Consider the following 45,460-nt stretch of genomic DNA (forward strand, 5'->3'; position numbering starts at 1 on the left):
AAAAGCCAAAAGCCAAAAGCCAAAAGCCAAAAGCCAAAAGCCAAAAGCCAAAAGCCAAAAGCCAAAAGCCAAAAGCCAAAAGCCAAAAGCCAAAAGCCAAAAGCCAAAAGCCAAAAGCCAGAAGCCAAAAGCCAAAAGCCAAAAGCTAAATGCAAGAGCCAAAGCCAATGAACGTAGCCCGGGTAAGCGCAGCGCACCCGGGGCTCCATGCTCAGAACCCCCGGCACACCGCACCTACCTAAACAACCCCGCTCAGTTCTTTATCTGCACATCATCAATATAAACATTGAGGTCATACGCGGTATTGGCGTGGTACAGCCAGATCGCATCCAGCTTGACGCTGCTGCCAGTGATCGTGCCATTGCCATCCACCCACGCATTCCACTGCGCCGCATCGCTCAACGACCACGACACATAGGTCCAGGTATTGGCCGCAACCGCCTTGCTGGTTGAACGCTCGGTGCCGTCGCTGTCATCGATGCCGAGCCCGACGCTGGTTCCGCTGCCGCCACTCCATACCCAGAAACCAATCACACCATTGGCGCGGGTCAACGCGGTATTGCTGGCCGGAGTACCGCTGCCCGACAACAAACGCACGGCCCAGTCTGCAGTGCTGGCGGTGTTGTCCTTCAGCAAAACCCGCAGCGAACAGCTGCCGTTCTTCTGGGTGGTGCAATCGCGCGTGGCAGTGGACGCGGTGCTGATGCCGGTGGTGCTGCCCGAGTAGCTGGGGCTGGTATCGAAATGGCCAACGCTGCTTTCAAAGCGGTCCAGATACGTGATCGTGCCGGTGCCGCCGCCGCTGCCGGGGTTCAGCAGCCCGTAGTACTTGGACCAGTTCCAGTTGATGCCCGGGTCGGTGTGGGTCTGGCCACTGTAGTGCTGGTGGCCTTTGATCTTGACGCTGGTGGCCAACACATTGATGCCGCTGCTGGACGCACCGCTGTAAGCGCTGGCACAGCTGATCGCGCTGTAGCTGGCGCAGAAGTTGCGTACCAGCGCGGCCGAGGCGTCGTACATCGCATTTGTGTACCAGGAACTGTTGTCGACGTAGCCCTCATGCTCGATGCCCAAGGTGTAGCTGTTCTGGCTGCCTACGTGCCAAGCGGTGTCGGCGTTGCGCACCATCTGCGTCACCTGGCCGTCGGAAGAACGGATCACATAGTGCGCGCTGACCTGCGCCGATGCGTTCTTGAACCAGGAGATGGTGCCGGCATAACTGCCCTGTGTGGTGTGGATGGTCACTGCACTTACCGCTGCCGAACGTGAGCTGGAGTAGTTGGACGTCGACGCCGGGCTCCAGATCGCCGGGCCATAGTCGGTGCTCTGGATGCCGGCATCCAACGCGGGGCTGACAGCGTTGGCTGCGGCAGCCGCTTTGCGTGGCTGCAGGGTTTCGCTGATGGGATCAATCCGGAAGGCGTCGGTTTCAACCCGGTCCCTGCTGATGTCCAGGCGCACCATCGGTGCCCGCAACGTCACCAGTTGTGGCGCATCGAAGGCCTGTTCCCAGGCGATCGCGCGTTCCGGCACCACGATGCCGCGATCGTTGACGCCGCGGTCCTGCGCCAGCAGCACGTCGTAGGCAAAGCTGGTACGCGCATAGTCATCGACCGCGCTTCTCGCGCCCGCCGTCGCACTGGTAGGCGCATAGCCGGCATAACGCATCAGCGCCGGACGGATGGCTTCCGCTGCCGGTGCACCGTTGTTGCCGGCGTCGGGGTGATCCTGGCGGATCTGCGCATCCAGCAATGCGGCGGCGGCGAGGATGTTGGTGGCTGCATCGGTGCGTACCGCAGCAGCAGACACCCCCAACAGCTTGGCGGCTTCGCCTACCTGGTCTTCAAAACCCCCGCCGGCATACAGGCCCATCACTCCCCACGAAGGTGGCATGCGCAGGTGTGCATCGTTCTGGTCGTGTGCGTCCGGTTGCAACGGCGACCAGCGGCTTTGCACAAACGCCAACGCCTCCAGCGTGCCGCGCGGAATGCCGGGATAACGACGATAGGCTTGCTGGAAGTAGCGCACATACATCGCCCGCAAAGGCAGCATGCGGGCTTCTTCCATCTTCAGCTGCATGTCCAGCACCTGCTCGCTGTCGGCGACAGGTGCCTTGATGGTGGTTTGAGCGTAAGCGGGAACAACTACGGCACTGGTGATGACGGCAGACAGCAGCACGGCAGTATGACGGTGCATCATCGGTAGGACCCCCAAGCTTGGAACCCCCTGCGCCTGCGGTTCTACCCCAGTGTGGCTGCGCGTGGGTGAAGGCGACGGTGAATCAGTGATGGGGTTCAAGGAGTTGAGGGCTTGCTTGCGTGCAGTTTGGGCCGGAACCGAAATGCGGAAGGTGCCCCTTCGCAAAAGGGAGGGTCTGGTCGTGCGCCCGCATGCATGGCGAGAAGCCGATCTGCTTACCTCGATTGCGGGGCGAGATGGCGCAGTGTGGAAGGACGCCGTTGCTGCCGCTGTTGCAACAGCACCAAGCGCTGTCCACGCGACTTCAGCCTTGCGTTGCCACGCTGCTCGGCCGCCTGCGCTCCAACCACCAAAGCAGGGATGCAACCAATACGAAGCCCAGCAGCCAAGGCCAACGTGGGCCCGGAACCGGCAGTGGCGTTGAAGGTGCTGCACTACCGCGCATTGCAAACGTCGCGTCGTGCATCTGCTGTGCATGCAGTGCAATTGCCTTGGCGGGATCCAGCAGCAGGATGCTGTCGTGCTGGTCGCCTGCTTCAATACGATGCCAACCAGCCTTCTGCGGCCACGCGGCAACGCAGTTGTCAGCCGAAGGGTCGGGCAGCAGCGCGGTGCGGCTGCCGTCAGCGGCAAGCATGTGTACGGGCGCGGCCAAACCACACAGACCGATGCGCTCACCGCTCCATGCCCATGCCGGCAGCTGCAGCTTTGGCGCACCGGCTAGCGGCCGGGCCACGCTGGCCAGTGCGGCATTCCATAGTTCGGCGTGTGCATCGGCATGGCCTGCCAGCACCAGTGCATAGCTGTCGGTGACCGGCAGTACGCCAACCCGGCCCAAACCCAGCGCACGCCAGCCGCCTATCGGCGTGCCATCGGCAGCGCGTACCAAAGGCACAACATCCGTGCCGTTGAATTCCAGGTTGAAGCGTTCGACCGTGAGCGCGGTCTTGTTCTGCTCGGCATCGGTCGCGCTGCGCAAGGTCACCGGCTTGGTCTGGTCACCGCCGCGTGTGTCCAGTCCCCAGTCACGCAATGCACGCCGCGCATTGCCGTCCAGTGCGCCGCCGGTGCGCACCAGCACGCCGAGACCGGCGCGCAGCGCGTCGGTGATGGCAGCGCGTTGCGCGGAGGACAGCGATGCAAGCCGTCGCTCATCGAGCAGCAGCAGATCCAGCCGCGCCAGGCTGGCCGCATCGAGTGCGGCCGGTGCATCGCCCAGCTGCAGGCCACCGCCGATCAACATGCTGGTCTGCATCCGGGCGCCGATGTCGGTGCCCCAGCGCTGCAGATACTTCAGCTCGGGACCGGGCGCGCCGGCCAGCACGCGTATCGTCGGGGCGCTGCTTGCACGCGTACGCACCGGCACCGGTAGTTGATCCATGACCTTGCCGCCCGCATCCAGCACGCGCAGTACGAAGCTGACATCGCCAGGCTCACGGGCACTGGCATGCAAGGTGACGCGTCCGCTGCTATCGGGCTCGGCGATATCCGCGCGATGGCCGGCGGGATCCAGCAGCTCCACACGCGCTCCCGGCATTCCCTGCACACGGCTGTGGACGCTGAACGCTGCACCGGGCGCAAGCAACGGCGGCGGTCGCAGTTCCACCAGACCGCGCGGTGCGGCGTTGGGCAGGAAGCGCAGCGCTGGCAAGGCGATGTCGCGGTCGCGCGCAGGCAGGCCTTGTCCGATGACCACCAGCTCGCGTGTACCTGGATGCTGGCGCAGCGCGCTGGCCAGGTCCGGTACGGCTGTCGCAGCCGCCAAAGCGGGCGCTTCAGGCAGGCGCACATAGGCAGCGGCTGGCACCGCAGCCAGCTCGGCCGCGTTGGCGCCTGCGCTGGCAACCACCAAAGTGCCTGCGTGGCCTGGGCGCGAGGGTGGTTGCAGGGTGAAGTACAACAGGATGCCGGCGGCAAGCTGCAGCAACAGCAGGGTTGCCAACCGAACCGCAGGCGGGCGCGGTGGCAGCGCGAAGCGCAGGCTGGCCAGGGCCACGGCCAGCACGATCAGCGCCAGTGGGAGCCATTCCATCATCGTCCGGACTCCTGCGGTGCCGATAGCGCTTCAAGGTAACGGCGGCCGCTGGCATCGGCGGCGTTGCGCCGTGCCGGTGGGCCGTCAGCGCGCCGCAGCGCGGGCCAGAGCTGCGCGCGTAGGGTTTGCCGGCACGGCTGGCATTCGGGTTGCTGGCGCAGCGCGTCGATTGCGGCGACGACATCGAGTGGATCGGGCACGGCGTTGGGATGGGCGTCCAGCCAGCGCGACAGTGCATCCAGATCGACGGCGTCGTCGCGGGCGGCCAGGGCCTGCCATGCGTTGGCAGCCACCGCATCGGCGGCCGGGCGCGCATCGAGCTGCACCGCGCGATTGACCAGGCCATCGCGCTTGCCGGTCATGCGCCGGGCCATATCGATGGGCGGCAAGTCGCTGCCGACGCGCGCCAGATAGATGCGTTCGGCCTGCTGTACCTGTTTGATGAAGGCCAATGCCTTGTAGGCATACGGCAGTGCCTGATCGGGATGGCCCTGGCGCAGATGCCCTTCGGACTGCCACATCTGATCAAGCGCGGACTTGAGGATGGCGCGCGTCTGCGGGTCCAGCAGGGTGGCGGCTTCGGCGTGGTCGTGGGTGTGGCCGTACTCGGACAGCACATCGGTGGCGCTGCCGAATACCGGTGCGGGTGCGGTGCTGCCGCCATGATCGTGGCCGTCATCGTCGGCGTGATCGGCATGGCTGTCGGCAGCGGGCGCATCGCTGGTGGGCAGGTCGCCGGTGGGTGGGGCCTTTGCGCCGCCTTCGGCTTCCTCGCCGAGGAACTGGCCATAGCGCAGGCGCAGGATGCGCTGGTCCACGCCGATGGCGTCCGAGCGCTTGATGAAAGTATCCGCGTCCAGGCTGCCACGCTGCTTGAGCAGCGCTTCGGCGTCGATGATGATCTGCCGCTGGCTGCGGAAGTAAGCCGGCATCACCTTCTTGATCGCCCCTTCCAGGTCGCTGGCCTGCACCTGCTGCTCACTGGGCAGGCGCAGGATCAGGCTCGCGCTGCGCGCTTCCTGCGGCAGCGGGCTGCGATTGTCGCGAACGCTCAGCCGCGCGACGACTTCATCGCCCGGCTCCAAACCCAACGCGGCCAGATCAGCGCTATAGGCAAAGCGCCGCGCCGTGGCCGGGCCGCTGCCGCTCAGGCTGAGCTGGCGTTGCTGGAAGCTGATGTTTTCGCCGCTGCCTTTTGCCGTGGTGACATCCAGCGTCGCGGTGCTGTTCACGCCAAAATCGTCGGTCGCCTCGAAGCGAAGCTGCCACACGCGTTGGCGCGGTGCGGCCTGGTTGAGTGTCTGTGCCGGCTCGATCACCTTCACCTGCGGCGGACGGTCCACCACCACGTCAAGACGATAGGCGCGGCCGGCATCGGCCATGGCCGGCAGTGTATGGATGCGATACAGGCCTGCACGCTGCAGCACCTCGCTAGCGCGCCAGTAGTCGCCATCACGCTGCAAGGCTACGCGACGGCCATCGTGAAACTGCAACCAGGCCTGCTGCGGTTGCGGCGCAAACTGCAGACGCCATTGCAGGCGGCTGCCCTGCAGCGCACGCGCGTCCAGTTTGTCGCCCGAGCTGGCGGCTTGGCCGCTATACGCCGGCGGCGTTATCTGCAGCCAGCTGCCACGCAGCGCCGGTAAGCCGCTGCGTGCACTGCTGGCCACCGGGCTTGCATCCATCACACCCGCGGCACTGCCTGCGCTGCGCGGCCACAGCAGCGCAGCGGCCGCCAACAGCGCTGCTATCAGCCAGCACAGCAGCACGCGCTGCCAGGGCCAGCGCGGACGAAGATCGGGCGGTTCGCGCTGCAGGCGCTGTTCGATATGGCGGCGCTGCCGCTGCTGCAACGGATTGAGCGTGTCGGCTGGCGTAAACAGCAGATCGGCGCTGTCCTCGAAGCGGGTGTACTCGTTCAATCGTGCGATCAGCCAGCGGACATGCAGGCGTCGCGCGCGCCAGACAGCAGCGCCGACCGCCATCAACAGTGCGAGCGTGCAGACGATATAGCCAGCATCGAAGCCCAACACACGCGCGGCCAGCAGGCCGATGGCCAGGGCCAGCGGCAGGCCGGCGCATAGCCACACCAGCAGCGTGCGGCGGCGTGCAGCCTGCAGCAAAGCATGCGCGCTCATTGCTGGCTCCTGCGGCGTGGCGCGCTGGCCAGCCAGCGTTCAAGCAGGAACAGCAGGGCGATTGCCAGCAACAACCAATGACCCAGCTCGGTTGCGGGCTGTGGATAGGGGGCAGCACCTGTTTCTGGCTGCATGGTTGCGGCCAGGGCACGGCGCGGCGTCGGTGGGGCCTGCAGCACGGCACGCAGACCGCTGGGGAAGTCGGCATCAAGCAGGCTGGGAAGGCTGGCCGGTTGCAGCGGCGCTGCCCAGCGCAACCACTGGCCCTGCGCTGTGCCGATCTGTTCAATGACCAGGTTGCCGTTGCCATCACGCCACAGCGGCGTGCGCTGCGCATCGGTGGGAATTTGCGTGCGCGCGTCCACCAGCAGGCGGCCACCGCGTTGCAACCAGGCGGCTGTGTCGGCTGGCAATGGCTTGGCCGACAGCCACACATGCAGTTTGTCGTCATCGCTGAAAGCGGTGGCGTCGTCTGCGGCTTGCGGCCTGGGCCCATTCCATGCGCTGGCGACGGCATTGAGGTAACGCAGCCCCTGCTTGCCGGCCTCGTCGTGGCGAACCTGCATGGCAGGCGGCGCAATGGGCGCTGGTTTACCCGCCGCCGCTTGCTGCTCCACCACCTGCCAGCGCAAAGCACGCGAAAGCTGCGGGCGCTGGGCATCCAGGCCATCGAGTACCGATGGCACCACGACGGTCAGCGCGGTATCGGCCGGCAGGCTGGCGTCCAATGCGCGCAACAGGCTGGACACGGGCTGCGCGGCTGCCGGTGCTGCGGTTTTGTCGATGCGCGGGAAGCCCGGTGCCAGCCACACCCATTGCGCGTCGGCGTCCGCTACGGTGCGGCGGGCGGCGGCAAGATCAACGCCGGGCACTACCGCGACGCGCGGCTGCGTATCGACCACGCCAGTCAGTGCAGGCCGGGCCAGCAGCACGGCCAACAAGGCAAGCAGCAGCAGGCGCAGCACCAGCAGCGGCCATTCGTCGAAACGGATGCGCCGACGCGGGCGTGGCCGGGCCGACAACCAGCGCAGCGCGGCGAAATCGATGATGCGTTGTTCACTGCGGCGGGCAAGATGGATCAGCAACGGCAGCAGCAATGCGGCCAAAGCAAACAAACCGGCCGGGAACAGCCACAGCAGGCTCATGCGCCGCTCCCGGCGCGGCGCCCGAACAAGCGCTGCAGGGGCGCGTCGATGGCTTCGTCCAGATAGGCGGTGTCGTGGCGGATGCCTGCCGCCTGCAGACGCGCATCCAGCACGCGCTGCGCTTCGCCGAAACGGGACAGATAGGTGCTGCGCACGCTGGCGCCGTCGCTGAGCAGTTCGTCGCCGGTTTCAGGGTCACGGAAGCGATGGCCCTCGCGGAACGGGAAATCGCGTTCTTCCACCGTCAACAACTGCAGGTGCACAACATCGCGGCCGGCCTTGGCCAGACGCTCGGCAAGTTCGATGCCGGCCTCGTCGAAGCCATCGCCGATCATCACCACCAGGTCGTTGCTGGCAATGCGTTCCCACAGTGGAGACAGCCGTTGCTGCGCCGGCCATTGCCCGTGGGCACGCAGGGCGTGCAGCTGCAGATGCAGGCGGTCACGCTGGCGCAGGCCGTTGCCGGCGGGCAGCAACTTCACGCCATCGGCGCCGAGCGCGATCAGACCGAAATCGTCGCCCTGCTGCATGGCCAGTTCGGCAACGCAGGCGACCAGTGCCTTGGCCGCATCCAGCCGCTGCCAATCCGGGCGTACCTGATCGGGCTGGCCCATCGAGGCGCTGCAATCGAGCAGCACCCAGACGGTCATCGGGCTTTCGCGTTCGGATTCGCGCACGAAGAAGCGGTCCGAGCGTGCGTAGAGTTTCCAGTCGATCTGCCGCAGTTCGTCGCCGGGTTCATAAGCGCGGTACTGGGCGAACTCCAGCCCGGCACCGCGGCTGCGGCTGGCGTGCGCGCCGATGCCACGGCTGCCACTGGCCCGCTGCGGCCACAGCCGCAGGCTGCGCAGGCGGCTGCGCACATCGGCGGGGATCAGCGGTGGCGTGGGGGCGGCCATGCTTCAGTGGTCTTGTCAGGCCGGGAACGGCACCGCACGCAGCAGCGCGGCGATCACGTCATCGGCGCTCTTGTGCTCGGCCTCGGCGGCGAAGGACAGCAGCAGGCGATGGCGCATTACCGGTGCGGCCAGCGCCTGCACGTCTTCGCGGGTGGCGGCAAAGCGGCCCTGCAGCAGGGCGCGGGCCTTGGCGGCCAGCACCAGCGACTGACCGGCACGCGGGCCGGCGCCCCATTTGATCCAGTTGTTCACTTCAGCCGGTGCGCCGTCGCCAGGGCGGCTGGCACGGACCAGGCGGGTTATCCAGCTCAGCAGGTCGGGGCTGATGTGGACTTCGCGCACCGCTGCCTGCAGCGCCTTCACCGCTTCGGCGTCCATCACCTTCGGTACTACGCCGCTGTGGCTGCCGGTGGTCTGCGCCAGGATGTCGCGCTCCTCGGCTTCGCTGGGGTAATCCACGCGGACATGCAGCAGGAAGCGGTCCAGCTGTGCTTCCGGCAGCGGATAGGTGCCGGCCTGCTCGATCGGATTCTGCGTGGCCAGCACGAAGAATGGCGAGGGCAGGGCGTAGGTGGTGCCGGCGTAGCTGACGGTACGCTCCTGCATGGCTTCCAGCAGCGCGGCCTGGGTCTTGGGCGGAGTGCGGTTGAGTTCGTCGGCCAGCAGCAGGTTGGTGAAGATCGGGCCTTGCTGGAAGCGGAACGCGCGCTTGCCGGTGCCATGGTCTTCTTCCAGCAGCTCGGTGCCGAGAATATCGCTGGGCATCAGGTCGGGGGTGAACTGCACGCGGCGGAACTGCAGTTCCAGCGCCTGCCCGAGCGAGCGCACCAGCAGCGTCTTGCCGAGGCCGGGCGCGCCTTCGAGCAGGCAGTGGCCGCCAGCCAGCAGGCCGATCAGCAGTTGTTCGACGACGTCATGCTGGCCAACCACGGCTTGTGCGAGCGCGCTGCGCAGCTCGTTCAAGCGCGGCAGCAGGGAGTCGACATCGTGGCTGGGATCGGGGGCATTCATGCGGTCACCTGTGGGGTCAATGCGTCAGTGCGTACATCACGATGTTCACGCCGAACTTGGTGTTGTCTTCGGCCAGGAAGCGTTTGTTGCGCCAGTCGTAATCCCATTCGCAACCGTAGTCCTTGTTGCTGTAGAGAACGCCCAGCCGGCCATCGATGTCGATGCCCTTGAGGTAGTCGTGGACCAGATCATCGCCCCAGCCATTGAGCTCGAAACCGGTAGCTGGCGGGCCTTCGGGGAATTTGAAAAAGCTGTTGTAGATGGCGTGGTTGTTGGGCAGCTTCTTCAATGCGGTAGTGCCGAAGATGCTGCGCATCTGTGCTTCGAAGGAGGTGGCGAACAGGCCGTCGATATCGTGGTTGCAGTCATCGACGAAGACGAAGCCGCCGTTGCGCACGTAGCGTTCGAAGTTGCGGCGTTCTTCCGGGTTGAACTCGACCAGCTTGTGTCCGGCCAGGTAGCAGAATGGTGCGCGCAGCATCTTCGGGTCGGACAGTGCGATCACATGTTCGTTCGGGTCCACGCGCAGGGTGGTGTAGTCGACCAGCGAGGTGATCAGGTTCGACGGCATGCGCGCATCAACGTCCCAGTCACCGGAGTCGTAGCGCAGGCGGGTGAACCAGAAGTCGTAGCGGCTGGCCTGTGCGCGTGCCAGCCCCGGCAAGGCGGCCGTCACCGCACCGCCCAGCAGCAGGTGAAGGAATTGCGCTCGCGTTAGACGGGGTGAGGACAAAGGCGAAAATCTCAAGATGCTGAAAGCCCCTCTCCCGTTTACGGGAGAGGGGTTGGGGTGAGGGCGCTCTTAAAGCACGTAGAGCAAATGCTCCCCTCATCCGCCCCTTCGGGGCACTTTCTCCCGCAGGCGGGAGAAGGGATGAAGCAACTGCAACTGCAACAGCTAGAAGCCAAAGCTAGAAGCCAAAGCTAGAAGCCAAAGCTAAAAGCCAAAGCTAGAAGCCAAAGCTAAAAGCCAAAGCTAAAAGCCAAAGCTAAAAGCCAAAGCTAAAAGCCAAAGCTAAAAGCCAAAGCTAAAAGCAGTTACACCGCATCCGACAACGACGTAAACGTGAAGTCACGCAGCTTCATCGGCGGAATCATCATCACAAAGCTCGACTCATCACCGGCAACACGCACCGGCTTGCCCAGTTCGTCGATGTTGTTGAGCATGATCACCGGCGATTCGTTGAAGCGGAAGTTCTTCACCGGGTGCTTGATCTGGCCGTTCTCGATGTAGAAGGTGCCGTCGCGGGTCAGGCCGGTCAGCAGCACGGTCTGCGGGTCGACCATGCGGATGTACCAGGTGCGGGTGACCAGGATGCCTTTCTCGGTGCCACGCACCAGCTCGGCGATCGACTTGCTGCCGCCGCTCATCAGCAGGTTGCCGGCGCTGGCCTTGGCCGTTTTGCCCTGCTTCTGTGCCCAGTAACGCGTGTAGTCCAGGTTGGCGATCTTGCCGTCTTCGATGATGGCGACACGCTCACGCGGCAGGCCCTCACCATCCCACGGCAATACCGGTGCTTCCGGGTGCCACGGGTCGGCAAACAGATTGACCTTGCTGTCGTAGACCTGCTCGCCCAGCTTGTTGCCGCCGCCCTTCTTGGACAGGAAGCTGCGGCCTTCATCGGCCGAGCGCGCGTCGAAGAAATTCATCATGAAGCTGATCAGGCCCGCCGCTGCCGCCGGCTCCAGGATCACCGTGTACTTGCCCGGCTCCAGCGCCTTGGCTTCAGCCGACTCGGTAGCCTTGCGCTTGGCGATCTCGATGTCCTGGTCGGCCTTGAAGTCGGACGCGTCCTTCAGGTTGCGGCCTACCCAGCCCGAACCGCGACCGTCTTCGGTACGCACCGTGCAGGTGTAATCAAAGCTGGTCGACTTCTGGTAGCCGAAGTTGCCCTTGCTGTTGGCCATGGCGTAGAAGCCGTTGCCGTCTTCGAGGAAGCCGGCCGCGATCAGGCCGTGGCCACGGCAGGGGGTGATTGAATCGGCGGCAACCTGGGCGCGGAATTCCGGGGTGATCGCTGCAGTGGATTCACTGAAGGTCGGAGTCGGGCGGTATTCCTGCTTGCCGATGATGGCCATGAATTCCGGGTTTTCCGGCGCCAACCTGGCCAGGTCTTCGGCGCGGCGTACAACGCGCTCCAGCGCGGCATCGTCGAACTCATTGATCGAGGCGGTACCGACACGCTTGCCGAAAGATACTTCCACGGCCAGCTGCGCGTTGTTGACGATGCCGCTGGTGGATACGTTGTTCAGCGCAAAACGGATGTTGCCGTTGACCGAGCCGGCCAGCGTGGCGGTGCACTCATCGGCCTTGGACAGCGCGATGACCTTGTCCAGGATGGCCTTGGCTTCCTGTTCGGTGAAGATGCTCATGGTTCAAAAGCTCCTTGACGATCAGCCGAGGCTGCGCGCGGTATTGATGACGTTGATGCCGTCGAAACGGGCGGTGGACGAGCCGTGCGACACGGCCGAAACCTGGCCCGGCTGGCCCTTGCCGTCGAAGAACGAACCGCCAAGGCGGTAATCGCGTTCGTCGGCCACGGCACTGCAGGCGTTCCAGAATTCCGGCGTGCGGATCTGGTAGGCCACGTCCTCGAGCATGCGGGTGATCTGGCCGTTCTTGATTTCATAGAACAGCTGGCCGCCGAACTGCGCGTTGTAACGCTGCTGGTCGATGGAGAACGAACCGTCGCCGATGATGTAGATGCCGTTTTCGACATTCTTGATCATCTCGGCCACCGACAGCGGGGTCTTGCCGGCGGCCAGCGACACGTTGGCCATGCGCTGGAACTGCACGCTGGACCACGAGTCGGCATAGCAGCAGCCATCGGACTCTGTTTTGCCCAGGATATGCGCCTGATCGCGGATGGTCTGGTAATCGACCAACTTGCCGTCGCTGATCAGCGGCCAGCGCTTGGTCTTCACGCCTTCATCGTCGTAGGCGACCGCACCCAGCGAGCCCGGCTGCACCTTGTCGGCGAAGATGTTGACCTTGTCGCTGCCGTACTGGAAATGCGCCTCGCGCTTGTCCAGCGTGGCGAAGCTGGTGCCGGCGTAGTTGGCTTCGTAGCCGAGCACGCGGTCCAGTTCCAGCGGGTGACCGACCGATTCGTGGATGGTCAGCCAGGTGTGCGAGGGGTCGAGCACCAGATCGTACTTGCCTGGCTTGACCGACGGCGCCTTGAGCTTTTCCTGCGCCTGCTTGGCGGCGGCGATGGCGTCTTCGCGCATGTCATAGGACATGCCGTAGACAATCACGCCGTTGGGCAGCACGGTCTTGCCGGAGGCCTCGCCATCCAGGTATTCGTAGCCCAGGCCCATCGGCGAGGACAGCCCATCGCGGGTGCGGAACTTGCCGCTGGCCTTGTCGATGGCGGTGACCGTCATCGGTGCCCAGATGCGGTGCACGTCCTGGTCGATATAGGAGCCGTCGGTCGATGCGAAGTACTTCTGCTCGTTGACCAGGAACAGCATCGAATTGACGAAGCTGGCACCGGCATTGATCGCCGCGGCATTCACGCCCAGCAGCAGATCGGCCTTGTCCTTGATCGGCACTTCCATCGCGTTCTTCTTGATCGGGGTGCGCCAGCTGACCTCACCGTAGCCGGGCGCCTTGGCGAACTGCACCGGCGCGGTCTGCACTTTTGCATTGGCCTTGGCGATGGCAGCGGCCTGCTGTGCGGCCTTGACCACACCGGCCGGACTGAGGTCATTGGTTGCCGCAAAGCCCCAGGCGCCATTGACGATGACGCGGATGCCGGTACCGGTGGATTCGGTGTTCACCACGTTCTGGACCTTGTCCTCGCGGGTGATGACGAACTGGCGCAGGTAGCGGCCGATGCGCACATCGCAGTAGCTGGCACCAGCGGCCTTGGCCGCGTTCATCGCATCATCGGCCAAGCGCTTTTTGAGCGCGGGGTCGAGTGCGGTGACCAGTTGTTCGGCGGCGATGGCCTTGCCGAAGAAGGACGGCACCATCAGGCCGCCAGCGGTAAGCCCGGTCAGGGCTAGGAAGTCACGTCTCTGCAAGGCTGCTCTCCACGGGGCAAGGCCCGCAAGGCGGGCACTACGGCAACAAACGACGGTGGCTTCGCGGTGGACTGCGAACTGTTCGATTTTTGCGGGACGCGGTTTGCAGCGGTAGTGACTTTAGGCATGGAAGCGGTGGTTATTTGGATTTTCTGCGAACAAGCAACCCCTCCCCAGCCCTTACCTTGGCCTATGGCCAAAAAGAGGGAGTACGCCCCCTCCCTTTCGCGTAGCGAAGGGGAGGGTTGGGGAGGGGTAAGCTTTTACGCATGCGGGCACCCACTCACCCAACCGCTTCCTCCAACACCTGCTGCAACCACTCCACGAATACACGCAGCCGCTGCGAGGGATGGCGGCGATGTGGAAACAGCAGATGCATCGGCATGGGGTCGGCACGATGCGCTGGCATGACTTCCAGCAGGCTGCCGGCAGCCAACTCCGCGCGCACGTCGTAGGCGGGAATCTGGATCAAGCCCAAGCCGGCAATACAGCAGGCGATATAGGCTTCGGCATTGTTGACGGTGACACGCCCCGCCATCGGTTGGCTGCGCAGGATGCCGTTCTCGCGCCATTCCCAGGCTTCCACCCTGCCGCTGCCGGGCGAGGCATAGAGCACACCCCAATGCGTGCCCAGCTGCGATGGATGCAGCGGCATGCCATGCGCCTCCACATAGGCGGGACTTGCCACGTTGATCAGCGGCAGCTGACCCACACCGCGCGCCACCAAGCGTGAGTCCTGCAGCGGGCCGACCCGCAGCGCGCAGTCCACGCCGTCCTCGACCAGGTCGATGCTGCGATCGGTCATGCCCAGCTCGACGTCGATCTGTGGATGCGCCTGCAGGAAACCGGGCAATGCCGGGGCGATGATCAGGCGGCCGATGCGCCCGGGCAGGTCCACCTTGATCCGCCCACTCAAGGTGTGCGGCGATTGCCGGAACAACTGCTCGGCCTCGTCCGCATCGGCGATCAGTTGCTGGCAGCGGGCATGGAACAGCAGGCCATCCTGGGTGGGCGTGACCTGGCGGGTGGTGCGGTGGAGCAGGCGCGTGCCCAGGCGTTGCTCAAGCGTGCGCACCGCCTCGGAGACCGTGGAGCGGGGCAGGTTGAGCTGGTCGGCGGCGCGGGTGAAGCCGGCGCAGTCCACCACACGGACGAAAACCCGGTACAGCTCGATACGGTCCACGGCGATTGTCCGGATTGGCCGACAAGTGAAGTCAGGATGACCGGCTTTATCCGGAAATCCAAGCCGATAGGCTCTGAGGCATTCCCCAGCCACAGGAGTTCGCCGTGACCGACCACCGCATCCAAGGCAAGACCGTCCTCATCGCCGGTGGCGCCAAGAACCTGGGCGGCCTGCTGGCCCGGGACTTCGCCCGTCAGGGCGCCCGCGGCGTCGCCATCCACTACAACAGCGACGCTGCCCGAGCCGAGGCCGAAGCCACTGCCGAGGCGGTGCGCGCCGCTGGTGCTGACGCGCATCTGTTCCAGTCCGACCTGACCTCGGCCACGGCGATGGAGCAGCTGTTCCACGATGCGAAGCAGGCGCTGGGCCGCATCGATATCGCGGTCAATACGGTTGGCAAGGTGCTGAAGAAGCCGATGACACAGATCAGCGAGGCCGAGTTCGATGCGATGGACGCGGTGAACAACAAGACCGCCTTCTTCTTCCTGAAGGAGGCCGGCATCCACCTCGCCGACAACGGCAAGGCATGCACGCTGGTGACCTCGCTGCTGGGCGCGTTCACGCCGTTCTACTCCAGCTATGCGGGCACCAAGGCACCGGTGGAGCACTACACGCGTGCGGCGGCCAAGGAATTCGGCGAACGCGGCGTATCGGTGACCGCGATTGGCCCGGGACCGATGGATACGCCGTTCTTCTACCCGGCCGAGGGCGCCGACGCGGTGGCGTACCACAAGACGGCGGCAGCGCTGTCACCGTTCTCCAAGACCGGCCTGACCGACATCGAGGACATCGTGCCGTGGGTACGCTTCCTGGTATCGGACGGCTGGTGGATGACCGGGCAGACGATTTTGGTCAATGGTGGGTACACGACGCGCTGAAAGCTTCCCCTCATCCGCCCCTTCGGGGCACCTTCTCCCGTAGACGGGAGAAGGGAGTCTACGGCTAAGCCTGCGATCTGCGAGTCCACGGCCAAGCCTGCGATCTGATAGCCCCTCTCCCGCTTGCGGGAGAGGGGTTGGGGTGAGGGCAGCTCTATGCCTTACCCCAACGACCGCGCCGTATTGATGATGTTCACCCCATTGAAGCGCGTCGTCGCCGAACCATGCGACACCGCCGATACCTGCCCCGGCTGGCCCTTGCCGTCAAAGAACGAACCGCCCATGCGGAAATCGCGTTCATCGCAAATGGCGCTGCAGGCATTCCAGAATTCCGGCGTGCGGATCTGATACGCAGCATCCTCGACCATGCCGGCAATCTCGCCGTTCTTGATCTGGTAGCAGAGCTGCCCACCAAACTGCGCGTTGTAACGCTGCTGGTCGATCGAATAGGAACCACGGCCATGGATGTAGATGCCGTTCTCCACGTCCTTCACCATCTGCGCAGGCGTCAGCGGCGCCTTGCCCGGCGCCAGCGACACATTGGCCATGCGCTGGAACTGCACGCTCTTCCACGAGTCCGCATAGCTGCAGCCGTGCGACGCGTTCTCGCCGAGGATATGCACCTCATCGCGGGTGGCCTGGTAATTGACCAGCACGCCGTCCTTGACCAAATCCCACTTGCGGGTTTTCACGCCTTCATCGTCGTAACCCACCGCACCCAGGCTGTAAGGTACGGTCTTGTCGGCGGTGAAATTGACGATGTCGCTGCCCCAGCGGAAGCCGGCCTCGCGCTTGTCCAGGGTGGCGAAGCTGGTGCCGGCGTAATTGGCTTCGTAACCGAGCACGCGGTCCAGTTCCAGCGGATGGCCAACGTTCTCGTGGATGGTCAGGAACAGGTTGGAGGGGTCCAGCACCAGATCGTACTTGCCCGGCTTCACCGACGGCGCGCTGAGCTTGGCCCGCGCCTGCTTGGCGGCGGCGATGGCGTCCTCCACCGGATCATAGGAATGGCCATAGCCAACCACGCCCCCCGGCAGCTGGTGCTTGTCAGCGGCATTTCCTTCCAAGAACTCCCAGCCCATGCCCGCCGGCGCCGATAACCCGGCCCGGGTGCGGAACTTGCCGCTGGCCTTGTCGATGGCGGTGGCAGTGAACGGCAGCCAGATGCGGTGCACGTCCTGGTCGATCCACGAGCCATCGCTGGAGGCGAAATACTTCTGCTCGTTGACCAGGAACAGTTGTGAGTTGATGAAGTTGGCGCCGGCATTGATCGCAGCGGCGTTGATCGACAACAGCAGCTCCACCTTGTCCTTGACCGGCACGGCCATCGCGTTCTGCCGGATCGGCGTCTTCCACTGCACCTGCCCCACACCCGGCGTGGGTGCCAACTGCACCGGCTTGGTCTGGATCTTCGCATTGGCGCGGCCAATGGCCAGCGCCTGCGCCACCGCAGCGGCCACACCCTGCGCGGTGGACTGGTTGCTGGCGGCAAAGCCCCACGCACCATTGACGATCACGCGGATGCCGACGCCGGCCGACTCACTGTTGGTGACGTTCTGCACCCGGTCCTCGCGGGTGACGATGGCCTGGTTGAGGTAGCGGCCAATGCGCACATCGCAGTAGCTGGCGCCGCCCTGCTTGGCAAGCGCCAGCACGGTATCGGCCAGCAGCTTCTTCTTGGCCACATCGGCCGGGGCCAACAACTCCTCGGCTGCGATCAGCTGTGCATTGGGCAGCATGAAACCGGCGAGGCCGAGGCCGGAAAGCGAAAGAAACTGGCGGCGTTGCATGACGGGCGGAACTCCAGAGCCAGCGATGCCATGCACCGCACAAGACCCTTGAATCTCTACGGGGCGAGGGTTTGAGCACAAGTGACCAACGTCATGCATGGCCGCAAACCGGCACTGCGAACTGCGGCACAATCAGCAGTGTCATCAACAGGCCCCGATAATGACCAAGCCCTACGCCGAATCCTGTGAGCGCAACAGCGCGCCCATCCTGCAGGTGCTGCAGCGCCATCTGGGCCAGGCCCGCAGCGTGTTGGAGATTGGCAGCGGCACCGGCCAGCACGCCGTGCACTTCGCTGCGGCACTGCCATGGCTGCGTTGGCAGGCCAGCGATCACCGCGACTATCTGCCCGGCATCGGCCAATGGCTGGACGAGGCCGGCTTGCCCAATACCCCGCCAGCGTTGGAACTGCAGGCGGTGATCGGAAGCGGCCTGCAACCGTTGCCGCCGTTACCCGCGCATGACGACGTTGCCGGCTTCGATGCGGTGTTCACCGCCAATACCCTGCACATCATGGGCTGGGAGGAGGTGCAGGCCGTGTTCGCCGGCTTGCCGTTGTTGATGGCGCCGGATGCGCTGTTCATCGCCTACGGGCCATTCAATTATAACGGCGCATTCACCAGCGACAGCAACCGAACCTTCGACGGCTGGCTCAAGGCCCGCGACCCGCGTTCGGGCATCCGCGATTTCGAGGCCGTCGACGCCTTGGCGCGTGCGCAGCAGCTGGTGCTGCGTGAGGACGTGGCCATGCCTGCCAACAACCGTTGCCTGGTATGGCAGCGGATGCGCGGCTGAAGCTGGCCGGGCTAGGATGCAATCACTTCAGGCAAAGGGCGGTGCGTGATGCGGGGACGTAACTGGTTGTTGGCGATGATGCTGGGTGCCGCAGCGCCGCTGGCATGCGCGCAGACGCAGCCGATGGATGCACGCGCGGCGGCAATGCAGGTGCAGGCCAGCTACCCGGGCGTGATTGAGCTGGACGTGGATGCCAGTGACCTCCAACGCCGTATCCAGCGCGTGCACCAGCGCATTCCCGTATCGGCCGGCGCGCTGACCCTGTGGTATCCGCAGTGGATCCCCGGCAATCACGCGCCTACCGGCCCGATCAACCAGATGGCCGGGCTGGTCATCCGTGGCAACGGCCAGGCGCTGCAATGGACGCGCGATTCCGGCGACATGTATGCCTTCAAGCTGCAGGTGCCGGAAGGCGTCAGCATGCTGGATATCGAGTTCCAATATCTGTCACCGACCGCCTCCGATCAGGGCCGGGTGGCGATGACATCGAACATGCTCGACCTGCAATGGCATCGCGTGCTGCTGTACCCGGCTGGATATGACGCACGCGGCATCCAGGTCAAACCCAGCCTGCGCCTGCCCGACGGCTGGCAGAGCGGCACCGCGCTCGATATCGCCCAACACAGCGGTGGCACGGAGCAGTACAAACCGGTGTCGCTGATGACGCTGATAGATTCACCGGTATTCGCGGGCCAGTACTTCAAGCGCTTCGCATTGGATGAAGCCTCAAAACAGCCCGTCTGGCTGGACGTGGTCGGCGAGAACCCGCAAGGCCTACAGGCCGATGCCAAGGTGCTGGACGCTCACCGTGCGCTGGTGCGCGAGGCCGATGCGGTATTCGGCGCGCGGCCGTATACGCGCTACAACTTCCTGCTGGCGGTGTCGGATGTGTTCAGTGGCATCGGCCTGGAACACGCGCAGAGCAGCGAGAACGGCATGCACGACGGCTATCTGCGTGGCGAGCGGCCTTTCCTCGACAACGACCTGCTGCCGCACGAGTACGCACATGCCTGGGTAGGCAAGGCCTGGCGCCCGCGCCCAACCTGGGTGCCGCATTACAACGCGCCGATGTTCAACGACGATCTGTGGATGTACGAAGGCCAGACCCAGTACTGGGCAGTCGTGTTGGCCGCACGTTCGGGCCTGTGGAAGCCGGACTACGCCATGGCGATGCTGGCCCAGTTGCAGGCCAACTACGCAACACAGCCGGGTCGGCAATGGCGTGATCTGCACGACACCGTGCATCAAGGCATCCTCGACTTCAATTCCAAGCCGCAGGCCTGGGCGGACTGGCAGCGTGCGTTCGAGTTCTACAACGAGAGCACGCTGCTATGGCTGGGCGTGGATGCACGCCTGCGCAGCCTGTCGAAGGGCAAGGTCACGCTGGATGATTTCGCGAAGCGTTTCCACCAGGGCGGCAAGCAGGGCGAGATCCGCCTGTACGACCGCGCCGACGTGATGCAGGGCTTGGAAGCGGTGCAGTCCGGCAACTGGGATGCCTTCATCGGCAGCCGACTGGATGCACGCGATGGCAAGGCGCCGGATGGTTTGGCTGCAGCGGGTTGGGAGCTGTACTTCGACGACCAGCCGAACCTGGTGATTGCAGATGGTGAAGCCGATGGCGCAACCGACCTGCAGTACTCGCTGGGCTTGAAGGTCGGCAGTGATGGCGTGCTGCAGGCCGTCGGCTGGGACAGCCCGGCATTCAAGGCGGGCCTGGCCAAGGATGTGACGATTGTTGCGGTGAACGGCTTGGCTTACAGCGGCGGGCGCATCAAGCAGGCGCTGAAGGATGGCAAGCAGAGCGGCACACCGATCGAGTTGATCGTGCGGCAGGCGGATAGTTTCCGTACCGTGCGCATCGATTACCGCGAGGGGCTGAGGTATCCGCATCTGCGGCGGATTGAAGGGACGGCGGATCTGTTGACGCGGATTTTGGCGGCGAAGCGGTAACGAACGGCCAGCGTTGCTAGCTAACCCTTCTCCCGTCTGCGGGAGAAGGTGCCCCGAAGGGGCGGATGAGGGGAGGCTTTAAAAGGCGCCCCACACAAGCAACAGCAAACCGTAGTCCGGCGCCAAACAATTCAACCAAGCCAACCCGTTACGCGGGCAACCCCAACTTCAAAGTCTGGTGCCATGAGAACATTCGTACTGGTTATGTTGATCCTGCTGTCACCGTGGGCCCGCGCATCAAGGCCGATCATGGAAGACGAAGCGCTAGCCTGCGTAAATGGCGGCACGCCCGCCAGGACGGGAGAAATGCACACAGTCTCCTTCAGCAACGGCTACGAAATGGATGTGCTGGACCCGGGCACGCTTGCTTCAATGGCTGTTCTCAAATCGTCTGGAACCTACAGCGCAACATTCAAAGTAAATGGCTTGACCACCCAGACGATCGATTTCAGCTTCAAAGGCTTTCCGGATACCAATGTCTGTTTCAGCTATGACAAATCCAAGGAGGTCTGGTCAATCAGCAGGACACCTCGCGACGTCTGTCACGCCTGCTCGCTGGAGAGTCGTGGTCACTGAAGATCTGTTCACGCAGGTGCTGGCTTGTGGTGCGGTTTTTCAGCCGTTGTAAGCGTCTCTACTGGCTGAAAGCAAATGCCCGGAGTGGAGGTGTCGTTGATGGGGTGGATCTGTGAGCGATCTACCATGGGCCAAGAGCAACGTACTGAATCGACGCGGCACTCCATGCTTTGCTGTAGATACGTACCGCGATCAGGGAATGGCGTGTTGAAAAATGGCATCGGCATGTCGAGATTCACCGCTCTGGTTCGTCGAGTAGAAACACATAGGAGAATTCCATGGCCCAGAAGCCCTTCCACTCCGAGCATCACCGCCGCCTCGACATTCTCAACGGAACGTGGCAGACCACCATCACTGCACTGGAGCCCGACGGCAGCGAAGGGGATACATCCGAAGCGTCCGATATCTACTCATGGCTGCCCAATGGCCACTTCCTGATGCATGAGATAGACGCCATGATGGGATCGCAGCGCGTGCAGTCGGTCGAGATGATCGGTATCGACAGCACTTCTGGCGAGTTCTTCAGCCGAAGTTACGATCCCGATGGCAGCACGAATGACTTCATCTCCAGGATCGATGGACGCAGCTACATGATTGACGGGAAGAGCCAACGATTCGTTGGCTGCTTCAGCGACGACGGGTCCCAGTTGACTGGCGAGTGGACCCAACTGGATGGCGATCACTGGAAGCCCTTTGTCAGGATCCTTCTTGAGAAGAAGTTGTAAGAATCAGGGCCAAGCCTATGCAGCCCATAACAGAGTCCGGAGCTCCGGGATTCAGGGTGCAGGGTTCAAGCTCAGATTGATCGAGGTCGAACTTGTTGGATGACCATTCTGTCACCTGTGTACCGTCCTTTGACCATTGTTTCCCGCTTCATTTACTGGCTCGTCGGACGGTCTCAATAGCTGGTTGCGAGCCATAGCGGACATTGGTACGGTCGAGACCGCCGCTGAGTCAGGTCACATGATAGCTTGTTCGCCGGACCTCGCCGCCTCAGGATCGAGCCGTGCCAAAGTGGGTAGCCTGCCATATGGTGCTTTGCGTACAGGCCGCATAACCGGATCCACCGGCCCTTCTATTAGTTAGCTTGCTTTCTGATGAGGTTTTCCCTTGTATCGAACCTGTTTATTGACTTTGCTACTTATCGTCGCCCCCGCTCAGGCGCAAGACAATCAACCCGAGGGACTCACCTCAACTGAGGAAAGGGCAAGCATTTCCGCCGCTGAATCTATCGGTGGAGTTTTGTTTGTCCACGATCGCGCAGCCGAGGCAGCAACTGATGCCTTACTGAAAATCAGAGGATTTCGGAAAGATCGACGTGTCGCAGGCTGGGTCACGGAAGAAAAAGAGGGAAATATCTCAGTCACGTTTGTGGGGTCAGAAGACGCTCTGGTCACGAAGGCCCTGTACCAAGCAGTTGTTACTACTGGAGGCCTAATAGTTGGAGCGCCAGTAGCTTTGGATATCCCGGAGGAGCTAACGGCGTACGAGGCAGCAGCGTTCACGGCTCGATCGGCAGCACTAGCCTCTGGGTTTTCGCCTTGCGCATCTACTTACAATACGGTTGTTCTGCCAGCTGATGACACGCCGCTGCGGGGTTGGCGTGTTTACCTCCTCCCAGGTACAACCAAACCAGGCGTTGTTCCGTTGGGCGGCACCTATCGCTTGGACATAGCATCTGATGGAAAGTCTGTGCTCGGCCAACGCGGCTTCACACGCACCTGCATCCAACTTGGATCAGGGCCACGTGTTGCGGCGATGATGGTCACGCACTTGCTTGACCCAGTGCCGACCGAGGCACACGTGTTCTGGGCGCTATGGGCAGCCAAGCCAATGTACGTTTCTACCCCTGCCGGACTCTGGAAAATTGAGAGTGGCACAGTAGCGAGAGTGCAGGACGACGCGACAGAGCACTAACAATTCGTCAAGCCAGCGCCGATTTCCGGCGCGGCTTAACTCGGACGAGTTGCGTCGATCGGTTGAATCCAAGGTCGGTAGCAGACGCGATGCTTGCATGGCAGCATCCGACCCTAAGCGGTCATTGGTTACCGCTGGGTCCGGCTATCCGCTGACTTGTTAGCCGAACCCTGCCGGCCTAAGATCAAGCTGCATCAAGGGAAAGCCCGCCATGCTGTGTTTTGTGGGTGAGTCGTATAACCGGACCCACGGGTCCGTCTACTAGGCAGTTGGGTGCCATGCCGAAATTTATCGTTTCTCTGACTGCGACCGTGTTGCTGACGCTATCGGGCGCTGCGCAAGCTTGCGCGCTCTCTCCCGATAGCCCGGAGGAGATTTTCAAAAACTATGGTTCAGTATTTCTTGCTCGCCCGCTCGCGATGTCACCTAGTCCAGAAGAAATTGAGCGACTGCCCACCAACGCTCGATATCAACAGACGGCAATCTGGCAAGTGGTAAGTGTCTGGAAAGGTGATCAGAGCGTTGGTGACACGTTTGTACAAATCGGAAGGCTCGATTCGAGAGATCCATGCTCGGGATGGGGGATCACTAGGAGCTACGAGCCACAGATCTTTTCCTTAGTGGCAGAGTCCACGTTCCACCAGCACTACGGTCTAGGTGCGGCCCACGCCGTACCCCAGTTCGATGCGCTCAAACATCGCGAGAGTCCACCTCTCGTAAAATGACACCTAGCAGTTCATGCAAGTCGGCGCGGCTTTGTGGCGCGGCTTAATTCCAGAATTGAATGTCCGTTACAGGCCATTGGCGGATATCGAATCAATGGTCTCCGGCACAGCTTGGCGCGCAAGCGCGGCCATCTCTGGTACCTATGGATTTCGAGATCCGCTGAAGCAATTTCAGCTCAGAAACAACCTGCAGCTTCAACGCCGTCGCTGAAGCTCAGACCGCGCAATGCAACCCATAGGTTGCATTGCGCATAAGCAACATATCCGTTGCCTGCTCAGGCCATCTGCACGATATGCAGCGCCTTCGGGTTGCGCCACGTTGCCAGCAAGGTCGCTTCGCGTGCCTTGGCTTCGTGCAGGTGCGCTTCCTTGACGTGGCCGTAGCCGCGGATGTGCTCGGGAATGCTGGCGATATCCACCGCCAGTGCCAGACGACGCGCATCCAACCCGCTGATCAGCTCCTGCAGGGTCTTCTCGTAGTCACTGATCAGCTGGCGCTCGCCACGGCGTTCTTCGGTGTAACCGAATACGTCGAAGCGGCCGCCGCGCAGGCCCTTGAGCTTGGCCAGCAGGCCGAAGGCCTTGAACATCCACGGGCCGTATTCCTTCTTCTGCAGCTGGCCCTGTTCGTCGCGCTTGGCGAACAGTGGCGGTGCCAGGTGGAAACGCACTTGGTAGTCGCCTTCGAACTGCTCGCTCACGCGCTTGATGAAGTCGCCGCTGGTGTACAGGCGGGCCACTTCGTATTCGTCCTTGTAAGCCATCAGCTTGAAGAAGTAGCGTGCGGCGGCTTCGCTCAATGCGGTGCTGCCGGGGATGGCCTGCTGCTCGGCGCTGCGCACCGCATCGATCAGCGTGCGGTAGCGGTTGGCGTAGGCGGCGTCCTGGTAGTCGGTGAGGAAGCTGCTGCGGCGGGCGATCAGTTCGTCCAGCGAACGCGACAGATGTGCGTCGTCCAGTGAGGCGAACGCGGCTTCACCGCTGATGCGGCTTGCGGCCGGCAAGCCGCGTACGTCCGGCTCGTTGCCGGGGTTGCGCGGCGCCGACGGTGCGCCGGCTTCGCTGCCTTCCCACTCGCCGGGCGGCAGTTCGCGCAGTGCATGCGGCTTGCGCTCGGCATCGGTTGGCGCGTTGTGGACCAGGCCGGCGGCCTGCTGCACGGCCTGCGAATCGATCGCGGCCAGGCGGCCCCAGGCGAACGCGGTCTGGTTCATGGTCACGGCGGCGCCGTTGAGCTCCACCGCGCGCATCAGCGATTCCAACGACAGCGGCACCAGGCCCTGCTGCCAGGCGAAGCCGAGGATGAACAGGTTGGAGGCAATCGCATCGCCGAGCAGGGCAGTGGCCAGCTGGGTGGCGTCGAGCAGGATCGGGTCGCGCCCGCCCAAGGCCAGCTTCACGCCGGCAATGATGTCGGCGGCCGGGAACTGCATGTCCGGATGCGTGGTGAAAGTGCCGGGCATCGCTTCGTAGGTGTTCAACACCACCTGCGAGCGCTCGCCGCGCACCTTGGACAGCGCCCAGTAGTCGTTGACCACCACCATGTCGCAGCCCAGCACCAGGTCGGCTTCGCCGGCGGCGATGCGCACCGCGTGGATGTCAGCCGGGCTGTTGGCGATGCGGATATGGGTGGTGACCGCGCCGCCCTTCTGCGCCAGACCGGTCTGGTCGAGCACGCTTGCGCCCTTGCCTTCGAGGTGGCCGGCCATGCCGAGCAGCGCGCCGATGGTCACCACGCCGGTACCGCCGACGCCGGTGATCAGAATGTTCCAGGGCTGCGCGAAATCAGTGCGGAAGGTGGGCGCCGGCAGGTTGTCGAGCAGGCTGGCGGCGCTGCTCTTGCTGCCTTTGCGCAGCTGGCCGCCGTGCACGGTGACGAAGCTCGGGCAGAAGCCGGTGGTGCAGGAGAAATCCTTGTTGCAGTTGGACTGGTCGATATCGCGCTTGCGCCCGAACTCGGTTTCCTTCGGCAGCACCGACACGCAGAAGCTCTTCTCGCCGCAGTCACCGCAGCCCTCGCAGACCAGCGAGTTGATCATGGTGCGCTTGGCCGGGTCGACGATCTTGCCGCGCTTGCGGCGGCGGCGCTTCTCGGTGGCGCAGGTCTGTTCGTAGATCAGGATGCTGGTGCCCTTCACCGTGCGCAGGTGCTGCTGCACGCTGTCGAGTTCGGCGCGGTCGTGGAACTCCACATCGGACGGGAACTCGTGGCGGCGCGACTTCCACTTCTGGATGTCGTCGGACAGCAGCACGATGGTGTACACGCCTTCCGAACGCATCTGGTGCGCGATCTGCGGCACGGTCAGGGTGCCGTCCACCGGCTGGCCGCCGGTCATCGCCACCGCATCGTTGTAGAGGATCTTGTAGGTGATGTTGACGCCAGCGGCGATGGCCTGGCGGATCGCCAGCGAGCCGCTGTGGAAATAGGTGCCGTCGCCGAGGTTCTGGAACACATGCTCGGTAGCGGTGAACGCAGCCTGCCCAGCCCAGGTGACGCCTTCGCCACCCATGTGGGTGAAGGTGTCGGTATCGCGGTCCATCCACGTCACCATGTAGTGGCAGCCGATGCCGGCCAGCGCACGCGAGCCTTCCGGCACCTTGGTGGAGGTGTTGTGCGGGCAGCCGGAACAGTAATGCGGCACGCGCGGGAACTGCGCGCGCGGCAGGGCCATCTCGGCTTCTTTAACATCCATCCAGCGCAGGCGTTCTTCGATGGATTCGGTGTTGAAGAAACGCTGGATGCGGCGGCCGATCACCCCGGCAATCGTCGCCGGGGTCAGCTCGCCGGTGGACGGCAGGATCCACTCGCCCTGCTCGTCGTACTTGCCGACGATGGACGGGCGTGCACCCCAGTTGGCCGGCCAGTTGTAGAAGTATTCCTTCATCTGCCGCTCGATGAAGGCTTTCTTTTCCTCCACCACGACGATGTCTTCCAAGCCGCGGGAGAATTCACCGATGCCCTGCGGTTCCAGCGGCCAGGTCATGCCTACCTTGTAGACGCGGATGCCAATCTCGGCGCAGGCCTTTTCGTCCAGGCCCAGGTATTCCAGCGCCTGCAGCACGTCCAGGTAGCTCTTGCCGGTGGTGACGATGCCCAGCCGCGCGCGCGGCGAATCCATCACCACCTTGTCGATGCCGTTGGCGCGTGCAAACGCCTGCGCGGCCTTCACCGCATAACGGTGCAGGCGCATTTCCTGTTCCAGCGGCGGGTCCGGCCAGCGGATGTTGAGGCCGGTGGCTGGCATCTCAAAATCTTCCGGCAGGATGATCTGGCGGGCGAACGGGTTCACGTCCACCGACGCCGAGGACTCCACCGTCTCGGCAATGGTCTTGAAGCCGATCCAGCGGCCGGTGTATCGGCTCATCGCCCAACCGACCAGGCCCATGTCGAGGATGTCCTGCACGCCGGCCGGGTTCAGCACCGGCATCATCGCGCTGACGAACTCCTCTTCGCTGCCGTGGGGCAGGGTGGAGCTGCGGCAGGCATGGTCGTCGGCGGCCAGCGCCAGCACGCCACCGTGCTTCGAGGTGCCGGCGGCATTGGCGTGCTTGAACACGTCACCGCAGCGGTCCACGCCCGGGCCCTTGCCGTACCACATGCCATACACGCCATCGACGTTGGCACCGGGGAACAGGTTGGTCTGCTGCGTGCCCCAGACCATGGTGGCGCCCAGGTCCTCGTTGAGGCCGGGGATGAACTTCACCTTGGCCGCTTCCAGGTGCTTGCGCGCGCGCCACAGCTCCAGGTCGAAGCCGCCCAGCGGCGAGCCACGGTAGCCGCTGATGAAGCCGCCGGTATTCAGGCCGGCGGCGGCATCGCGCTGCTGCTGCATCAAAGGCAGGCGCACCAGCGCCTGCACACCGCTCAGGTAGATGCGGCCATCGGTACGCGTGTACTTGTGCTCCAGTGTGTAATCGGAATCACGCACGCCGATCAGCGGGTCGTTGGCGGAAGCAGGCGAGGTAAGTTCGGCGGTACTGGTCATGGCTGGCCCATTGCGGAAACGGCTGGCAGATGCCAGCCGGCGGGGCCGGTGGCAGCCGCGGATTGTAGCAGCGGGGCTTTCATCACCCTGTAACCATGTCGCGCGTAGCGCCGGGAGGGGTTAGGATCGGGGCCGGGTGGGGGATAACTGTTTTATGGGGGTTGCAGTGATGGGGGTTACAAAGCGCATGGCCGCTGGCGCGTTGGTGCTGGCGAGTCTGCTTGTTTCGAATGCACAGGCGCAGAGCCTGCCGAAGATCAACGAGTTCTATTTCGACGAGGATGTGGCGGCAAAGCCCATCCACGCGGTGTCGCCTGAACAGGCAGATGCGGTGGATCAGCTGATGAAGCTGCGCGAGCGTGGCCGCAAGGGCGTGGAAGCCACAGCCCAGTTGGCCAGCATCGCCTACCGTGATGGTCGCGATGAGCTTGGTGCCAAGCTGTACCAGGAAGCCTTGGCCTCGGTCGCTGACAACTCCGTACAGGCCCGTGGCCTGCGCTGGAACCATGGTTGGGACCTGTATCGCCGTGGCGATGCCCAGGACGCCCTGAATCACTGGGTCAGGGTTGCCGAGGGTACGCGCGGCTTCCCGTCATGGCTGCCGCCAACGTTGGCGCTTGCACTGTGGAACCTGGACCGCAAGGACGAAGCCGTAGCCTGGTATGCGGCCGCCGTGCGCACCGAGCCGGGGCAATGGGCCGCGACAACGGCCTATCCGCAGCTGTTGCCGCTGTGGACCGATGCCGAACGCACCCAGCTGGCCCAGGTGCAGCAGGCATGGGCGGCCAATCCGCCGGCATGGCCGTAAGGCCGGGGCTGCAATGCCGTACCCGCAGCACATGCGGGTACGGTGACAGGAGGTTTTGAGCCGGCGCTGATTTCCCCTGCGGGGCAGCGCGGCGCAAGCTTGCACCATGGCATTCGACGCATTCGCACTGATTCTGGCCATGCTCGCCCTGGGCATGGTATTCGCACGTTTCCGGGTGTTCCCGGACAACGCTGCCGACGTGCTCAACAAGGTGGTGCTGTACATCTGCCTGCCGGCGGCGGTGCTGACCTATGTGCCGCGCCTGCAGCTGGATGTGTCACTGCTGGGCATCATGCTCACACCGTGGCTGCTGATGCTGTTGACGCTGGCCCTGGTAAGCCTGGCCACGCGCGTGTTCGGCTTCGAGCGGCAGGTGCATGCGGTGCTGTTGCTGTGCGTGGCGCTGTGCAATTCCAGCTTCATCGGCTACCCGATGGTTCGCGCGCTGCTGGGCGACCATGCCCTGCCGTATGCGGTGGTCTACGACCAGTTCGGCACTTTCGTGATGCTGTCCACCTTCGGCCTGTACGTGCTTGCACGTTACAGCGGCGACACCCCGCCCAGCACCGGCCAGATCCTGCTGCGCATCGCGCGTTTCCCACCGCTATGGGCACTGATATTCGCCTTGCTGGTGATGCCGGCAACACCGCCCAGCTGGATTGCCGGCGCACTGAAGAATGTGTCCGACGCGATGCTGCCCCTGGTGATGCTGGCGGTTGGCCTTACCATCCAACTGCGGCTGTCGCGCGCTGAACTGGCCCCGCTGGGTATCGGCCTGCTGCTGAAGCTGGTGGTGCTGCCGGCGGTTGCGCTGCCGCTGTCATGGGCGTTTGGGCTGCAGGGCGAGATGCTGCGGGTCAATGTGCTGGAAACCGCGATGCCGACAATGATCACCGCCGCCGCGCTGGCCATCTCGCACCGTCTGGCGCCACGGTTGGCGGCCGCGATGGTGGGTTATGGCATTGTGTTGTCGCTGATCACCTTGCCGGCCTGGGTGTGGGTGTTGGATCGGGTGGTTTGAGTGGGCGTCGTTGTACGCAGATGAAAGGAGATGGCTGTGCGCGAACAAGGAATGTGGTTGATGCTGTTGTTGGCGATGGCCACCACGGCGAACGCACAGTCATCTTCGGGCGATCTGGATGGCACTGCTCCTGAAGAACTGCTGATACAGGTGCAGGCACAGAATCAGGCGCGGATGGAACAGGCGCGCAAGCTGGCAAGCACGGGTGAACCGCTGAAGTTGTATGTAGCCGCCGGCCTGGCACCGATGTCGCTTGACTTGAAGAGCGGGCAACTCAGGGCAGAACCCGATGCCCAGGTCTGGTTGTTGGAAGCCATTGCCAAGGGAAGCGATGCGCCGCTGATCGCTGCCACAGCCATTCGTCGTTGTCTTGATGGCGGGGATTGTGCGGTAGAAGCAGCGGCAAGGACGTTGCAGGCCGACGCGGGTGCGGATGCGCAGTTGTTGTTGATGCGCTGGGGGCAGCAACGTGGCGATCAGGCCGGTGCTGAAGAGTCGAAGCAACGCGCCTTGAATGCGCCGCGTTACGACGACAAGCTGCGCGTGATCATAAGGCTGTTGGACGAGGCGACCGCTGGCATGGTTTGGCCTTTGGTCCAACCACGGCAGGCGGCGCAATGGGAGCAGGCCAACAATGGCTGGTATGCCGAACATGAGCGGGTGGCAACGCTCTTCAGTATTGCGCTGGGCATGTGGCAGCCGGAGTTGAAAGCCGCTTTTGCGATCTGCCCGGACGGCGCTTCTGACATCCCCCGGCGCGAGCAGTGCCGAAACCTGCTGATGACGATGGCGGACAGCGGTTCGATGTTGTTGGCCAAGGCAGGTCTGCAGCGACTGGCACGGATGGGGCCGACCCCTGAGGAAGCCAGGCAGTTGGCCGAGCGCGCACGGGAGCTGGATTGGTTGCTGTCTCAGAGCACACAGTTCTTAAACAACAATGACCCTGCACAGAAAGCATCGACCGTCGAACCACAGGTCTATATGCGGTGGTTTGGGGAAGTGGGCGAGATCGCGGCAATGCGCAGATTGCTGCAACAACGGGGTGAGCCGGTGCTGCCGCCGGTGAGTTGGGAGCCGCCACCGATTCCACCCAGCCATTGAGCTCAAAGCGCGAAGCGTGCTGCAAGGGTGCCCATGTCGAGCAGCAGGAAGCACGGCAGAGAGCGATAAGGTTCTGCCATGCCAACGATGATCGCCCCCGAGCGGGTCATCTCACACTGGCTGGCGTCGCGATTGGCAGCGGCGATGGTGGGTTATGGCAATGTGCCGTCGTTGGTGACGTTGCCGACCTGGCTGTGGGTGCTGGGCTGGGTGGTTTGAGTGGGTATATGAACTGGGATGTTCCATAACAAGGAAGACAGAATGCGTAAATCATGGTTGATGGTGGTGGGCTTGGGCTTGATGGCAGCAACGGCCTGTGCGATGGCGCAACCGACGGTTCCGCGCGATATGCGGGTCAATTCGCAAGTGATCGATGCACGCGCCAATGCGCTGGCTGCCAGCGGTGATCCGAAGGATCTGCTGGCTGCCGGGTACTGGCTGCTGTTCTCCGGTAGCGGCGCTGCCGGAACAGACCAAGGCGGAGAAAGGGATCGGCAGGCATCGCGGTGGATCAAGCGTGCTGCCATCGAGGGTGCCAGGGATGCTCGGCTCGCAAAAATTGCGCTGCTGCTCTGTCTTGGCGATGACAAGCCCGGTTGCGAAGTGGCGCCTGCAATCCTTACTGCGAAGACGCTGTCTGCCGACGACATGTTGGTGCAACTGTACCTGTGGCGCCACGCTACGTTCTCCGAGGACACACGCGGTGCCGAGGAGGCATTTGATCGCTTTATGGCGGCGACGCGATATGTGGACGATTCGACGCACGATATGATGCTTCTGACTCGCGCCATGAATGGAGTTGAAGCGGTGAGTCCGCTATCGGCGCTTTCGGAAGGGATGCTCGCCGAAACCGATATCGAAGCCGATCTTGCGCCATTGGCAAATGCTGCAATGGCCTGGGGGTTGGTGAACGCAATGCCTTACACCTACTTCTGGCACCAGCTGGATGACGAGTGCCCCAAGAGTGGGGAGGTGGTCGCCCGGATGTTCGAAAAGTGCCGGGAGATATTGCTGGCGATGACAGAGGCTCGTTCCATCGCGGAAGTTCTCTTCTCGCACTCAAGGGTGCTGGTCTACGCCCGGAGTGATGCGGAACGCAATGCCTGGGAGACGAAGCGCGGGCAAGTTCTCTGGGTTCTGGAGCAACTCGGGGACCGTGCTTCGCCCGCGAAGTCGTCCAAGTTCCCGGTAAAGGCTTCCGAGTACTGGTTGTGGATGATGGAGGTTGGAGAGTGGGAGGCGGCACGTCGGCTGCTGCAACGCAGTGGTTCGCCCGAGCAGCCGCCCAAAGGATGGAAGCCATCCAGGGACTACGACGCGTGAATGCATGAGCGGCTCTCTCAGTATGTCGATGCAACGTGACAGGCAAACCAAGGGAGCCAGGTCGTATCAATAGCCGTAGCTCTACCGTAGCCTGGGCAAGCGCAGTGCCCCCGGCAAGCCGGTTCCGTTCGGCACCGCAGGCTCGCGAAGATCTGTAGCTGACGGAATGGTGCGAGTGGACCGCGAACTGCGTTGTAGGCTGGAGGAACGCTTGCTCCCGGTTGCGCAGCGCTTACCCGGGCTACGGGCAGGGCATTGTGAGTAGGGCCTCTGCCGAGCATGGCTCGGCACTACTGCTTGGTTTCTCGCTTTCGCGTGGCGACGGAGACGAGTGCTGGCGTTTTTTGGCCCGGCCTCAATCCGCCGGTACGGTGCGCTCGTGCGCCCAGTCGCGTAGCGACCGCACCTGTTCGGCCATCAATACCGACAATGGCCGGGTGTTGCGGATCTCGGCCATCAGCAGTTCGGTGTCCAGTGGCTTCTGCTCGGCGTGGGCGGCGTACAGGCCGGCGACCACGGCCTGTTCGATCTCGGCGCCGGAGAAGCCATCGCTGGCCGCTGCCAGCGCCGGCAGTGCGAACAGGTCCGGTTGCAGCTGGCGGCGGGCCAGGTGCAGGTGCAGCAGTTCGACGCGGGTGTCGGGCGAGGGCAGGTCGACGAAGAAGATTTCGTCGAAGCGGCCCTTGCGCAGCAGTTCGGCCGGCAGCTCCTGCACCTGGTTGGCGGTGGCGACGATGAACACCGGCGCCTTGCGTTCGGCCATCCAGGTCAGCAGGTAACCGAGTACGCGGCGCGACACGCCACCGTCCTCGCCGCCGCTGGCCAGGCCTTTCTCGACCTCGTCTATCCACAGCACGCAGGGCGCCAACTGCTCGGCCGAGGCCAGCGCGTCGCGCAGGTTCTTCTCGGTCTCGCCGTGGTACTTGTTGTAGAGGGTGCCGAAATCCAGCCGCAGCAGCGGTACGCCGAAGCCGGCGGCGGTGGCCTTGGCCAGCATGGATTTACCGCAGCCCTGCACGCCCAGCAGCAGCATGCCCTTGGGCGGGTCCAGCCCGGGCGGGGCGTTGCCGGAGACAAACACCGCGCGGCGCTGCTCGATCCAGCGCTTGAGCCGGCGGGCGCCTGCCACGTCGCTGAAACGGGCCGAGTCGTATTCGTAATGCAGGTGGCCGCTGCGGTTGAGCAGCTCGAACTTGAGCTTGGCCAGCTGCGGCAGGTCGTCGGCCTGCAGGGCGCCATCGGCATAGATCAGCTGGCGGGCGATGCGGCGGGCGTCGGTCATGCTCAGCCCGCGCAGGTTGCGCAGGATCTGCTGCACGGCCTCCTGGTCCACCTCCACGCGCCGCCCGCCGTTCTCCTGGGCGTAGCTGGCCGCCTCCTCGCGCAGCATCTTCAGCAGCGCGTTGGCATCGGGCAGGCGGGGGTTGAAGCGGGTCGCCAGGGCTTCCAGTTCGGCTGGCAGCTCGACCTTGGTGCCCACCAGCACCACCACGTGTGGCTGGCTGTGGCGGCGCTGGATGATGTCGCGCAGCAGCCGCTGGTGGCTGGCATAGCCCAGGTAGGGGTGGAAATCGAGCAGCAGGTAGATGCCGCGCTGGTCGGCCTCCTGGATCATCCGCAGTGCCGCGCTGGCATCGGGCGGGCCCACCGCCTCGTCCTCGCGGTCCATGTCTATGCGGCGCAGGCCCTCGGTGATGGACCAGCGGTACAGGGAGCGCCACACATGCATCAACGCCTCGCGGAACAGGCCCACGATGCGGGTCTCGTCCTGGGTTTCGATGACGATCAGCGGGGTGTTGGCGCGGATCAGTGCGGTCAGGTCCTGCAGCTCGCTCATGGTGGTTCCAATGCCGGGGGCGACACGATAGCAAGCCAGGGGGCTTGCCGGGGCGGCTTCCTCACCGGGTGACTACCTTTGGTAACGCGGGCCGGTGTACGCTGCGGGCAAGTCCCGCGAAAACGAGGCGTGCATGAAGACGATCCTGGTAGCCGGCTCCAAAGGTGGCGTCGGCAAGACCACCATCGCCACCCATCTGGCCGCACACTCGGCCTTGGCCGGCAAGGCAACGGTGATCGCCGATGCCGACCCGCAGGGTTCCAGCACCCGCTGGGCGCAACGCCGCTCCAGTCTGGAGAGCGCGGTGCTGCCGGTGGACGTACACCGCAAGAAGAACTGGGAGAAGCTCATCCCCGACGGCGCCGAGCAGGTCATCATCGATGCCCCGGCCGGTGCCTATGGCGAGGATCTGGAGCGCTTCATCGATACCGCCGACGCGGTGGTGGTGCCGGTATTGCCCTCGGCGCTGGATATCGAAGCCATCGTCGGCTTCCTCAACAGCCTGGCCAAGATCAAGCGCATCCATTCGCGGGCGGTGCCGGTAGGGTTGGTGCTCAACCGCACCAAGCCATGGACACAAACTTCGCAACAGGCCCGGCAGATGCTGGCCGATTGGCCGTATGAGGTGGTCGCGCAGCTGCGCGACAGCCAGAGTTATGTGGTGATGGTCGGGCTCGGGCGCAGCCTGTTCGACTATCACTCTGCACAGGTACGCGAGCACCAGCAAGACTGGGAGCCGCTGCTCAAGTGGTTGAACAAGGTCTGACAGGAGTACTACCCGACCATGCGTGAATTGATCCTGCTGCGACATGCCCATGCCGAACCGGCGGCCGATGGCCAAGCCGATATCGACCGCCCCCTCTCACCGCATGGCCTGGCCGAGGCCGAGGCTGCCGGCCGTTGGTTACATGAAAACAAACTGGTCCCGGACCGGGTGCTGTGCTCGCCAGCGCGGCGTAGCCGGGAAACGCTGGAGGCGGTGCTGGAGCGTACCGGCTACGTCGAGCAGCGCCTGGAAGAACGCATCTACGATGCCGCGCCCGGCACCCTGGCGGCCCTGCTGGACGAGCACAACGAAGTGGAACGCGTGCTGGTGGTGGGCCATAACCCCGGGCTGGAACAACTGGTGGCGTTGATGCACAGCGGCCAGACCGGCGACTACCGCGGCATGCCGCCGGCATCGGTGGCGGTGTTGTCATTGCCGATGGAGGCGGCGATCGAACCCGGCATCGCCAAGTTGACCGCATTCTGGTGGCCCTGAGTCCATGGCGGCGGCGCGGTTTGGGCTGCTGCTGATTCTGTTGATGCTTGCTGGCTCGGCCCTTGCGGTCGAGCCATTGCATTTCGACACGGCGCATTCCCGGTTTGGTTTTGAAATACGGACCCGCTTCGGGCAGAAGGTTGAGGGCGTCTTTCCGCGCTTCGAAGGCTGGATCACGGTGTTGCCCGACGGCCGCCACCAGGTGCGGCTGCGCATGTACAGCGAATATGTGGAGATCCCTGACCGGCCGCGCTACACCGGCTGGATCCGTGGCGAGGACTTCTTTGATGCGGCGCGCTACCCGGTGGTGGAGTTCGATTCCGATCCCTATGACCCGCGGTTGACCGAAACCGGCGGCGATGTACAGGGGCGGTTGTCGATCCGCGGCATCAGCCGGCCCGAAGTGATGCGCCTGGCAAAACCTGAATGCGCCCGGCCCGGCTATGATTGCGACCTCGTCAGCCGCGGTACCATCCTGCGCGGCCGTTATGGCATGGATAGCTGGCAGATGGCCTTGAGTGATCGAGTGATATTCGTACTGCGTACACGCCTGGTTGGCGCCCCCAAAACGTGAAACCTGTTATCCGTCTTCTCCTGATGCTGGCGGCCTTGCTGGCCAGCGGTTGTGCCTCGCTGTCCAATCAGCAGCGCGAGCGTGCCGAAGGCATCGCGATAGCGGCGCGCTCCACCGTGGTCGATTGCGACCAGCCCGATCGCTGCGCATTGGATTCGCCGCTGCGCGCTTTGGGTGGCAAGGCCATCGCCGAGTCCACCGCGCAGGTGCCGCGCCATTACGCCACCATCCTCGACGAGGGTGAGCTGTCGTTGGTGGCCCGGCTCAACCTGATCCGCAGCGCCACCCGCAGCGTCGACCTGCAGACCTATATCTTCGACACCGACGACAGTGCGCGGATGGTGATCGATGAACTGCTGGCTGCAGCCCGGCGCGGGGTCAAGGTGCGGGTGCTGATCGACCAGCTCTCGGCCATCTCCGACGTGCAGATGCTCGGCGCCCTGTCCGGGGCCCACGCCAACTTCGAGTTGCGCGTCTACAACCCGGCGTTCGGCAAGGCCAAGCTCAATTACTTCGACTATGCCGGCAGCGTGCTGTGCTGCTTCCGCCGCTTCAACCAGCGCATGCACAACAAGCTGCTGGTGATCGACGATGTGATCGGCGTGGTCGGCGGCCGCAACTACCAGGACGACTATTACGACTGGGACAAGGAATACAACTTCCGCGATCGTGACGTGGTGGTGGCCGGGCCGGAGGCGCGCGAAATGGCGGCCAACTTCCAGGCGTTCTGGGACGCACGCCGCAGCGTACCGGCCGAACGCCTCAACGATGTCGGCAAAACCCTGTTGAACGGCGGCGTGCCGGCCATGCCGCAGGCCGCGTTCCGGCGCCCGGAACGGATTGAACGGGTGAATGCAGAAGCCTCCGATCCACAGTTCATTGAAGACGCCTTCGTCGATACCGCCTTGCCGGTGCGCTCGGTCAGCTATGTGGCCGACCTGCCGCGCAAGCATCGCCGCGAGCGCGAGGCGCAGCCGCTCAACGGCCAGCATCTGACCGAGCCGCGGTTGGACGCGTTGATTTCGCAGGCGCAGACCGAAGTACTGCTGCAGACGCCGTATCTGGTGTTGTCCAAGCCTGCGCAGGCGTTGTTCAAGACCCTGCGCCAGCGTGAGACACCGCCGCGCGTGGTGGTGTCGACCAACAGCCTGGCGGCGACCGACAACCCCATCGTCTATGCGCTGTCCTACAAGTACAAACGCCGCAACCTGCGCGAGCTGGGCTTCAACATCTACGAATACAAGCCGTTCCCGCTGGATGCGCCGATCAACTACGCGCAGTTGCTGCCCGCACCGCTGGATGGTGAGCCGGCATCGGGGTCGTCGTCACGCAACCGGCTTATCGGCGGCAGTGCGGCCGGCAGCAATGTGCGCGGCAGCGGCTCCGGGCGCCGGCTCAGCGCCGATGGCAGTGAAGTCGAGCGCGATGTACTGCGTACCGAAACCCGGCCTTCGTTCCTGGGCACGCGCGCGGTCAACCGGCCGCTGCCGGTCACCCGCCGTGGCGCGCGCATGGGCCTGCATGCCAAGTCGCTGGTGGTGGACCGCCGTATCGGCGTGATCGGCACCCACAACTTCGATCCGCGCAGCGAGAACTACAACACTGAAGGCGCGGTGATCATCGAAGACCCGGTGTTTGCCGAGCAGCTGGCGCAGAGCATCCTGCGCGATGTGCACCCGGACAACTCCTGGGTAGTGGCGCCGCGCGAGAAACCGCCGGTACTGGCGGGGCTGAACTACAGCCTCGGCAAGGCCTCCGAAGCGCTGCCGGTATTGGATTTCTGGCCGTGGCGCTACGCCACCGACTACGCCTTCGTGCCTGGCCCGGAGTGCCCGCAACCGCTGCGCCGGCAGGACCCGCGTTTCCACACCTGTTACACCGCGGTCGGCGACTTCCCGGAAGTGGATGTCGGCCCGAAGTGGGTGCTGGTGCGCATGCTGACCGCGTTTGGCGCCGGCCTGGTACCGATCCTGTAACTGTCCTTGTTCCCCCAACAGGTAAAACAATGAGCCAAGTATTCCGCGCGCCGGTTGACCTGCAGTTGGTCAACGCCATGAGCCGCAACACGCTGATCGACCATCTGGGCATTGTCTTCACCGCCGCCGGCGATGACTGGCTGCAGGCAACGATGCCGGTAGATGAGCGCACCAAGCAGCCTTACGGCCTGCTGCACGGCGGCGCCTCGGTGGTGTTGGCCGAGACGCTGGGCAGCAGTGCCGGCAACCTGTGCGTGGACCCCACCCAGCAGGTCTGCGTCGGGCTGGAGATCAATGCCAACCACCTGCGTGCTGCACGCAGCGGCGTGGTGACGGGGACGGCCCGCGCGCTGCACGTGGGCCGCACCACCCAGGTATGGGAAATCCGCATCGAGGACGAGGCCGGCAAGCCGGTGTGCATTTCGCGGCTTACGTTGGCGGTTGTGGCCAGGGGCTAGGAACTGGAGTTCAGCGACCCGGGGTCGGGGAGGGGTTGGCACTTGCTTCTGCTTTGCTCCCTCCCTTTGCCGCAGGCAAGGGGAGGGCCGGGGAGGGGTTGGCACTTGCTCCTGCGCTTGCTCCAGCAAGCTAAACCGGCACCGCCAGCGGCAGATGCTCGCGCACCCATTGCGCCAATGCCGGCGCTGGCAAGGCCGGGGTGAAATGAAACCCCTGCGCTATCTGGTAACCCTGCGCGCCCAGCAGACGTAACTGCTCCAGGCTCTCGACGCCTTCGGCTACCACTTTCAACTGCAGGCTCTGGCCGATATGGGCGATGGCCTGGGTCAGTGCGCTGGCGACCTTGTCGCCCTCGATGCCGCGCACGAAGCTGCGGTCCAGCTTGAGTTCGCTGATCGGCAGCTGGCGCAGATAGCTGAGGCTGGAATAGCCGGTACCGAAATCATCCATCGACAGCCGCACGCCGAGCGCATGCACCTGGTGCAGGGTCTGCAGGGTGATCGGGTCGCCGTCGAGCAGTACGTCCTCGGTGATCTCCAGGATCAGGTCGCTGGCGCATAGCGCTTCCTGTTCCAGGATCTGGCTGATGCAGTCCGGTAGCACGGCGCTGTGGAAATTGGTCGGCGACAGGTTCACCGACACCGATGGCACCTGCAGGCCGTCGCGACGCCAACCTGCCAGCTGCCGGCAGGCCTCGCGCAGCGCCCACTGGCCGAGGTCACCGATCAGGCCGGCTTCTTCGGCAAGGGGAATGAAGCGTATCGGCGGCACACTGCCCAGGCGCGGATGCTGCCAGCGCGCCAGCGCCTCCACGCTGTGCAGGCGGCCGCTTTGGATATCGATCTGCGGCTGGTAATGCAGCTGCAGCTGGCCCTGTTCCAGGGCCTCGCGCAGCGCCGCTTCCAGCGCCATGCGTTCCTGCGCGCATTCGTCCATCTCGCTGCTGTAGAAGCGCACCCGGTTGCGGCCGTTGTGCTTGGCCTGGTACATGGCGACGTCGGCATGGTGCAGCAGCGAATCCATCTCGCCACCATCGTGCGGGAAAATGCTGATGCCGATGCTGGCCGACGGACGGATCTCCATGTCGCCCAGCGGCAAGGGCAGCCCCAGCGTGCGCAGGATGCGTTCGCTGCGTTCGCTGGCGGCGGGCATATCGCAGCGGTTGAGGATCACCACGAACTCGTCGCCGGAAAGCCGGCCGACGATATCCATCGGCCCGGTTTCTTCCTGCAGGCGCCGCGCCACCGTGCGCAGCAGTTCATCGCCGCCGGGGTGGCCGAAGGAATCGTTGATCTGCTTGAAGCGATCCAGATCGATGAACATCACCGCCAATGTCTGCCCTTGATGGCTGGCGGCGGTGATCGCCTGGTCGGCCTGGGCATGCAGCAGGCTGCGGTTGGGCAGGCCGGTGAGATCGTCGTAGAACGCCAGCCGGCGGATCCGGTTGCGCGCTTCCTCGCGCTCCAGCGCCAGCGCGCACAGGTGCACGATCACCTCGACCAGGCGGTAGTGGAACTCGTCAGGGTCGTACGGCTGGCGGCAGTAGAAGGCGAAGGTGCCGAGCACACGGCCGTCGTTGGCCTTGATCGGCGTCGACCAGCAGGCGGCCAGGCCATGCTGCAGGGCCAGGTGGCTGAGGCCTTCCCAGTTGGGGTCGGTGGCGATGTCGCGGCTGAGCACGGTCTGGCCGCTGTAGGCGGCGGTGCCGCAGGTGCCGGTCTTGGGCCCCACCGGCACGCCGTCCACCAGCCGGATGTAGGCCTCGGGCAGGCTGGGCCCGGCCAAGTGGCGCAGGCGCCCGTCCTCGACCCGCAGCACCGAGCACAGCACCTGCGGGGCGATCTTCTCCACCTCCAGGCACATCATCTGCATCACCTCGGCGGTGGGCACTTCGCGCACCATCGCATCGAGCATCTTGTGCTGCAGGACTTCGTGCACCTTGGTGCGGGTGATGTCCATCAGCACGATGACCAGGTTCACCAGGGTGCCGTAGTCGTCGAAGATGGGGTTGGTGCTGACCGAGCACCACAGCGGTTGCCCGTTCTTGCGGTAGAGCCGCTCGTCGGCGCGGATCGGCTGGCCGGCGACCAGGCGCGCGATGTAGGCGGAGATCTGCTCGGTCGAATAGCTGTCCGGGGCCAGCAGCGCCGGCACGTACTGGCCCATCGCCTCGCTGTCGAGAAAGCCGAACAGGCGCCGGAAGCCCTTGTTCAAATGCACGATGCGGCCTTCGGCATCGGTGATCAGCACCGCGCTCTGGGTCTCATCGAAGCCCAGCGACAACAAGCGTTCGCGTGCCTGCGCCAGCCGCCTGGCGGTGACATCGTTGACCAGCGCCAGGTGGATGCTGCGGCCATTGTCGGTGATATGCGACAAGGTGACGCTGATCCAGCAGGCAACGTCGTCCTTGCGGATCAGCTGGATGTCATGCGGATCGGCGGCCAGCTCCTGCACGCGGTTGCTGGCGCCCGGATACAGGCGGGTGTTGTAGCGCTCGCGCATGCTGGCCGGCGCCAGCGTGCCCAGGTTCCTGCCCTGCAGCTCGGCACGTGACCACCCGGAGATGTGCTCCATGGCATGGTTGACGTACAAAATGGTGTTGGTGTCATCGAACAGGATGACGCCGTTGCCGATCTGCTCCAAGGCCGCAGAAAACAACTGCAGCATGTCCTCTGTCGATGACAGCAGCTGCCGGTCCATCATGCCGCTCCCCTGAACGATAGTGTTGTTGTACACACTTCATGCCGGGAAAGCTGCCGGCATACCCCTGATGGACTGGCCTGCCGGTACTTCCTGCCCGTAGTGTGGCACGGCGCACCTTTTCGATGCGCGGGGGGAATACTGGCCGTGGCGGCGGCGATGCTGGCGGAAGCTGGACCGCATCCGGTATCGTGCGCGGATGACTTCCCCCCGTCCCGCCCGGCAGGGCGGTGTGGCCCGCGTGTTCCGTTACTTGTACCGCGCCCCGCTGCTGCTGGTTCATCTTGTCCTGTTTCTGCCGCTGATCCTGCTGCTGATGACGCAGCCGTTGGGGCGTATGGGCCCCGCCAACAACCCGCTGGAAGAGCGGGTGGTGCGCTGGTGGTCGGGTGGTTTGATGTGGATATTCGGCTTCCGCCTGCAGCGCTACGGCCAGCCCCTGCCCGGTGCGGTGCTGTTCGTGGCCAACCATGTGGGCTGGGTGGATATCTGCGTGATCCACAGCCAGAAAATGGTCGGCTTTGTGGCCAAGCGCGAGATCGCCGGTTGGCCGGTGGTTGGCTGGGTGGCCAGCCGCGGCCACACCATCTTCCACCAGCGCGGCAATACCGAGTCGCTGGGCGGGGTGATGGAAGAGATGGTCAAGCGCCTGCAGGAGCAGCGGCCGGTAGCGGTGTTCCCGGAAGGGCGCACCCGTGGCGGCCATGAAGTCGGCCCGTTCCATGCGCGCATCTTCCAGGCCGCGGTGGAGGCCGGTGTGCCGGTGCAGCCGATCGCGCTGCGCTATGGCGTGCGCGGTGACGCGCAGACCACGGTGGCGTTCGCGCCGGGCGAAAGCTTCTTCGGCAATTTCCTGCGTCTGCTCGGCGAGCCGGTACGGCGTGGCGAGGTGCATTTCCTGGAGCCGCTGGCCGTGCAGGATCTGGAAGGCCGCCGGCGTATCGCCGAGACCTCGCGCGCGCGCATCGTGGCGGTGATGGAAGGGCCGTAAGGTGCATATCACGGCCAACACTGTGGTGGGCAGTCAACGCCAACCGGGTCGGTCATGCTGAGCGCCTGCAATTACCAGCCCCCGCGCTGGCTGCGCAATCCGCACCTGCAGTCGATGCTGGCATCGAGCCGGGTGCGGCTGCGGCGCGGCAAGCAGCTGTTGGCCGGCAGCGGTGCACTCACCCAGGAATTGATGCTCGATGGCGGCGACGGCGTACGCCTGCAGGCCTGGCACAGCCGGCTGCCGGGCGCGCCACCCAAGGCGCTGGCGTTGCTGCTGCATGGCTGGGAAGGCAGTGCCGAATCCAGCTATATGCGGATGACCGCCGCGCGCCTGCTGGAGCAGGGCTTCGAGGTGGTGCGGCTGAATTTCCGTGATCACGGCAATACCCATCACCTCAATCCGGGCATCTTCCATTCCTGCCGGATCGATGAAGTGGTCAACGCCGCCGCCGATGTGGCGCAGCGTTTCGCCGGCCTGCCGATGGTGGCTGCGGGTTATTCGCTGGGCGGTAATTTCGTCCTGCGGCTGGCCCTGCACGCGCCTGCCGCCGGGGTGCCGCTGCTGCACGTGGCGTCGGTGTGCCCGGTATTGGATCCGGGCATCACCATGGACAGCATCGAGCGTGGCCCGGCGATGTACGACTGGTACTTCCGGCGTAAATGGACCGGCTCCCTGCGCCGCAAGCGCGCGCTGTTCCCGGAGCTGGCCGATTGGGATGACAGCGTATTGAAGCTGGATATCCGCGCGCTGACCGGCTGGCTGGTCGACCACCACACCGAGTTCGGTTCGCTGCAGGAGTACTTCGACGGTTACTCCATCGCCGGCAACAAGCTGGCCGCACTGCAGGTGCCGGCCGACATCCTGATGGCGGCCGATGACCCGGTGATCCCGTTCACCACCTTCGACCACTGGCACCTACCGGCCAATGCCCACCTGGAGATCGCGCGCTGGGGCGGGCACTGCGGCTTCATCGAGAACCTGCGTGGCGACGGCTTCTCCGAGCGTTGGGTGGCCCAGCATCTGGCCGCCGCCGTCGGCTGAACCCAGCGGTCCCGGCCGGGGCCGCTACAATGCGGGTTTGCGCTAACGCTGGACCGCCATGCAAGACAAGATCATTGAAGCCCTGCGCCGCAACGCCACCGACGAGGCCGTGAGCCTGTCCCAGGCGTGGGTTGGCGCGGAACCGCAACAGGCCCAGGCCCACCGCTGGCTGGCGTTGGCGCTGCAGCAGCAGGGGCAGCTGGAACCGGCCCAGGCCAGTCTGGATATCGCGCTGGGGCTGGCCCCGGATGACGCGGCCCTGCACCTGCAGCACGCCGGCCTGCTGCTGGCGCAGCGTCGCATCGACGCCGCCGGGCAGGCGCTGGACCGCAGCACCACGCTCAATCCCAACGAATTTTCCGCCTACCTGATGCAGGCGCATCTGGCGCTGGGCCGCGATGACATCGACGAGGCTGATCGCCTGGGCCGCATGGCCGCCCGCGTCGAGCCGGACAGCCCGGAGCTGGGCGCGATTGAAGGCATGGTGGCACTGCGCCGTGGCGACGCCGACCGCGCGCTGGCGATTCTGTCAGCGGCCAGTGCCAAGCTGCCGGGCGACGTCCGCGTGTTGTACGCGTTGGGCTTCGCCTATCTGGGCAAGGACATGCTGGCCTTCGCCGAACAGGCGTTCCGCCGGGTGATCGAACTGAACCCGGGCAACCACGCGCTGCGCGGGTTGGTGGTGCAACTGGCACTGCGCCAGGGGCACCTGGACCGTGCGGCAGAAATGATGCGCGAAGTATTGGCCACGCCGCAGGGTGACAACCCGGGTATGCGCCGCCTCGCAGGTGAACTGGAACTGGCCTCGGACCAGCCGCTGCAGGCGCTGGAACACCTGCGCCCGCTGCTGCAGCAGGTGCCGGGCGACCGCGCCACCCTGCAGATGCTGCTGATGGCCTGGCAGCGCCTGGGCCGCGACGAGGAAGCACGCAGTGAGCTGGAAGCCGCCGTGCAGCTGCATACCCAGCATCACGATCTGTGGCTGGCCCGCCTGGCCGTGGCGCCGGTGGCCAGCGAGGAAGCCGTCGACGTGGTCGAGCGCTGGCTGGCCGCCATGCCCGAGCATCTGCCGGCGCTGGAAGCGCGCATGAGCCTGCATGACATGAACGACCAGGCCGAAGAAGCCGAAGCCGTTGCCCATCACATCATCGCGCTGGAGCCGGGCCGGGTCAGCGGCGAGCAGCGCATTGTCGAAGCCCTGCTGCAGCGCGAGCCGGCTGCCGCCATCGCGCATGTGCAGCGGCTGGTCGACAACGCACCGGAGCAGGCGCGCTTGGGTGTGCGCAGCTGGCTGGGTGCAACCCAGGACCGCGCCGGCGATCACGCCGGTGCCGTTGCGACCTGGCTGCAGATGCATGAGGAAATGGCGCCCAACCGCCTGCCGCTGCCGCAGCAGGCGCGCGCGCCGGCCGAGTGGCCGCCGATGGGCGAGGTGGCCGGCGACAATCCGCTGCGGCCGATGTTCCTGTGGGGCGCGCCGGGTTCGGGCGTGGAGCGGGTGGCAACGGTGATGGCCGCCGGCAGCCGCGTGCTGCGCGGTGACCGTTTCGGGCCGACCCCGCCGAACGATGCCTTCCAGAACTTCCTGACCCTGCAGCGCCTGGCCACCGATGCGTTGACCCCGGAACAGCTGGTGCAGCAGTGGCGCGACGCGTTGCCGGCACGCGGCATCGAAGACGGCAACGTCATCGACTGGCTGCTGTGGTGGGACAACGCCTTGTTGTGGGCGCTGCGCCCGCAGCTGCCGGAAGGCCGCCTGGTCATTGCCCTGCGTGATCCGCGCGACATGCTGGTGGAGTGGCTGGCGCTGGGTGCGCCGGCACCGCTGGCGGTCACTTCGTCCAACGAGGCCGCGCAGTGGCTGGCGCGTGCGCTGGCGCAGGTAGCGCTGCTGCACGAGAAGGATCTGTATACCCACCTGATCCTGCGCACCGACGATGCGGTGAACGACCCGGCAGCGATGGGTGCATTGCTGGAGCAGGCCTTCGGCCTGCGCTTCCCGCCGGTGCGCAGCCTTGGCCAAGGTACGATCGAGGCGGGCCATTGGCGCAAGTACGCGCAGGTGCTTGCGGCGGAATTCGCGCTGCTGACCCCGGTCGCGGTGCGCCTGGGCTATCCCGAAGCCTGATCAAGGAGCAAGCATGAAACTGGACAGTCAGAGTTTTCAGAACGGGCAGCCGCTGCCGGCCGAGTTTGCTGCCGGCGATGCGAACGGTTTTGCCGGCAACCGCAACCCGCAGCTGGGCTGGCGCGATGTGCCGGCCGGCACGCGTTCGTTCGCGCTGGTGTGCGTGGACCCGGACGTGCCGACCGTGGCCGAGCTGGTCGGCCGCGACGACGTCAGCATTCCGCTGGACCAGCCGCGCGGCGACTTCGTGCATTGGGTGATGGTCGATGTGCCGGCCGAGCTGCGCGAAATCGCAGCCGGCAGCTGCAGCGACGGCTTCACCGCGCACGGCAAGACGCAGCCAGCCGGCCCGGCTGGCGCACGCCAGGGCATCAACGATTACACCGGCTGGTTTGCCGGCAACGCGCAGATGGCTGGCACCTACTACGGCTATGACGGTCCGTACCCGCCGTTCAACGACGAACGCCTGCACCGCTATTTCTTCCGCTTGTTCGCGTTGGATGTGGAGCGCCTGCCGGTGGACGGGGCGTTCACCGCCGCCGATGTCTACCGCGCGATGCACGGCCACGTGCTGGCCGAAGCAGCGGTGCATGGCACGTATACGTTGAACAAAACGCTGTGAGGTAGTGCCGAGCCATGCTCGGCAAGGGGCAAGAACGACCCCTCCCCAACCCTCCCCTTGCCTGCGGCAAAGGGAGGGGGTGTAGTGCCGAGCCATGCTCGGCAGAGGCGTTACCGGTAATGCCCCTCGGTAGTGCCGAGCCATGCTCGGCAAGAGGCAAGAGCGACCCCTCCCCAACCCTCCCCTTGCCTGCGGCAAAGGGAGGGGGTGTAGTGCCGAGCCATGCTCGGCAAGGGGCAAGAACGACCCCTCCCCAACCCTCCCCGTGCCTGCGGCAAAGGGAGGGGGTGTAGTGCCGAGCCATGCTCGGCAAAAGCGTCACCTGTAGTGCCGAGCCATGCTCGGCAGAGGCGTTACC

Annotated in this window: 32 protein-coding genes and 1 pseudogene; 19 read left to right on the forward strand and 14 right to left on the reverse strand. The window is 64.5% G+C overall.

Going from position 1 to position 45,460, the window contains the following annotated elements:
• Positions 1-252: 252 nt before the first annotated feature.
• The 10 genes from ABE493_RS14070 to ABE493_RS14115 form a co-directional block, all read right to left on the reverse strand.
• Positions 253-2,196: an N-acetylmuramoyl-L-alanine amidase gene (locus ABE493_RS14070; protein ID WP_346499537.1), complete on the reverse strand. Its 1,944-nt coding sequence runs from the start codon at positions 2,194-2,196 to the stop codon at positions 253-255.
• Positions 2,197-2,503: 307 nt separating this feature from the next.
• Entirely contained in the window at positions 2,504-4,234 is a 1,731-nt protein-coding gene (locus tag ABE493_RS14075) for a carboxypeptidase regulatory-like domain-containing protein (RefSeq protein WP_346499538.1), read from the reverse strand.
• A complete protein-coding gene (locus ABE493_RS14080) occupies positions 4,231-6,372 on the reverse strand; it encodes a hypothetical protein (protein WP_346499539.1) in 2,142 nt (713 codons plus the stop codon). The genes ABE493_RS14075 and ABE493_RS14080 overlap by 4 nt, the downstream gene beginning before the upstream one ends.
• A complete protein-coding gene (locus tag ABE493_RS14085) occupies positions 6,369-7,517 on the reverse strand; it encodes a BatA domain-containing protein (RefSeq protein WP_346499540.1) in 1,149 nt (382 codons plus the stop codon). The genes ABE493_RS14080 and ABE493_RS14085 overlap by 4 nt, the downstream gene beginning before the upstream one ends.
• Positions 7,514-8,416 carry a DUF58 domain-containing protein gene (locus ABE493_RS14090; RefSeq protein ID WP_346499541.1) on the reverse strand — a complete coding sequence of 301 codons (903 nt, stop codon included), beginning with the start codon at positions 8,414-8,416 and terminating at the stop codon, positions 7,514-7,516. The genes ABE493_RS14085 and ABE493_RS14090 overlap by 4 nt, the downstream gene beginning before the upstream one ends.
• 15 nt (positions 8,417-8,431) lie before the next feature.
• The gene (locus tag ABE493_RS14095; RefSeq protein WP_346499542.1) at positions 8,432-9,427 is read right to left on the reverse strand and encodes an AAA family ATPase; all 996 of its coding nucleotides are present in this window, start codon (positions 9,425-9,427) and stop codon (positions 8,432-8,434) included.
• Positions 9,428-9,443: 16 nt separating this feature from the next.
• A complete protein-coding gene (locus ABE493_RS14100) occupies positions 9,444-10,178 on the reverse strand; it encodes a DUF4159 domain-containing protein (RefSeq protein ID WP_430980787.1) in 735 nt (244 codons plus the stop codon).
• 287 nt (positions 10,179-10,465) lie between these two features.
• A complete protein-coding gene (locus ABE493_RS14105; RefSeq protein WP_346499544.1) occupies positions 10,466-11,800 on the reverse strand; it encodes a TldD/PmbA family protein in 1,335 nt (444 codons plus the stop codon).
• Between the two features lie 21 nt (positions 11,801-11,821).
• Positions 11,822-13,456, reverse strand: coding sequence for a TldD/PmbA family protein (locus ABE493_RS14110; RefSeq protein ID WP_346499545.1), 1,635 nt, complete (start codon positions 13,454-13,456; stop codon positions 11,822-11,824).
• 283 nt (positions 13,457-13,739) lie between these two features.
• Positions 13,740-14,639, reverse strand: a complete 900-nt coding sequence (locus tag ABE493_RS14115; RefSeq protein ID WP_346499546.1) for a LysR family transcriptional regulator — start codon at positions 14,637-14,639, stop codon at positions 13,740-13,742.
• Positions 14,640-14,743: 104 nt separating this feature from the next.
• Between ABE493_RS14115 and ABE493_RS14120 the strand changes: the two genes are divergently transcribed.
• Entirely contained in the window at positions 14,744-15,517 is a 774-nt protein-coding gene (locus ABE493_RS14120; RefSeq protein WP_346499547.1) for an SDR family oxidoreductase, read from the forward strand.
• A 161-nt stretch (positions 15,518-15,678) separates the two neighbouring features.
• Here ABE493_RS14120 and ABE493_RS14125 read toward each other — a convergent pair whose 3' ends face one another.
• Positions 15,679-17,307, reverse strand: coding sequence for a TldD/PmbA family protein (locus tag ABE493_RS14125; RefSeq protein ID WP_346499548.1), 1,629 nt, complete (start codon positions 17,305-17,307; stop codon positions 15,679-15,681).
• 160 nt (positions 17,308-17,467) lie between these two features.
• Between ABE493_RS14125 and ABE493_RS14130 the strand changes: the two genes are divergently transcribed.
• From ABE493_RS14130 to ABE493_RS14145, 4 genes are all read left to right on the forward strand, one after another.
• Positions 17,468-18,100 carry a DUF938 domain-containing protein gene (locus tag ABE493_RS14130; protein ID WP_346499550.1) on the forward strand — a complete coding sequence of 211 codons (633 nt, stop codon included), beginning with the start codon at positions 17,468-17,470 and terminating at the stop codon, positions 18,098-18,100.
• A gap of 48 nt (positions 18,101-18,148) precedes the next feature.
• Positions 18,149-20,053, forward strand: coding sequence for a peptidase M61 (locus ABE493_RS14135; RefSeq protein WP_346499551.1), 1,905 nt, complete (start codon positions 18,149-18,151; stop codon positions 20,051-20,053).
• 204 nt (positions 20,054-20,257) lie between these two features.
• Complete coding sequence (locus tag ABE493_RS14140; protein ID WP_346499552.1) at positions 20,258-20,629, forward strand: hypothetical protein; 372 nt, start codon at positions 20,258-20,260, stop codon at positions 20,627-20,629.
• Between the two features lie 278 nt (positions 20,630-20,907).
• Positions 20,908-21,354, forward strand: coding sequence for a DUF1579 family protein (locus ABE493_RS14145; RefSeq protein WP_346499553.1), 447 nt, complete (start codon positions 20,908-20,910; stop codon positions 21,352-21,354).
• A 2,192-nt stretch (positions 21,355-23,546) separates the two neighbouring features.
• Here the strand turns inward: ABE493_RS14145 and ABE493_RS14150 are convergent.
• Entirely contained in the window at positions 23,547-27,257 is a 3,711-nt protein-coding gene (locus ABE493_RS14150; protein WP_346499554.1) for an indolepyruvate ferredoxin oxidoreductase family protein, read from the reverse strand.
• A 187-nt stretch (positions 27,258-27,444) separates the two neighbouring features.
• Between ABE493_RS14150 and ABE493_RS14155 the strand changes: the two genes are divergently transcribed.
• From ABE493_RS14155 to ABE493_RS14175, 5 genes and pseudogenes are all read left to right on the forward strand, one after another.
• Positions 27,445-28,065 (forward strand): tetratricopeptide repeat protein, encoded by a 621-nt coding sequence (locus tag ABE493_RS14155; protein WP_430980788.1) that lies wholly within the window; start codon positions 27,445-27,447, stop codon positions 28,063-28,065.
• Between the two features lie 106 nt (positions 28,066-28,171).
• On the forward strand, positions 28,172-29,086 hold the full coding sequence (locus ABE493_RS14160) for an AEC family transporter (protein ID WP_346499556.1): 915 nt from the start codon (positions 28,172-28,174) through the stop codon (positions 29,084-29,086).
• 30 nt (positions 29,087-29,116) lie between these two features.
• Entirely contained in the window at positions 29,117-30,187 is a 1,071-nt protein-coding gene (locus ABE493_RS14165; protein WP_346499557.1) for a hypothetical protein, read from the forward strand.
• 72 nt (positions 30,188-30,259) lie between these two features.
• A pseudogene (locus tag ABE493_RS14170) lies at positions 30,260-30,406 on the forward strand (AEC family transporter); the annotation flags it as partial.
• An 18-nt stretch (positions 30,407-30,424) separates the two neighbouring features.
• Entirely contained in the window at positions 30,425-31,510 is a 1,086-nt protein-coding gene (locus ABE493_RS14175) for a hypothetical protein (RefSeq protein WP_346499558.1), read from the forward strand.
• Between the two features lie 355 nt (positions 31,511-31,865).
• Here ABE493_RS14175 and ABE493_RS14180 read toward each other — a convergent pair whose 3' ends face one another.
• On the reverse strand, positions 31,866-33,347 hold the full coding sequence (locus ABE493_RS14180; RefSeq protein ID WP_346499559.1) for an AAA family ATPase: 1,482 nt from the start codon (positions 33,345-33,347) through the stop codon (positions 31,866-31,868).
• A gap of 133 nt (positions 33,348-33,480) precedes the next feature.
• Between ABE493_RS14180 and ABE493_RS14185 the strand changes: the two genes are divergently transcribed.
• Genes ABE493_RS14185 through ABE493_RS14205 form a run of 5 tightly spaced genes read left to right on the forward strand, consistent with a single transcriptional unit; the run spans position 33,481 to position 37,616 of the window.
• A complete protein-coding gene (locus tag ABE493_RS14185; protein ID WP_346499560.1) occupies positions 33,481-34,113 on the forward strand; it encodes a ParA family protein in 633 nt (210 codons plus the stop codon).
• Positions 34,114-34,131: 18 nt separating this feature from the next.
• The gene (locus ABE493_RS14190; protein WP_346499561.1) at positions 34,132-34,608 is read left to right on the forward strand and encodes a SixA phosphatase family protein; all 477 of its coding nucleotides are present in this window, start codon (positions 34,132-34,134) and stop codon (positions 34,606-34,608) included.
• Positions 34,609-34,612: 4 nt separating this feature from the next.
• Positions 34,613-35,182, forward strand: coding sequence for a YceI family protein (locus tag ABE493_RS14195; protein ID WP_430980786.1), 570 nt, complete (start codon positions 34,613-34,615; stop codon positions 35,180-35,182).
• Positions 35,183-35,205: 23 nt separating this feature from the next.
• The gene (locus ABE493_RS14200; protein ID WP_430980789.1) at positions 35,206-37,158 is read left to right on the forward strand and encodes a phospholipase D family protein; all 1,953 of its coding nucleotides are present in this window, start codon (positions 35,206-35,208) and stop codon (positions 37,156-37,158) included.
• A 29-nt stretch (positions 37,159-37,187) separates the two neighbouring features.
• Positions 37,188-37,616 (forward strand): hotdog fold thioesterase, encoded by a 429-nt coding sequence (locus tag ABE493_RS14205; RefSeq protein WP_346499563.1) that lies wholly within the window; start codon positions 37,188-37,190, stop codon positions 37,614-37,616.
• A gap of 130 nt (positions 37,617-37,746) precedes the next feature.
• On the opposite strand, the gene ABE493_RS14210 is transcribed toward ABE493_RS14205, so the two are convergent.
• Positions 37,747-40,317: an EAL domain-containing protein gene (locus ABE493_RS14210; RefSeq protein WP_346499564.1), complete on the reverse strand. Its 2,571-nt coding sequence runs from the start codon at positions 40,315-40,317 to the stop codon at positions 37,747-37,749.
• Between the two features lie 199 nt (positions 40,318-40,516).
• Between ABE493_RS14210 and ABE493_RS14215 the strand changes: the two genes are divergently transcribed.
• From ABE493_RS14215 to ABE493_RS14230, 4 genes are read left to right on the forward strand one after another with little or no spacing between them, the layout of a single operon-like run.
• On the forward strand, positions 40,517-41,308 hold the full coding sequence (locus ABE493_RS14215) for a lysophospholipid acyltransferase family protein (protein ID WP_346499565.1): 792 nt from the start codon (positions 40,517-40,519) through the stop codon (positions 41,306-41,308).
• A 57-nt stretch (positions 41,309-41,365) separates the two neighbouring features.
• Positions 41,366-42,352, forward strand: a complete 987-nt coding sequence (locus ABE493_RS14220; protein ID WP_346499569.1) for a YheT family hydrolase — start codon at positions 41,366-41,368, stop codon at positions 42,350-42,352.
• Between the two features lie 58 nt (positions 42,353-42,410).
• On the forward strand, positions 42,411-44,480 hold the full coding sequence (locus ABE493_RS14225; RefSeq protein WP_346499566.1) for a tetratricopeptide repeat protein: 2,070 nt from the start codon (positions 42,411-42,413) through the stop codon (positions 44,478-44,480).
• Between the two features lie 13 nt (positions 44,481-44,493).
• Positions 44,494-45,102, forward strand: coding sequence for a YbhB/YbcL family Raf kinase inhibitor-like protein (locus ABE493_RS14230; protein WP_346499567.1), 609 nt, complete (start codon positions 44,494-44,496; stop codon positions 45,100-45,102).
• Positions 45,103-45,460 lie beyond the last annotated feature (358 nt).

The sequence above is a fragment of the Stenotrophomonas terrae genome, assembly GCF_039674165.1.
GTDB classification, from domain to species: Bacteria; Pseudomonadota; Gammaproteobacteria; order Xanthomonadales; family Xanthomonadaceae; genus Stenotrophomonas; species Stenotrophomonas terrae_A.

Bases quoted from the DNA above. Each gene is read 5' to 3' on its own strand.
- ABE493_RS14140 (WP_346499552.1), top strand. From the start codon at position 20,258: ATGTTGATCCTGCTGTCACCGTGGGCCCGCGCATCAAGGCCGATCATG.
- ABE493_RS14225 (WP_346499566.1), top strand. From the start codon at position 42,411: ATGCAAGACAAGATCATTGAAGCCCTGCGCCGCAACGCCACCGACGAG.
- ABE493_RS14125 (WP_346499548.1), bottom strand. From the start codon at position 17,307: ATGCAACGCCGCCAGTTTCTTTCGCTTTCCGGCCTCGGCCTCGCCGGT.
- ABE493_RS14085 (WP_346499540.1), bottom strand. From the start codon at position 7,517: ATGAGCCTGCTGTGGCTGTTCCCGGCCGGTTTGTTTGCTTTGGCCGCA.
- ABE493_RS14175 (WP_346499558.1), top strand. From the start codon at position 30,425: ATGTTCCATAACAAGGAAGACAGAATGCGTAAATCATGGTTGATGGTG.
- ABE493_RS14155 (WP_430980788.1), top strand. From the start codon at position 27,445: ATGGCCGCTGGCGCGTTGGTGCTGGCGAGTCTGCTTGTTTCGAATGCA.
- ABE493_RS14215 (WP_346499565.1), top strand. From the start codon at position 40,517: ATGACTTCCCCCCGTCCCGCCCGGCAGGGCGGTGTGGCCCGCGTGTTC.
- ABE493_RS14090 (WP_346499541.1), bottom strand. From the start codon at position 8,416: ATGGCCGCCCCCACGCCACCGCTGATCCCCGCCGATGTGCGCAGCCGC.
- ABE493_RS14130 (WP_346499550.1), top strand. From the start codon at position 17,468: ATGACCAAGCCCTACGCCGAATCCTGTGAGCGCAACAGCGCGCCCATC.
- ABE493_RS14070 (WP_346499537.1), bottom strand. From the start codon at position 2,196: ATGCACCGTCATACTGCCGTGCTGCTGTCTGCCGTCATCACCAGTGCC.
- ABE493_RS14135 (WP_346499551.1), top strand. From the start codon at position 18,149: ATGCGGGGACGTAACTGGTTGTTGGCGATGATGCTGGGTGCCGCAGCG.
- ABE493_RS14190 (WP_346499561.1), top strand. From the start codon at position 34,132: ATGCGTGAATTGATCCTGCTGCGACATGCCCATGCCGAACCGGCGGCC.
- ABE493_RS14195 (WP_430980786.1), top strand. From the start codon at position 34,613: ATGGCGGCGGCGCGGTTTGGGCTGCTGCTGATTCTGTTGATGCTTGCT.
- ABE493_RS14165 (WP_346499557.1), top strand. From the start codon at position 29,117: ATGGCTGTGCGCGAACAAGGAATGTGGTTGATGCTGTTGTTGGCGATG.
- ABE493_RS14160 (WP_346499556.1), top strand. From the start codon at position 28,172: ATGGCATTCGACGCATTCGCACTGATTCTGGCCATGCTCGCCCTGGGC.
- ABE493_RS14080 (WP_346499539.1), bottom strand. From the start codon at position 6,372: ATGAGCGCGCATGCTTTGCTGCAGGCTGCACGCCGCCGCACGCTGCTG.
- ABE493_RS14205 (WP_346499563.1), top strand. From the start codon at position 37,188: ATGAGCCAAGTATTCCGCGCGCCGGTTGACCTGCAGTTGGTCAACGCC.
- ABE493_RS14200 (WP_430980789.1), top strand. From the start codon at position 35,206: ATGCTGGCGGCCTTGCTGGCCAGCGGTTGTGCCTCGCTGTCCAATCAG.
- ABE493_RS14150 (WP_346499554.1), bottom strand. From the start codon at position 27,257: ATGACCAGTACCGCCGAACTTACCTCGCCTGCTTCCGCCAACGACCCG.
- ABE493_RS14185 (WP_346499560.1), top strand. From the start codon at position 33,481: ATGAAGACGATCCTGGTAGCCGGCTCCAAAGGTGGCGTCGGCAAGACC.
- ABE493_RS14230 (WP_346499567.1), top strand. From the start codon at position 44,494: ATGAAACTGGACAGTCAGAGTTTTCAGAACGGGCAGCCGCTGCCGGCC.
- ABE493_RS14075 (WP_346499538.1), bottom strand. From the start codon at position 4,234: ATGATGGAATGGCTCCCACTGGCGCTGATCGTGCTGGCCGTGGCCCTG.
- ABE493_RS14105 (WP_346499544.1), bottom strand. From the start codon at position 11,800: ATGAGCATCTTCACCGAACAGGAAGCCAAGGCCATCCTGGACAAGGTC.
- ABE493_RS14180 (WP_346499559.1), bottom strand. From the start codon at position 33,347: ATGAGCGAGCTGCAGGACCTGACCGCACTGATCCGCGCCAACACCCCG.
- ABE493_RS14145 (WP_346499553.1), top strand. From the start codon at position 20,908: ATGGCCCAGAAGCCCTTCCACTCCGAGCATCACCGCCGCCTCGACATT.
- ABE493_RS14095 (WP_346499542.1), bottom strand. From the start codon at position 9,427: ATGAATGCCCCCGATCCCAGCCACGATGTCGACTCCCTGCTGCCGCGC.
- ABE493_RS14210 (WP_346499564.1), bottom strand. From the start codon at position 40,317: ATGGACCGGCAGCTGCTGTCATCGACAGAGGACATGCTGCAGTTGTTT.